Source organism: Klebsiella sp. C283, assembly GCF_048822555.1.
Lineage (GTDB): Bacteria > Pseudomonadota > Gammaproteobacteria > Enterobacterales > Enterobacteriaceae > Klebsiella > Klebsiella quasipneumoniae.
The window spans coordinates 1-47,970 of record NZ_JBMEZS010000016.1; the positions used below are offsets into that span (position 1 = coordinate 1).

At 48.2% G+C, this 47,970-nt stretch carries 57 protein-coding genes and 5 pseudogenes; 53 read left to right on the forward strand and 9 right to left on the reverse strand.

All coding sequences use genetic code 11. The features are described 5' to 3' along the window. Nucleotides 1–58: 58 nt before the first annotated feature. Nucleotides 59–721, reverse strand: coding sequence for a recombinase family protein (locus ACOI7Z_RS24275; RefSeq protein WP_001549893.1), 663 nt, complete (start codon nucleotides 719–721; stop codon nucleotides 59–61). 380 nt (nucleotides 722–1,101) lie between these two features. Here ACOI7Z_RS24275 and ACOI7Z_RS24280 point away from each other — a divergent pair, with 380 nt between their 5' ends. The 4 genes from ACOI7Z_RS24280 to ACOI7Z_RS24295 all read left to right on the forward strand — a co-directional run bounded on the left by ACOI7Z_RS24280 (nucleotide 1,102) and on the right by ACOI7Z_RS24295 (nucleotide 2,985). Then, the gene (locus tag ACOI7Z_RS24280) at nucleotides 1,102–1,764 is read left to right on the forward strand and encodes a division plane positioning ATPase MipZ (RefSeq protein ID WP_000516402.1); all 663 of its coding nucleotides are present in this window, start codon (nucleotides 1,102–1,104) and stop codon (nucleotides 1,762–1,764) included. Nucleotides 1,765–1,863: 99 nt separating this feature from the next. Then, entirely contained in the window at nucleotides 1,864–2,148 is a 285-nt protein-coding gene (locus tag ACOI7Z_RS24285) for a hypothetical protein (protein WP_001185481.1), read from the forward strand. Nucleotides 2,149–2,353: 205 nt separating this feature from the next. After that, nucleotides 2,354–2,665, forward strand: coding sequence for a hypothetical protein (locus ACOI7Z_RS24290; protein ID WP_000469598.1), 312 nt, complete (start codon nucleotides 2,354–2,356; stop codon nucleotides 2,663–2,665). 35 nt (nucleotides 2,666–2,700) lie between these two features. Further along, entirely contained in the window at nucleotides 2,701–2,985 is a 285-nt protein-coding gene (locus ACOI7Z_RS24295) for a hypothetical protein (protein ID WP_001043731.1), read from the forward strand. A 20-nt stretch (nucleotides 2,986–3,005) separates the two neighbouring features. On the opposite strand, the gene ddp1 (ACOI7Z_RS24300) is transcribed toward ACOI7Z_RS24295, so the two are convergent. The 3 genes from ddp1 (ACOI7Z_RS24300) to ACOI7Z_RS24310 all read right to left on the reverse strand — a co-directional run bounded on the left by ddp1 (ACOI7Z_RS24300) (nucleotide 3,006) and on the right by ACOI7Z_RS24310 (nucleotide 5,012). Continuing rightward, nucleotides 3,006–3,359 (reverse strand): DNA distortion polypeptide 3, encoded by a 354-nt coding sequence (ddp1, locus tag ACOI7Z_RS24300; RefSeq protein ID WP_000877224.1) that lies wholly within the window; start codon nucleotides 3,357–3,359, stop codon nucleotides 3,006–3,008. Nucleotides 3,360–3,546: 187 nt separating this feature from the next. After that, the gene (locus tag ACOI7Z_RS24305; RefSeq protein WP_001074369.1) at nucleotides 3,547–3,990 is read right to left on the reverse strand and encodes a hypothetical protein; all 444 of its coding nucleotides are present in this window, start codon (nucleotides 3,988–3,990) and stop codon (nucleotides 3,547–3,549) included. A gap of 8 nt (nucleotides 3,991–3,998) precedes the next feature. Beyond that, complete coding sequence (locus ACOI7Z_RS24310; RefSeq protein ID WP_001348704.1) at nucleotides 3,999–5,012, reverse strand: replication initiation protein; 1,014 nt, start codon at nucleotides 5,010–5,012, stop codon at nucleotides 3,999–4,001. A 610-nt stretch (nucleotides 5,013–5,622) separates the two neighbouring features. On the opposite strand from ACOI7Z_RS24310, the pseudogene ACOI7Z_RS24315 reads away from it, so the two are divergent. From ACOI7Z_RS24315 to ACOI7Z_RS24470, 32 genes and pseudogenes are all read left to right on the forward strand, one after another. Then, nucleotides 5,623–5,775, forward strand: a pseudogene (locus ACOI7Z_RS24315) (DNA-binding protein); the annotation flags it as partial. Nucleotides 5,776–6,364: 589 nt separating this feature from the next. After that, a complete protein-coding gene (locus ACOI7Z_RS24320; protein WP_001025390.1) occupies nucleotides 6,365–6,880 on the forward strand; it encodes a DnaJ domain-containing protein in 516 nt (171 codons plus the stop codon). Between the two features lie 58 nt (nucleotides 6,881–6,938). Further along, nucleotides 6,939–7,175 carry a hypothetical protein gene (locus tag ACOI7Z_RS24325; RefSeq protein WP_000792381.1) on the forward strand — a complete coding sequence of 79 codons (237 nt, stop codon included), beginning with the start codon at nucleotides 6,939–6,941 and terminating at the stop codon, nucleotides 7,173–7,175. 59 nt (nucleotides 7,176–7,234) lie between these two features. Continuing rightward, the gene (locus ACOI7Z_RS24330) at nucleotides 7,235–7,786 is read left to right on the forward strand and encodes a hypothetical protein (RefSeq protein ID WP_000662998.1); all 552 of its coding nucleotides are present in this window, start codon (nucleotides 7,235–7,237) and stop codon (nucleotides 7,784–7,786) included. An 8-nt stretch (nucleotides 7,787–7,794) separates the two neighbouring features. After that, nucleotides 7,795–8,064: a hypothetical protein gene (locus ACOI7Z_RS24335; RefSeq protein ID WP_001006717.1), complete on the forward strand. Its 270-nt coding sequence runs from the start codon at nucleotides 7,795–7,797 to the stop codon at nucleotides 8,062–8,064. Next, nucleotides 8,054–8,296, forward strand: coding sequence for a hypothetical protein (locus ACOI7Z_RS24340; protein ID WP_000008707.1), 243 nt, complete (start codon nucleotides 8,054–8,056; stop codon nucleotides 8,294–8,296). The genes ACOI7Z_RS24335 and ACOI7Z_RS24340 overlap by 11 nt, the downstream gene beginning before the upstream one ends. Nucleotides 8,297–8,389: 93 nt before the next feature. Beyond that, entirely contained in the window at nucleotides 8,390–8,728 is a 339-nt protein-coding gene (locus ACOI7Z_RS24345) for a hypothetical protein (RefSeq protein WP_001099725.1), read from the forward strand. Nucleotides 8,729–8,802: 74 nt separating this feature from the next. Then, a complete protein-coding gene (locus ACOI7Z_RS24350) occupies nucleotides 8,803–8,967 on the forward strand; it encodes a hypothetical protein (RefSeq protein WP_000004083.1) in 165 nt (54 codons plus the stop codon). After that, entirely contained in the window at nucleotides 8,964–9,221 is a 258-nt protein-coding gene (locus ACOI7Z_RS24355) for a hypothetical protein (RefSeq protein ID WP_004199355.1), read from the forward strand. The genes ACOI7Z_RS24350 and ACOI7Z_RS24355 overlap by 4 nt, the downstream gene beginning before the upstream one ends. A 340-nt stretch (nucleotides 9,222–9,561) precedes the next feature. Beyond that, nucleotides 9,562–10,107 (forward strand): DNA distortion polypeptide 1, encoded by a 546-nt coding sequence (gene ddp1, locus ACOI7Z_RS24360; RefSeq protein WP_001348698.1) that lies wholly within the window; start codon nucleotides 9,562–9,564, stop codon nucleotides 10,105–10,107. A gap of 2 nt (nucleotides 10,108–10,109) precedes the next feature. Then, entirely contained in the window at nucleotides 10,110–11,270 is a 1,161-nt protein-coding gene (mobP1, locus tag ACOI7Z_RS24365) for a MobP1 family relaxase (protein ID WP_004199101.1), read from the forward strand. A gap of 352 nt (nucleotides 11,271–11,622) precedes the next feature. Next, entirely contained in the window at nucleotides 11,623–12,132 is a 510-nt protein-coding gene (locus ACOI7Z_RS24370) for a transcription termination/antitermination NusG family protein (protein WP_000455437.1), read from the forward strand. Continuing rightward, nucleotides 12,083–12,319: a hypothetical protein gene (locus ACOI7Z_RS24375; RefSeq protein ID WP_001348696.1), complete on the forward strand. Its 237-nt coding sequence runs from the start codon at nucleotides 12,083–12,085 to the stop codon at nucleotides 12,317–12,319. The genes ACOI7Z_RS24370 and ACOI7Z_RS24375 overlap by 50 nt, the downstream gene beginning before the upstream one ends. A gap of 45 nt (nucleotides 12,320–12,364) precedes the next feature. After that, nucleotides 12,365–13,009, forward strand: coding sequence for a lytic transglycosylase domain-containing protein (locus ACOI7Z_RS24380; protein ID WP_000953538.1), 645 nt, complete (start codon nucleotides 12,365–12,367; stop codon nucleotides 13,007–13,009). Further along, entirely contained in the window at nucleotides 12,993–13,283 is a 291-nt protein-coding gene (locus tag ACOI7Z_RS24385; RefSeq protein WP_000916156.1) for a TrbC/VirB2 family protein, read from the forward strand. The genes ACOI7Z_RS24380 and ACOI7Z_RS24385 overlap by 17 nt, the downstream gene beginning before the upstream one ends. A 24-nt stretch (nucleotides 13,284–13,307) precedes the next feature. Continuing rightward, nucleotides 13,308–16,061: a VirB3 family type IV secretion system protein gene (locus tag ACOI7Z_RS24390; protein ID WP_015060057.1), complete on the forward strand. Its 2,754-nt coding sequence runs from the start codon at nucleotides 13,308–13,310 to the stop codon at nucleotides 16,059–16,061. A gap of 9 nt (nucleotides 16,062–16,070) precedes the next feature. Further along, nucleotides 16,071–16,841: a type IV secretion system protein gene (locus tag ACOI7Z_RS24395; protein WP_000716326.1), complete on the forward strand. Its 771-nt coding sequence runs from the start codon at nucleotides 16,071–16,073 to the stop codon at nucleotides 16,839–16,841. 9 nt (nucleotides 16,842–16,850) lie between these two features. Next, the gene (locus tag ACOI7Z_RS24400) at nucleotides 16,851–17,108 is read left to right on the forward strand and encodes an EexN family lipoprotein (RefSeq protein ID WP_000759841.1); all 258 of its coding nucleotides are present in this window, start codon (nucleotides 16,851–16,853) and stop codon (nucleotides 17,106–17,108) included. A gap of 11 nt (nucleotides 17,109–17,119) precedes the next feature. After that, nucleotides 17,120–18,175 carry a type IV secretion system protein gene (locus ACOI7Z_RS24405; protein ID WP_000235886.1) on the forward strand — a complete coding sequence of 352 codons (1,056 nt, stop codon included), beginning with the start codon at nucleotides 17,120–17,122 and terminating at the stop codon, nucleotides 18,173–18,175. Nucleotides 18,176–18,369: 194 nt separating this feature from the next. Next, nucleotides 18,370–19,098 carry a virB8 family protein gene (locus ACOI7Z_RS24410; protein ID WP_004199085.1) on the forward strand — a complete coding sequence of 243 codons (729 nt, stop codon included), beginning with the start codon at nucleotides 18,370–18,372 and terminating at the stop codon, nucleotides 19,096–19,098. Nucleotides 19,099–19,103: 5 nt separating this feature from the next. Continuing rightward, nucleotides 19,104–20,033, forward strand: coding sequence for a TrbG/VirB9 family P-type conjugative transfer protein (locus tag ACOI7Z_RS24415; protein WP_000783386.1), 930 nt, complete (start codon nucleotides 19,104–19,106; stop codon nucleotides 20,031–20,033). Further along, entirely contained in the window at nucleotides 20,030–21,244 is a 1,215-nt protein-coding gene (gene virB10, locus ACOI7Z_RS24420) for a VirB10/TraB/TrbI family type IV secretion system protein (protein ID WP_001295060.1), read from the forward strand. The genes ACOI7Z_RS24415 and virB10 overlap by 4 nt, the downstream gene beginning before the upstream one ends. Before the next feature lies 1 nt (nucleotide 21,245). Beyond that, nucleotides 21,246–21,443, forward strand: coding sequence for a DNA-binding protein (locus ACOI7Z_RS24425; protein ID WP_000629109.1), 198 nt, complete (start codon nucleotides 21,246–21,248; stop codon nucleotides 21,441–21,443). Then, nucleotides 21,440–22,474: a P-type DNA transfer ATPase VirB11 gene (virB11, locus tag ACOI7Z_RS24430; protein WP_000650512.1), complete on the forward strand. Its 1,035-nt coding sequence runs from the start codon at nucleotides 21,440–21,442 to the stop codon at nucleotides 22,472–22,474. Before ACOI7Z_RS24425 ends, virB11 begins: the two co-directional genes overlap by 4 nt. Nucleotides 22,475–22,476: 2 nt before the next feature. Next, entirely contained in the window at nucleotides 22,477–24,312 is a 1,836-nt protein-coding gene (locus ACOI7Z_RS24435) for a type IV secretory system conjugative DNA transfer family protein (protein WP_000053822.1), read from the forward strand. Beyond that, entirely contained in the window at nucleotides 24,309–24,701 is a 393-nt protein-coding gene (locus ACOI7Z_RS24440) for a cag pathogenicity island Cag12 family protein (RefSeq protein ID WP_000738524.1), read from the forward strand. Before ACOI7Z_RS24435 ends, ACOI7Z_RS24440 begins: the two co-directional genes overlap by 4 nt. A gap of 87 nt (nucleotides 24,702–24,788) precedes the next feature. After that, nucleotides 24,789–25,103, forward strand: coding sequence for a TrbM/KikA/MpfK family conjugal transfer protein (locus ACOI7Z_RS24445; RefSeq protein ID WP_000754496.1), 315 nt, complete (start codon nucleotides 24,789–24,791; stop codon nucleotides 25,101–25,103). Between the two features lie 85 nt (nucleotides 25,104–25,188). Then, the gene (locus ACOI7Z_RS24450; RefSeq protein WP_004208538.1) at nucleotides 25,189–25,515 is read left to right on the forward strand and encodes a hypothetical protein; all 327 of its coding nucleotides are present in this window, start codon (nucleotides 25,189–25,191) and stop codon (nucleotides 25,513–25,515) included. Continuing rightward, a complete protein-coding gene (locus ACOI7Z_RS24455; protein WP_001215543.1) occupies nucleotides 25,512–26,006 on the forward strand; it encodes a thermonuclease family protein in 495 nt (164 codons plus the stop codon). Before ACOI7Z_RS24450 ends, ACOI7Z_RS24455 begins: the two co-directional genes overlap by 4 nt. Before the next feature lie 82 nt (nucleotides 26,007–26,088). After that, a complete protein-coding gene (locus tag ACOI7Z_RS24460) occupies nucleotides 26,089–27,351 on the forward strand; it encodes an AAA family ATPase (RefSeq protein ID WP_000517490.1) in 1,263 nt (420 codons plus the stop codon). Between the two features lie 3 nt (nucleotides 27,352–27,354). Beyond that, the gene (topB, locus tag ACOI7Z_RS24465; protein ID WP_004199098.1) at nucleotides 27,355–29,682 is read left to right on the forward strand and encodes a type IA DNA topoisomerase; all 2,328 of its coding nucleotides are present in this window, start codon (nucleotides 27,355–27,357) and stop codon (nucleotides 29,680–29,682) included. An 11-nt stretch (nucleotides 29,683–29,693) separates the two neighbouring features. Continuing rightward, nucleotides 29,694–30,149: an H-NS family nucleoid-associated regulatory protein gene (locus ACOI7Z_RS24470; protein WP_001293458.1), complete on the forward strand. Its 456-nt coding sequence runs from the start codon at nucleotides 29,694–29,696 to the stop codon at nucleotides 30,147–30,149. Nucleotides 30,150–30,186: 37 nt separating this feature from the next. Here ACOI7Z_RS24470 and ACOI7Z_RS24475 read toward each other — a convergent pair whose 3' ends face one another. Beyond that, entirely contained in the window at nucleotides 30,187–30,837 is a 651-nt protein-coding gene (locus ACOI7Z_RS24475) for a YkgJ family cysteine cluster protein (protein ID WP_000351937.1), read from the reverse strand. Between ACOI7Z_RS24475 and ACOI7Z_RS24480 the strand changes: the two genes are divergently transcribed. From ACOI7Z_RS24480 to dqlB, 7 genes are all read left to right on the forward strand, one after another. Further along, nucleotides 30,827–31,093, forward strand: coding sequence for a hypothetical protein (locus ACOI7Z_RS24480; RefSeq protein WP_032072053.1), 267 nt, complete (start codon nucleotides 30,827–30,829; stop codon nucleotides 31,091–31,093). The genes ACOI7Z_RS24475 and ACOI7Z_RS24480 overlap by 11 nt on opposite strands. A gap of 16 nt (nucleotides 31,094–31,109) precedes the next feature. Then, nucleotides 31,110–31,289: a hypothetical protein gene (locus ACOI7Z_RS24485; RefSeq protein WP_000136657.1), complete on the forward strand. Its 180-nt coding sequence runs from the start codon at nucleotides 31,110–31,112 to the stop codon at nucleotides 31,287–31,289. Next, a complete protein-coding gene (locus ACOI7Z_RS24490; RefSeq protein WP_000196235.1) occupies nucleotides 31,286–32,107 on the forward strand; it encodes a SprT-like domain-containing protein in 822 nt (273 codons plus the stop codon). Before ACOI7Z_RS24485 ends, ACOI7Z_RS24490 begins: the two co-directional genes overlap by 4 nt. A 109-nt stretch (nucleotides 32,108–32,216) precedes the next feature. Then, nucleotides 32,217–32,471, forward strand: coding sequence for a hypothetical protein (locus ACOI7Z_RS24495; RefSeq protein WP_000510385.1), 255 nt, complete (start codon nucleotides 32,217–32,219; stop codon nucleotides 32,469–32,471). A gap of 17 nt (nucleotides 32,472–32,488) precedes the next feature. Continuing rightward, entirely contained in the window at nucleotides 32,489–32,764 is a 276-nt protein-coding gene (locus tag ACOI7Z_RS24500; protein ID WP_000557557.1) for a hypothetical protein, read from the forward strand. Continuing rightward, nucleotides 32,761–33,039 (forward strand): hypothetical protein, encoded by a 279-nt coding sequence (locus ACOI7Z_RS24505; RefSeq protein WP_001093608.1) that lies wholly within the window; start codon nucleotides 32,761–32,763, stop codon nucleotides 33,037–33,039. Before ACOI7Z_RS24500 ends, ACOI7Z_RS24505 begins: the two co-directional genes overlap by 4 nt. Before the next feature lie 804 nt (nucleotides 33,040–33,843). Then, nucleotides 33,844–33,939, forward strand: a complete 96-nt coding sequence (gene dqlB, locus ACOI7Z_RS24510) for a DinQ-like type I toxin DqlB (protein WP_000609145.1) — start codon at nucleotides 33,844–33,846, stop codon at nucleotides 33,937–33,939. Nucleotides 33,940–34,190: 251 nt separating this feature from the next. On the opposite strand, the pseudogene ACOI7Z_RS24515 reads toward dqlB, so the two are convergent. After that, nucleotides 34,191–34,703, reverse strand: a pseudogene (locus tag ACOI7Z_RS24515) (Tn3 family transposase); the annotation flags it as partial. Nucleotides 34,704–34,846: 143 nt separating this feature from the next. Between ACOI7Z_RS24515 and ACOI7Z_RS24520 the strand changes: the two are divergent. The 7 genes and pseudogenes from ACOI7Z_RS24520 to ACOI7Z_RS24550 all read left to right on the forward strand — a co-directional run bounded on the left by ACOI7Z_RS24520 (nucleotide 34,847) and on the right by ACOI7Z_RS24550 (nucleotide 42,233). Next, a pseudogene (locus tag ACOI7Z_RS24520) lies at nucleotides 34,847–37,864 on the forward strand (Tn3-like element IS3000 family transposase). A 219-nt stretch (nucleotides 37,865–38,083) separates the two neighbouring features. Next, nucleotides 38,084–38,947: pseudogene (locus ACOI7Z_RS24525) on the forward strand (IS30-like element ISAba125 family transposase); the annotation flags it as partial. 67 nt (nucleotides 38,948–39,014) lie between these two features. Continuing rightward, nucleotides 39,015–39,995, forward strand: coding sequence for an IS5-like element IS5 family transposase (locus ACOI7Z_RS24530; protein ID WP_000019402.1), 981 nt, complete (start codon nucleotides 39,015–39,017; stop codon nucleotides 39,993–39,995). Nucleotides 39,996–40,125: 130 nt separating this feature from the next. Beyond that, nucleotides 40,126–40,308 (forward strand): annotated as a pseudogene (locus tag ACOI7Z_RS24535) (IS30 family transposase); the annotation flags it as partial. Nucleotides 40,309–40,408: 100 nt separating this feature from the next. After that, entirely contained in the window at nucleotides 40,409–41,221 is an 813-nt protein-coding gene (locus ACOI7Z_RS24540) for a subclass B1 metallo-beta-lactamase NDM-1 (RefSeq protein ID WP_004201164.1), read from the forward strand. Nucleotides 41,222–41,224: 3 nt separating this feature from the next. Further along, nucleotides 41,225–41,590, forward strand: coding sequence for a bleomycin binding protein Ble-MBL (gene ble, locus ACOI7Z_RS24545; RefSeq protein WP_004201167.1), 366 nt, complete (start codon nucleotides 41,225–41,227; stop codon nucleotides 41,588–41,590). Between the two features lie 4 nt (nucleotides 41,591–41,594). Further along, the gene (locus ACOI7Z_RS24550) at nucleotides 41,595–42,233 is read left to right on the forward strand and encodes a phosphoribosylanthranilate isomerase (protein ID WP_004201168.1); all 639 of its coding nucleotides are present in this window, start codon (nucleotides 41,595–41,597) and stop codon (nucleotides 42,231–42,233) included. Nucleotides 42,234–42,243: 10 nt separating this feature from the next. Here ACOI7Z_RS24550 and ACOI7Z_RS24555 read toward each other — a convergent pair whose 3' ends face one another. After that, the gene (locus ACOI7Z_RS24555; RefSeq protein WP_004201169.1) at nucleotides 42,244–43,275 is read right to left on the reverse strand and encodes a protein-disulfide reductase DsbD domain-containing protein; all 1,032 of its coding nucleotides are present in this window, start codon (nucleotides 43,273–43,275) and stop codon (nucleotides 42,244–42,246) included. Between the two features lie 4 nt (nucleotides 43,276–43,279). After that, a complete protein-coding gene (gene cutA / locus ACOI7Z_RS24560) occupies nucleotides 43,280–43,609 on the reverse strand; it encodes a divalent-cation tolerance protein CutA (RefSeq protein WP_004201171.1) in 330 nt (109 codons plus the stop codon). A gap of 193 nt (nucleotides 43,610–43,802) precedes the next feature. Here cutA and groES point away from each other — a divergent pair, with 193 nt between their 5' ends. From groES to ACOI7Z_RS24575, 3 genes are all read left to right on the forward strand, one after another. Next, a complete protein-coding gene (groES, locus tag ACOI7Z_RS24565) occupies nucleotides 43,803–44,093 on the forward strand; it encodes a co-chaperone GroES (RefSeq protein WP_004201172.1) in 291 nt (96 codons plus the stop codon). Nucleotides 44,094–44,148: 55 nt separating this feature from the next. After that, nucleotides 44,149–45,789 (forward strand): chaperonin GroEL, encoded by a 1,641-nt coding sequence (gene groL / locus ACOI7Z_RS24570; protein ID WP_004201176.1) that lies wholly within the window; start codon nucleotides 44,149–44,151, stop codon nucleotides 45,787–45,789. 236 nt (nucleotides 45,790–46,025) lie between these two features. Beyond that, nucleotides 46,026–47,507 carry an IS91 family transposase gene (locus tag ACOI7Z_RS24575; RefSeq protein WP_032723056.1) on the forward strand — a complete coding sequence of 494 codons (1,482 nt, stop codon included), beginning with the start codon at nucleotides 46,026–46,028 and terminating at the stop codon, nucleotides 47,505–47,507. A 210-nt stretch (nucleotides 47,508–47,717) separates the two neighbouring features. Here ACOI7Z_RS24575 and ACOI7Z_RS24580 read toward each other — a convergent pair. Next, nucleotides 47,718–47,970 (reverse strand): hypothetical protein (locus ACOI7Z_RS24580; protein ID WP_094909534.1); only part of this gene is annotated, 253 nt, incomplete at its 5' end.

The window sequence follows — 47,970 nt, forward strand, 5'->3', positions numbered from 1 at the left end:
GCATATACAGTATAAAGAATCAGTTTTATTCTTCAACACACTGTTTATTATGTTGTAACTACTCCCTACCTTCAGGTTCATGGTTCATTTTGTTAACGGTCTGTTGCTTCACAGCTTTGCTGATAGTCGCCCGGCTACAACCCAGCACTTTTTGAATCTGGCTCCAGGAGCTGCCGCTCGCAATCAGCCTGTTTATGGCGTCATAGCGAGACTGATTAACCTGGCGGCCTTTATACTTCCCTTCCCTTTTCGCCCTGGCGATCCCCTGCTGCTGCCGTTCCCGGCGCTGTTCATAGTCTCGCCTGGCGACGGCGGCCAGCATATCCAGCAACATATCGTTTATGGCCGAAAACATTCGGCTGTCAAAATCATTGTGACCCGATGCGAGCCAGGTTGTCGGAACGTTGACGGCCACAACCCGGATATCTTTCTGCCGGATCATTTTCTTCAGTGTGTTCCAGTCCTCCCCTACCAGGCGTGAAAGCCTGTCCACATCCTCTACCAGCAAGATATCGTTTTGCTGACAATCTTTCAGGAGCCGGAACAACTCAGGGCGTTCAAGCTTAGAACCTGATTCATTTTCAATGTAGTAGTTACAGATGCTCAGGCCGCGCTCGATGGCGAAGGTATTTATCGTGTCCAGGGCGCGTGTTGCATCCTGTTCAGTCGTGGATGCGCGTAAGTAAGCTCTGACAAAGCCTTTCGGTACTGTTTGAGTCATTATAGGGAACCAGTTCATTTTGAGTTAACCAGACACACCCATACAGTACCCATTTCAGTTGGTTCAGGGAAGGCACACTCAAAAAGAACCAGCAAACAGACCCCAGCCCTATAGTGACAACGTCACACTAAAAATTTACAACATAAAGATGATGTAAAGACACACCAAGATTTACACCATAAAGCGCACATAAAGACACAGCAACATTTACCATGTAAAGACACCATAAAGATAAATATATCTTTATTTGTGCTTTACATGGTAAAGCCATTGCATTATAAAGACACTGTAAAGACAAAAGTATCTTTACGAAAAACACACCATGTAAAGACATTCATATCTTTACATGAGCTTTACAACATAAAGAGAGGGATTCTGAAATGGGTAAAATCTTGCTTGTCGTATCAGATAAAGGTGGGGTAGGCAAAAGCACCTACGTGGCTAACACAGGCTCAATGCTGGTCAACAAAGGTAAGTCGGTAATTATCCTGAAGACAGATAAAAACCACGATCTGTTGAGCTGGAACGAAAAGCGGACAGATAACGGCTTACTCACTATCCCGGTTCACGCAGCTTACGGAAACGTCAGCAACGAAATTAAGCGCCTTAGTAAGCTGTGTGAAGTTCTCATTGTCGATTGCCCCGGCCACGACAGCCAGGAGTTCCGTAGCGCCCTGACAGTATCAGATATCGTGGTGACACTGGTTAAGCCGTCCTCTGATTTCGAAAGCGAAACACTGACCAGTGTTACAGAGAAAATCCGCACCGCTCAGAAAGCTAACGCAGCTCTGGAACCGTGGGTGCTGTTCACCAGAATCAACTCAGCGAAACCCCGCCACAGAAAAGCGGCCATTGATCTGGATAAATTACTGCGTTCGGACAACATCTGGATTCAACCTCTGAAAACCCGGATATCCGAGCTGGATGTGTATGAAAGCGCCTGTAATGAAGGGGCAGGGGTACATGACGTTAGCCGGGCATCGAGCCTTTCAACAGCGAAAGCACAGATTGAACTTGTGGCACAGGAAATTGGCATTTTATAGAAATATCAACAATATTCATCGAAATCTTTACATTGTAAATACACCATAAAGATACTATGATATTTACAATTAATGCATACCGTACAAGGGGAAATTTTCATGGCTTTAAAACTAAACCGCCCGAACATCGATGAATCTCAGCAACCAGCAACAAACGCAGAAACCGCGCGTTTTATCTCCGGCGCTACCAGAGCGCCTGTAGCGGGTAAACCAAAGTTGATGAACTTCAGACTGCCAGCGTACTTTGAGGAGATCCTGGAAGCGGAGGCGCAGAGAACAGGCCAGAGCAAGACAACCGTTCTAAAGGCAGCGCTGGCCGCATTCGATAACCTGGACGAGAACCTGAAAAACCACTGGCTGCTTGAATCTGCAAAATTAGGGTAGCGTTATGGCTAAGAAAAAGAGATATGTTGTGATGGTTAGAGATAAACCAAATACAGCGGCAATCAGCGATTATTAGCCTGGTTAGTATGGTTCGCTAACAGGCATAATAAGGCCGTTGCCTATGACTGCGGAGAATGGATTGTCGAACCATCACATTGGTTAAGAATTGGAAATCCAAAATAGAAAGAAACCTAAGGAAAGAAAAATGTTCATATTCAGATATATTAAAACTCTTATTAATATCTACTTGTTATACATCCAACCGATATTGGGGATGTTCCTTATAGGTATAGGCTTATGGGGGTTCTATGCACCTGATGAGGGAACTTGTACTAATCTCAATATTGAGTTATGCGCTGTATCAGCTATTGATGTTCTGAAGCCTGCTATTTTTGTATTTTTAGGCATTATTACCGTTGCCGGATGGTACTTTACCGAACTTCAGCCGAAGCTAAGGGGGGAGGGCAAGTATATGAAGGTAAAAACAGGTGTAAAACCGGAAGATTTCGTTAAGTAAAAACCGAGCCTAAAGACGTTAACCGTGGGGGATTTATGAATAAATCATGGCTTGAACAACAGGTGCAAAATGAAAAATTAAAAAAAGTACAGGAAGAGAAAAAAGATGGCACTATCCAAAAAGGATTGTACAGGGTTCGTATAAAAGACAAATACAGGTGGGATTTGTGGGAAAATGATTTCAGAGTTGTTATTGCTTATTCGAAAGATGATGCAGAGCTAAAATTTACAGAAATGACAGGTTTTAATGAGCATTACTATATAGAAAGCATTGAAAAAATAGTGCTTTCAGATATAGAAAAAATCTTACTGGAAAACTGAAAAGATAGTTATCCAGAGGTTTAGTTAAATAATGGCGTCAGTTTTTCAACCAGTAGCAGATCGCTTAAACCGTCTAAAGAAACAACTTCTATACCAGAATCAACAAGTGAATCAACTCCACATACTTCACCGAAGCCGATAACCATAATCGGCTTTCGGTCTATCAAATCAAAAATCACCAAAGGCAATATTACACTGTTAATCGCTTCAAACTCCTGAAAAAACATTTCAGAGCCGTATTCGCTGGCAGGAAAAAGAATCTCACTTAATCTCAAACCATAAAAAATATGGTAGTGTTCTTTAAGGTTATCCTTTAAAATATTAACAGCCTTAGAATATTTTTCGTTAATAAACTCTTTAACCTGATATTTCATAACTCTCTCCAACAAGAACCGACTGTAGGTCACCGGGCAAACGTTGCGGAATGGCGTCAGAGACGTCATTTTGCGGCGTTTGCCCTATCCTGCATCGCAGTGAAAAGAACTCGCCTCGTGCGCTATGATTAACCGATGATAAAAGGCTGAAAGAAGCACTGCAAGCCGACTGGATAACATTGTTGCTTCACGGCTGATCATCATTGGTTGCCTCAGTGCTAGTGTGCTTTGCATCAGGAACCAGAAGACGATACCACGGCATTTTTTTGTTAAGCAGCTCCATCAGGGGAGTGGCAAACAAACTCAATCCCCACAGCGTTACGATTACTGGAATCGTGAAATTTTGCGGCGTCCAGAACTGGCGCTCAAGGTGGAACCATGTAACAACACAGAGCATTCCACCAATCCAGAAAATAGCTTTACTGAAAGCCCCCAGGACTGCCAGAGAAATAACAGAGACTAAATGCAGTGCGCCAGCCGTAGCAAGACGTAGATAAAACCAGAACCATTTAGCGTGCCGGATAACCGGGTTACCGTTCGTTTCTCGCAATCGTTTTTTACGTTCCCGGATGATTTCTTTTTTCAGCTTACTTCGTTCGGCTCCCTGCGGAAACTCATATATTTTAGCCATGTTTTGCCTCACTTATTCTTTTTTGGTGGAACGACTTTGTCAAACTCCTCTAAAAATGCCATATCATCTTCCGAAAAGGATGAGGATTTTTCATTTATACTAAACTCAAATCTAAGCATGTGAGCCATTCTCCCTTTTTTCCCAACAACAGAGAAAGATAACTGATTTATTTCCGTTTTCTCAATTATCTCATTAATGCTTTTATTGATAACATCACGAACAAAAAATGAGTATTTAGGATACTTATATTTCTTCTCCCCTTCCTCAATAGTATAAAGTCCCATTTCCTCTTTTAAATCATCCACGGATATATCAAAAGATTTTTTTGAACTATTCTGACTGTAATATTTCCTAATGACTTGATAAAGGTTTGTTGAGTTTACACTGTTCAACAACACAACTGATTTCAATACCTGAGTGGTATATCTATTTTCAGAACCAATCAACTTAGAAAAATATCGCTTAGCTGTATTTGTGAATTTTATCCGTACAGTTGCAAGATGATCGTAATAGGCACAGAATTCTGTTAAGTTTAAATCCAAGCGATCAGGTATTTTATTCTTAGATGATAGTATCCCAAGTTCATCAGCCAAATTTTTTAAATCATCTCTGTTTAAAACTAACGTAGTTGAAGAAAGAACTTTAGCTCCCTCTTTCAGAGCTGCATAAGAGGCATATTTATCTAAAGAAGTAGCTTTTGAAAAAAAGTCAGCATCAACCTCCAAAATATCATCATCTAACATTTCCTTTGTATCAATCTGGCAAAGAGCCAGAAAAAGCACTCTTTTTGCTGAAAGGGAAAGGGATGCAAGAGTTACCCCAACTTCATTTCTATGTCTAACTTTCGTTAATCCCGTTACTGTCTTCACGATAAGCCTCATATAACCTTTCCTATGTAGGCAAATCATAACCCCACAAAGGTTGTAATTCAAGACAACAATACAACCTTTAATTAAAAAACCTCTCACCTTTAGATATGAAGATCTGAGGATCTTCATATCTAAAGATAGCAACAACCGCATGTTTCACTTGATGTTCAGTCAAACTGTGGAAACCGTTAAAAATCTTCTCACCTTACGTGAAAAATCCTCTCATCTTTAGTGAAAAATCTAACTACCTTAACTTAAAAATCTTCTCACCTTACGTGAAAAATCCTCTCACCTTACGTGAAAAATCCTCTCACCTTTAGCAATTTTTTTCCATAATTTTCAGGTAATTGAAGCGAGCTAAGTTTTTAAGTTTTTAAGATCAAGAAGAAAATATAAGGCTTTTAATGCACAGCGTCTGTGGATAACTCAGCATAAATCCAGAGGATAGATCCGTCTGGCCTCCCTGAGCACTGCACCACCAAAAATTGAGCAAATATTAACCTTAGCGCGTAAGTGCTCTATTGAAACCCCGTGGAAATTCCGCTTCCTCGCTCACTCGCGGGCTTCGCCCTGTCGTTCGGCTGCGGCGAGCGGTGTAATCTCTCTAAAAGATCCAGACGGGATCCTTTTCCGATCCAATTCTTAAATGCTCTCAAAAGCCCTCAGAGGCGTTTTAACCGCTTTAACCCGGTCATGGTTCAACGGAGCGGGTAAAATGCGCTTAGAACGTCATACAGCTCGTTTTTAACCTGATCCCTAATCAGGGGGTATAACAGAGGCGGCCAAAAAATCCGGCCTTGCTCGTCAGAGTATCTACCGCGCATTATCCCCGAACGGAAACCCGACCATCACAACACTTGCACAGCTTGCAGCAGTAGCCGGGTTACAGTTCACTCTCAGTAAGCCCAACCACTAACCTTTCAGACAAGCCCCTCATACCGGGGGGATTATTTCTTATGCCAGCAAAATTTCACGACCGGCGAGGATGGCCAAGTGTTTTTTGCTGGCAATTTTCGTGCAGCAGCTGGCGCCCGGATTCATTTTTTGCTGTCAGGCATCAATCGGTTTCAGCAACCCGCCCCGTAATTCGCTGCTAACGCATCTCATAACGCGCAGATACAGCGCCCCGCGCCAGTGTTTCACACTGACCCGGCGTACCGTTCGCAAGCTCACGCGCTAACTGCGACAGGCTAAACATCGTCTGATAGTCAGAAATTGGCCTGGCAGGGGTGAGGGGGGTTATCGCTCTCATTCGGGCTTGTTGGTTCGCCAGTCCTGGCGAACGTCTCCGGCGCGATGTTACGACAGCGCATTATGTAACTACAGTTCGCGCCTCTTTCGGAAATCCCTTCATGCGCGGTAAAGCAATATACATCTTTATGTAATCTTTACAATGTAAAGCATTAAAAATGATTCCATAACCATCATTTGATGGTATAATGAATTTGTTGGTTGGGAATGGTTCCCTGCCAGATTCCAGAAGCCCACACGGGCGGGAGCGAAAAATGAATATTCAGGAAGCATTAAACGTTTTTGGTTTATCCGGTGATCTGACTGAAAAGGACATCAAGGCGGCATACAAAAAAGCGGCTTTAAAATATCATCCAGACCGCAATCCATTGGGTGCCGAGCTGATGAAAGCAGTAAATGCTGCGTTTGATTTTCTCATGGCTAACATTGATAAAATCAATCAGTTTCAAAGCACTGATGAAAACGCACGTTACAACTACGGTGAAGATCTGGAAAAAGTTCTGAATACGCTTTCCGGCCTTACAGGGATTGTCTATGAAGTTATTGGTAATTGGGTCTGGATTAGCGGAGAAACTAAAGAACACAAAGACATTTTAAAGGAAATGGGCTGTAAGTGGGCATCTAAGAAAAAACAATGGTTTTACCGTCCTGAAGAACACAAAAGCCGCTGGAACCGTAAAGAACACAGCATTGAAGAAATTCGTGAAATGTATGGTACAGCGGGTAAACGTAAGGCGTCAGGCTGGACACGTGTAGAAGCAAGCGCATAACCGGAATGGGGGCGAAAGCCCCCTAGAACATGGCAAAGATTGATTCGGAGACACGTTGATGAAAAACAAGACCATAACGGAAGCGGAGCTGATAAACATTTTTGAAAGTTACGGAGCCTACATTTGCCCGGATGAGATCGAAGTTACAGCCAAAGAATGCAATGAAAATGGTTCAGTCTTGCACCGTGGCTTAAACGCAGAAGGATGGGCGCATCTTTTTGCGAAGGAAGAAGCATATCAGCAGGAATGCGAAGCCCAGGAAGCTGCAAGTGATGATGGACACTTTGATGAATAGTCTTAAAACTGCCGTAATTCGATTTACGGCTTTTTTATTGAGTTCAAAAGGCTGAATCGATGAAAGAACAGAAAAATTTCTTTGAACGGTATAAACCGGTGTTTGAAATCGTTTGTCGAATCCTGGGGAACGGCTGGCGTGTAAATCTGCTCGATGATTGCCAGTACAGGATTAAGCTAACCTCACCTGATTTTAAAAATTACTCTATACATATTCGAATGGAGAAAGGAAGGTTAGTTATCATTGGAAGCGTAGATAGTCGCAGCTGGAGAAGTCCTTACCATACTTGCACAGTATCGCCAGAGCGTAACCCTGTAGAAATCGCCGCCGATATTGAAAAGAAAATCCTGTCGGATGCTTTAGATAATGTAGATATGGCGCGAGAGTATGAACAACAGTTACAGCAAAAACGCGAGAAAAAACTGATCCTGAAAGGAATGCTATCTCGTTTAGTGCATCTTGAAAGCTGGCATGGGACATTGACCGGGTTTAAAGTTGAGAATGGGTTAGATGGTAACGTATCAGAACGGGGCGACGGATATGAAATGGTAATTCGTGGCCTGAGTGTAGATCAGCTCATAAAGGTAGCGGGGTTTATTAAACAGCTATGAGGCAAAAAATGAATGAAGTCCTGAGCGACAGGAAAAACAAAGGTAATGTAACATACAGGATTGTTGTGTCTGAAGATGCAACACGTTTGTTTATTGAACTTGAAAAACTGATGAAGGTACGCTCTAAAGAAGCGGATAAAAAAACAACTAAAAAGATTGTTTTCCAAAAATCATTTTATTACGAAGAATTCTCGAACGTTAAAGATGAAATTGATGATCCAATTTTATTGAAATTCTATACAGATACTATTGTGAAGGTACAAAATCATGAGTTTTAAGCCAACACCTGAAGAGGTGAAACAAGCACGTATTAAAGCTGGCTTTACGCAGCAGGAAGCCGCTGAACGGTTTGGTTTTACGTTATCAGCCTGGCAAGCCAAAGAAACATCCGGTAAAACGTCTCGTGGTTTAGCCGCTGGTACGTATGAATTACTTTTGCTCCTGGCTGATGAACATCCAGATTACCAGCTCGTTAAGAGAGAAAAAAATCAGGATAAAGTGACTAAATAAATTGCATTACCATCATATGATGGTATAATTTATTTGTAGGTCGGGAATAGTTCCTTACCATGATCCAGTAGCCCAAACGGGCGGGAGACTAAAATGAACACGTATGTTATCACTTTCCAGGCTTTAAACACTAAGAAAGAAAAAATCACCTGCTCTGCTTTTGTCCATTCAGAAACTCTCTTCCTTGCCGTTCATTCTTTCGAAGATAAAAATCGCGGTCGTGGTTATGTTATCACGTCTGTTAGTGAATTGTTGTCCGAGGAACTGACGGCGAAAAATTCCCTCAAGAAAAATATTAACTTTTGGTTTAATGAGTGTGGTTTAAGTAAATCTGAGGTTATAAACGAAGTAATTAACTGGAAGAATTTCGCATATACCCTTAAAGAACTGGAGGAAGCCAAAAATGAAGCGATAAGAGAACTGCGGAGTTAATCAATTAGGGGTGGTATCAGGTTGTGGAGGCAACCTGATACCGTGACACTCAATTCCCTCGCGAGGAATATAAAATGTCGGAACGCATGTTATCAGCAATACAGACTGTTGAAAAGGGTGGGCGTCCGGTTTTTCCCTTGATGCCATTCTCTGCTTTTCCTGAGTACATGGCATTACTCAGAAAAGCCCTGGAAAAGAAAGAAACAAAAGCACTGATAGAAAAACAGGAGGTGCTATGAAAAAACAGGAGTTTTTAGATTTTATCAGTGCAGAACAGAGGCGGGGAGCTGTCCGGTTTTCGCTGGGATTTAACAGCAAAGGGGAAATTGTATTGCACTGGACTAACGAGGCCGGGTTAAGAGTCTGGAGTATACTAAGCGGTAACAGGGGAAAAAGTCCCAGCCGGGCAAACCGGGAAAGAATGAGTAACCTCCGCCGCTGGCTCCATGATGCCCGGCAGGGCATGGAAGGCGACACACCAGAGGCAGAATAAAATTCCCGTTCCTGAATCGCCGAAGCCCTCCCGTTTACGGGAGGTGCTTTTTTTGTATATTCCGTAAAACAGCGCTCGCGCCCCCTGCCAGGCCATTCGCGTAGCGAATTTATTTCCGCCCAAGTTAGCCGCGAATCCGTTGTCTCCGGTCGCAGACGCACCAGATCACAGCCACGATAGCCTTTCATTTTTTGCATTTCGATGGACGCTGAAGCACAATTTATGTGTGGAGGTAGTTCACTGCGATGCAGGATAGGGCAAACGCCGCAAAATGACGTCTCTGACGCCATTCCGCAACGTTTGCCCGGTGACCTACAGTCGGTTCTTGTTGGAGAGTTTTATGAAAAAAGTTCAATTCAGGATTGAAGAAAGCCAACATGATGATCTACTTGATTGTCTTAAAACACTTTATCCAGATGAACCGGGTTTAACCGTGGCAAAAGGAATGAAGCTGCTTGCCAATGCTTTACTGAAAAGCAAGGTTAAAAATGAAGATGTTAATGTGTCAAAAGACAATGATGATTTTATCAAAACCACAATGTATTTGACAGGGAAACAAAGAACTTTAATAGAGAAAGCGGCTCATCGTCATGGCTGGAATTTATCCAGAGAATGTCGTTATCGAATCCAGACGACACTTGAAAATGAACTTGATTTTTTCGATCAGGAACTTCTGGTGATGAATCGTTGCCGTAATGCAATAGATAAAATAGGGCGAAACTTTCATTATATTATCGTTAATGATAATGCCAGAGTACTTGATAAAGATGGGTTCTATCAGGACGCTGAGCGGTTGAGTTCAGAGATAATGAGTCTCAAAAGTGAGTTTGAAAACTACATTATGTTATGCAAAGGGCGAACTGTTTCTAACAAGGTTGAGGTGTAATCATGGGCGTTTATGTTGACAAGGAATTCAGGGTTAAGCGTAAGTCCTCTGAAGCTGGCCGCAAGTCTGCTTTCGCCCATAAAGTTAAAAATGGTGGTAAAAACTATCAACGCAACGTTCAGGAACGTATCAACCGCAAGGGTGCCAGTAAGGAGGTTGTTGTCAAAATCTCAGGAGGTGCGATTACCCGGCAGGGAGTTCGAAACAGTATTGACTATATGAGCCGGGAGTCAGAGCTGCCAGTGATGAGTGAAAGCGGTCAGGTATGGAAAGGTGATGAGATTCAGGAGGCTAAAGAGCACATGATAGATCGTGCTAATGACCCTCAAAATGTTTTCGATGATAAAGGTAAGGAAAATAAAAAAGTAACCCAAAATATTGTGTTTTCACCGCCTGTATCAGCAAAGGTAAAACCTGAAGATCTGCTTGAGTCTGTCAGGAAAACGATGAACAAGAAGTACCCAAATCATCGTTTTGTGCTTGGCTATCATAACGACAAAAAAGAACATCCACACGTGCATGTCGTTTTTCGTATTCGTGATAATGACGGTAAACGAGCTGATATCAGGAAAAAAGATTTACGGGAAATTCGTACAGGTTTTTGTGAAGAGCTGAAGATGAAGGGCTATGACGTTAAAGCCACTCATAAGCAGCAGCATGGACTTAACCAGTCTATTAAAGATGCGCACAAAACAGCGCCAAAACGACAGAAGGGCGTTTATGAGGTTGTTGATGTTGGCTACGACCATTATCAGAACGATAAAACCAAACCAAAGCAGCATTTCATAAAGCTTAAGACACTGAACAAGGGCGTGGAGAAAACATATTGGGGGGCTGATTTTGGTGAGTTAACCACTCGCGAGAACGTTAAGAAAGGTGATCTTGTTAAGCTGAAGAAGTTAGGACAAAAGGAGGTGAAAATCCCTGCACTTGATAAGAACGGTGTACAGCATGGCTGGAAGACTGCACACAGGAATGAGTGGCAGCTAGAGAACCTGGGGGTTAAGGGCATAGACAGAATCTCTTCATCCAGTAAAGAGCTGGTGCTGAACAGCGCGGAGATGATTAAGAAACAGCAACTCCAGATGAGAAATTTCTCGCAAATAAAACAGTCGATGATTCAAAGCGAACAGAAAGTGAAAATCGGAATTCGTTTAGGATAATTCATACTCTCCGGTAACTTATTGATTAAGATCGATTTATTTATCTTGTTAGCAGAGTTTTTGTAAAAAGTAACTAGCGGTAAAAAATTTAGTTAACTTGACTATAAAATAAGCGCATGGTGATCAATCGATCTGCTTTTTTGTTATCAAATAGCATATGTATCTAGATATAAATAAAATACAAGCACAAACAAAATGAAATGTGTCGTAAATGCGATCTAAAGATCTGCTTGTGTGGTTGAACGCAGCACATGTAGCTGATAAAGTTTTTATGAGATGTAAATTTGTCCTTTTGTTTTTTTTCTCTGATTCGGGGTCATCCGAGTCGAGAGAGCGCCTGAAAGGAAAAACTATGGAATGGTATGTTTTGCAATTCACCACTACGAGATTTGCAGCAGTTTTTGCTCATCTCGAACGCCTGAACTTCTCTTACTTCTGTCCTATGGAGACTGAAAGGTATCGTCGCCCGGATAAGATAATTTCATATCGAGAAAGACGTTTGCCGCTTTTTCCCGGTTATCTTTTTATCCAGGCAGATTTTGAAGAGGTTCATTCCACTACAATAACTGCTATCCCTTACGTACAACGCTTTATCTCATTTGGCGGTGAGCCTTTACCTGTACCAGAAGATGTGATGGCGGAGCTTTTGTACAGACAATCACATACAACAGCTCAGGCAAATCTTTTAAGGAAATCAATTCCACACGATTTTGCTGAAATTCTACTCATGGATAATCCGCAGCAAAGAAGTATGGCTTTCATCCACTACATCACAGAGAGAAGCTTAACCCACAAAATGAAACGGAAGAAAAATGACTGCTACCCGAAAAAAAACCGCAACGAGACGCAAGCCCCAACGTAATACACTCTACCTGCCCTCAGCTTCTCGTGAGGAACTGGATAAAATTGCTCTGGAGATTGGCTATCGCAGGGGGCGACGTATTTCAAGCTCTGGTGTTGTCCAGTACCTCATAAAAAAATATTCCAGCCAGGCTATTGAGGAGCTGATAAACGAAGACGATGAAGACGATGACGACTTCGATGACTAACCATTCAGTCTAAACTTTCCGCGCTGTTCTGGCCGGGAGAAAATCATGTTATCTACTACTGCTTTTGCGGCGCTTGCTTTGCAATGCGCGGCCAGCGTTCATCCCGATACTGCGCATGAAGTTGCAAGGGTTGAATCTGGTTTTAACCCATATGCTATTGCCGAGATAATACCGAAGGTTGAACGTAAGCCCGGTGACAAAGGCGTAGTGTCCTACTTTCCCAAAACTAAGGAGGCTGCACTCCAGATCGTAAATCAAATTGAATCACGAAATCATCGTTACTCAGTCGGTCTTATGCAAATAACGAGTACGAATTTTGCAAACTTCAATACAACCGCTGAGAAAATGTTTGACCCCTGCGAAAATCTCAAGGTTTCAGAGCAAATTTTGGTGGATTGTTATAAACGTGGTGGCGATATTTTACGTGGCCTGAGTTGCTATTATTCCGGCAATCCAGAAACAGGAACTAAACCTGAATCAGATTTTAATAACACCAGTTATATACAGCGCATAGGGTTTAATCCGCCTGATAACAAAAAAAACTGGGTGGTTCCTTCAGTTAAAGATGCAATCAGAAAGGAGAATGTAACACAGAGTATCAAACCTAAAGAAGTTACCGTATATCCCCAATATGCCATGCGTGGCACTGTTTTAGATGAAAAGGAAACAAACGATGTTAAAACTCAATAAACGTTATTTAACTCTTTCTGTATTTATGGCTGCATTGATGCTTTGTGTAGCAGAACCCGCCTTTGCTGATGATGTATCCACTAAAACAACTGGCTTCTTGCAGAAGATTATCGATTTTCTGACGGATATCCGTAAGCCAGCAATCACCATCATTGCGCTGGTAATTGGTTATATCGCTATCTTCTCACGCCAGCATGCAGCGTGGATTACGCCTTTAATTATCGGGATTATCATCTTTATTGTTGCGCCATATCTGCCTGACTGGTTAGCGTAATATGTAATAAAAGGGGGCGTAAAAATGAGTACCGTTTTTAAAGGGCTGACACGCCCCGCTTTGATTAGGGGGCTGGGCGTTCCGCTCTACCCCTTTCTTGGAATGTGCGTTATCTGCGTTTTGCTTGGTGTCTGGATTCATGAGGCTATGTATGCCCTCATCCTCCCTGGCTGGTATGCCATCAAGCGAGTTACGAAGATAGATGAACGCTTTTTTGACCTGCTTTATCTGCGAATGCAAATCAAAGGTAATCCTCTGGCAAACAAGCGCTTCAATGCCGTCCATTATGCGGGGAGTTCGTACGACGCAGTCGATATATCGAAAGTGGACAATTTTATGAAGCTTAAAGACCAGTCTTCTCTTGAAGAGTTAATCCCGTATTCATCACACATCACTGATAACCTCATTGTTACCAGAAACCATGATCTACTGGCGACCTGGCAGATTGACGGAGCTTATTTTGAATGTGTAGATGAAGCGGATCTAGCCTTGCTTACTGACCAGCTCAATACGCTGATACGTAGTTTTGATGGGAAACCCGTTACCTTTTATACGCATCGTATTCGGGTTAGAAAAGAAGTGCGACCTGTATTTGACAGCAAGATCCCATTCGTCAACAGAGTGATGAACGATTATTACGAATCGCTTTCGGCGGCTGAGTATTTTGAAAACAAATTATACTTAACCGTATGCTATAAACCGTTCAGCGCTGAAGATAAAGTGACGCATTTTCTTTCAAGGAAAAAGGGTAATAAAAATATCTTCGAAGAACCCATTAATGATATGAATGAAATATGTGGCAGATTGAGCACCTATCTCTCCCGGTTTCATTCCCGTCGTCTTGGGTTATATGAAGAAAATAATATAGTTTATTCAGAACAGCTTACGCTGTTCCAGAAACTGCTATCCGGGCGCTGGCAGAAAGTCAGAGTCACCAATAGTCCGTTTTATACATACCTGGGTGGTAAAGACCTGTTCTTTGGTAACGATGCTGGACAAATCACTGCCTCTGACCATGCCCGGTACTTTCGTTGCATCGAGATCAAGGACTACTTTCAGGAAACGGATGCCGGAATTTTTGATGCACTGATGTATCTCCCGGTTGAGTATGTACAGACTTCCTCTTTAACTCCGATAGACAAGCAGTCTGCAATCAAGGCGCTGGATGATCAGATCGACAAACTCGAAATGACCGATGATGCCGCTAAATCCTTGCTCGCTGATTTGAAAGTTGGTCTCGATATGGTCTCCAGCGGCTATATTTCTTTCGGGAAAAGTCACCAGACACTGATTGTTTACGCAGATTCGCCGGAGCGTCTGGTGAAGGACACCAATATTGTAACGACGACCCTGGAGGATTTAGGGCTGATCGTAACCTATTCAACCTTGAGTCTTGGCGCAGCGTATTTTGCTCAGTTACCTGGTAACTACACGTTACGGCCACGCCTGAGTTCTATCAGCAGTCTGAACTTTGCCGAAATGGAAAGCTTCCATAATTTCTTTACGGGCAAGGAGAAAGGAAATACCTGGGGTAACAACCTTATCACCCTGGGCGGCTCAGGAAATGATATTTATAACCTGAACTATCACATGACTACCGAGCATCAAAATTACTTCGGTAAAAACCCCACGCTGGGGCATACCGAAATTCTTGGTACGTCAAACGTGGGTAAAACGGTAGTGATGATGACTAAGGCTTTCGCCGCCCAGCAGTTCGGAACGCCGGAGTCTTTTCCACCTGAGAGGAAATTAAAGAAGTTAACTACAGTATTTTTCGACAAAGATCGGGCAGCGGAACCCGGTATACGTTCAATGGGAGGTGCTTACTTTCGGGTGAAAGAAGGAGAGCCGACTGGCTGGAACCCTGCGGCTTTGCCACCAACCAAACGAAATATTTCCTTTATGAAAGACCTGGTGAGGCTACTTTGTACGCTTAACAGTGAGCCGCTTGATGATTACCAGAACCGCCTGATTTCTGATGCCGTTGAGCGCCTGATGCAGAGGTCAAACCGCTCTTATCCGATCAGTAAGTTGCGACCACTCATTCTGGAGCCTGATGATACTGAAACCCGGCGGCATGGGCTTAAAGCACGCCTGAATGCCTGGGTGCAGGGAGGGGAATTTGGCTGGGTGTTTGATAACCCGGACGATACGTTTGATGTGGACAACCTGGACGTTTTCGGTATAGACGGAACGGAGTTTCTGGATAACAAAGTACTTTCCAGCGCCGCTTCATTCTATCTCATCTACCGTGTCACCATGCTGGCTGATGGCCGCCGACTCCTTATCTACATGGATGAGTTCTGGCAATGGATTAACAACGAAGCGTTCAGAGATTTTGTTTATAACAAACTCAAAACCGCGCGTAAGCTGGATATGGTGCTTGTCGTAGCGACACAATCGCCGGATGAACTAATTAAATCACCTATCGCGGCTGCCGTTCGTGAGCAGTGCGCAACACATATTTATCTGGCGAACCCCAAAGCGAAACGTAGTGAGTACGTAGACGAGTTGGAAGTGAGAGAACTTTATTTTGACAAAATTAAAGCCATTGACCCGTTATCTCGTCAGTTCCTGGTCGTCAAAAACCCACAGAGGAAGGGGGAAAGTGATGATTTTGCGGCTTTCGCAAGACTGGATTTGGGAAAAGCGGCGTATTACCTACCGGTTCTCAGCGCATCGAAACCCCAGCTTGAACTGTTCGATGAAATCTGGAAAGAGGGTATGAAGCCGGAAGAGTGGCTTGATACCTATCTGGAACGTGCAAACCTGATTTAAGGAATCCCTATGAAAAAGCATATCGTTGCGGCACTTATCGCCTCTGTTACGGTTATTTCTGGTGCTCAGGCTGGTGTTCCCGTTGCCATTGATGCAAACCCTGAATGGGCTGTCGAAGCGCAGCGCTGGACAGAACGCCTCAAACAGTGGCAGGACACCGTGAACCACTACCAGAAACAGATTAATGCCTATAAGCAGGAGCTGCTGACCAAAACGGGCATTCGTGATGTTCAGGGACTGGTGCAGTCTGCGCAATCTGTCAGTAAGGAGCTGGAGAATATTTACGACCAGGGGAACTCCTTCATTGATGATTACATTAAGAACCCGGAAGCCACCCTGTCTGAGCAAGCCAGATCACTACTGGCCGATTATAAGGTGACAAACACCTGTAAGGGGCTGGGATATACGGGCGACCTGGTGCGGGGCTGTGAAGCCTCGTTCCTGTCCCAACTGGCGGGGATCGAGTACGGCAATAAGCTGGAAAGTAAACTGCGTGAAGATAATCAGGAAATGGCCGACCTTATCGACCAGGTGAAGAACGCCCAGGACACGAAAGCCACGCAGGACGCGACAAACGCTGTATCTCTGGCAAGCCTGAAATTTAACAAGCTCAAATTTCAGTATGAAATGTATCGCGATAAGCAGCGCGATCTTGCAGAATACAAGGAGAAAATGTTACAGGCTGCTTTCCAGGAGAAACAATTAGGGGCTGTTAATAAAGAAACTCCAGTTGTTGATTATAAGGCAGCATTTGAGCAGCAGAGTTATGAAATGAACTGAGGGGGCATTTTGAAAAAATATGGATTAGTTGCGGCGTTGGGGCTTACATTCTTTCTTACCGGGTGTGAAGAGGTTAAATCTGTAGACTGGTGGCAGTCTCACGTAGACGATGCAACGAAAAAAGTAGCTGAATGCAAAAAGTCTGGGAGTGATAGCGAAAATTGTAAAAACGCTAAGGAAGGTTTGTTTAGGTATAAGCAATTACATCCTAAGCATGTTGACTATAAAGATGCATTCAAAAATGTATTGGGTAAAGATGGAAGTTAAAAGGAGCCACTATGGCAACTTCTAGGTATTTCCAGGCCGCTCATGACGTTATTGTTAAAACTCTTGACCAGTCTTTGACTGGTCAGTTAGATAACTTTTCTTCAATAGCGTCTCAGTTGGGTAAGTATGGTATTTCCATTTATATATTGTGGTATGCTTATACCACAATAGTTGGGAAGCAAAAAACCGCAGTGCAGGATTTTTTATGGAATCTATGTCGATTCTGGTTAATTCTTGTTTTTGTCAAAAATATGGGGGGGTGGTTAGATAGTGCAACTCAGGCCATTGATGGGCTGAAGGAAACATTTGCAGGAGGTGATCCTTGGAAATGGGTTGACGAGCTTTGGGAGAAAGTTCAGCAGGTAGCTGCATATCTTATGTCCAAAGATACTTCGAAGTATGTGAAAACAGATGGGGCAATCGCATCTTTATTAACATATGCTGGAGGGATAATTGCATTATTGCTAACTTCAATAGTTTATCTCGCCGCCGAAGTTACTATTAAGATACTTACTATTACCGCGCCGTTGTTTATTATTTGTCTTTCATTTGGTTTTTTAAGGCAGATGTTTAATAGCTGGCTTCAGTTAATATTTAGCTCATGCTTCATATTCTTGTTTTGTGGACTGGCAATTAAAGCGGGAATGACGTTCCTTAATGGCATTCTGACAATCTCGATAGCTAACGCAGATGAATTAAATCTGATATCAACAGGTGCTCAGGCCGGGGTTGCAGGTGCATTTATGGCCTGGATTATCTGGCAAGCCAAAACCTATGCTTCCCAGCTCGCAGGGGTAGGTGTTGAAGGCGCGATGCAAGGGGCAGCCGCAATGGGGATTGGTGCTGGCGTGTTCGGCGCTTCCCGTATGGGGCGTAATCTGCTTGGTATGGGTAAAAATGCAGGGATTGGCGCATGGAAAGGCGTTCGCCGTCAGGATGGAGGGTTCAACCAGTCTCCTGGTGTATCCGGTAAGTTGGGGAATCTGACCGGGCAGGGCGTTAATATTGGCGCTAAGAGGCTTCGCCAGGCTGCGATAGATGCGGCGAAAAAGAAATATGGAGGTTAACCGATTTATTATTTAAATCTGTCAACTCTGAGTATTCCGCAGTAAATATTCACTCCTCTATTTAGGTTCTCACATTATGAAACTACTTATCACGGCTATCGTGACGCTTTGCCTTGTCGGATGCCAGGCGTCACATAAACAACCTCCGGTATCCGGAAAAAGCGAACCTGTTAATTCAGCAGAGGTAATGCGCAATGGGGTTTAAACTCTCAGGATTAAAACTTCCCGGTTTTAACAAGAAAAAAGAAGTAACAGACTCTTCAACTACTTTTGAAGAGAAAAATGTATTGATGCAGGAGAAAATGAACCGCATTTATAAATTCGGTGGTATTGCAGGAATTGCCGTAGGTGTGTTGTCTCTGCTGGCACTGAATGGAGCGCTACCGTTAAAGAGTACGGTTGTCGAAGCTTATCTTATTAATGGTGTCACTGGCGTTGCTGAAAGACTGACTTCTGTTAAAAAAGAAAACCTCTCTGAAAATGAAGCGCTGGCGAAATACTTCATTACTCAGTATGTGAAGCGTCGTGAAGGGTATAACTATTTCAGTCTCCAGCATGATTATGATTATGTTCTGTTATACAGCGCTGAGAATGTGGCGACGGATTACAACGCTTTAATCAACGGCAACCAGTCACCAAAGGTTATTTATAATAAAGCGGAAAAAACCGCATCTGTTCAGGATAATCCGTCCGTGATTATCAGTCCGTCATCCCGGCGCGATGATAAGGATATGGGAGCATATATCCGGTTTAAATTAACCATTCGAAATGTCGCGACAGGCCAGGATGATTATGAATACTGGAACGTCCGGTTGACCTACCGTATTGAACCACAGGTCGAAATGGCATCGGGTGACCGAAACAATAACCCGCTTAAATTCGTTGTAACGAGCTATGTACGCGATAAAGAAGTGAAAGGGTGAAAACTATGAAAATGAATAAAGGAGCGCTAATTGTGGCGCTTCTGTTGGTGTCGCACGTCTGCCATGCAGCCGTTACGCCAGCAGCCAGCCGTTTTGATCCCCGTAATCAGATTGTCAGTTATAACCCGCAAAACACGACAGTCATAAACAGTGCGGTTGGCTATACAACCACACTGGTATTTGACGAGGATGAAACGGTCATCAGTGCCAGAACCGGCTTTCCCCAGGGCTGGGAAGTGAACAAAGAAGATAACCTGGTGTATCTCGAAGTGAAGCCCGTCAAACAGACCGTACAGAAGAACAGTACCGATGACAATGGCAACCAGTCTTCAGAGGTGGTCAGTGTAGCCCTTGATCCTGAAAACGACCTGGAACGCTGGCGAACAAACCTGTTTGTTCGCACAACAAAACGTAATTACAGCATGGAGCTGAACGCCCGAACGTTCCGGCAGCCGGATAAGATCGCGTTTGTTGTTAATTACCAGTACCCGCAGGAACGCCGGAAGGAGCAAGCCGAAATCGAGAAGAAACGGATTGAGGCTCTTAACAAGCGGCAGGAGGAGCAGGCAATCAACCGTTCTCTTGAAAATGCGAAGTCGCCCAAGAACTGGGATTACTGGAAGCGGGTAGCTGACGGCAGCCAGTCAATCAGCCCGGATTATGCGTATGACGATGGCCGCTATACCTGGTTTGGCTTCAGCCCCCTGAAGAAAATCCCCAGCGTCTTTGTTATGAGCGGCGAACAGGAAACGCTGACTAACCCGGTAGTCAAAAACAGCGGTAGTTTCACCGTTGTTGGTGTTCCTGTAGACCAGCGCTTTGTTTTGCGTATGGGAAATCAGGTTGTTGGGGTTGAAAACCGGGGCTTTGGCAAAGTCCGTCTTCCGGCAGGAGATACCGTTTCCCCGAACGTTGAGAAAGAGGTGATCCAGTGAGCGAACAGGAAAATAAAATCCCGACCGCTGTAGAAATTGAACAGGCACTACGGGAACGGCATCAGAAAGAAATTGAGCAAAACGATAAAACGGATAAGGGAGATGAAGATGACGGTAAATCAGTAAAACGCCTGGGTATCGAGAAGCTTAAAAAATCGCGTAAGGGGCTGGTGATTATTGTGGCCGCTTTCCTTCTGCTGGCCGCCGGGGTGTCTGTCTACTATATCCCGTCGATTATTCGTGCAATGTCCAGCGGTGATGATAAGCCTGCCAGTAATGCGGTATCTACTGGTTCAGTAAAACGCGCGACAGGACTCAGCGATGATGTTGATCCATTCAACACCAGGGAAGAACCGGCTAAGACGGAAGAACGGAAGGAAAGCAGCGGCAAAGCGGAAACGCCACCGGAAAAAGTACAACAAAACTTCAGTCGTGCGCTGGATGTGGCCTATGGGGGGAGCAGCTCTGCTTCCTCAAATTCCGGTGGTAGCTCATCAACGGCCAGCAATACCAGGAACGAGGGGGACGGCAGTGACAAACAGGCAGAGGTTCAGCCTGTTAATGCAGGGCAACCCGCGCAGCTTTCTAAAATTACGCGCGTTCCTTATGACCCTAACCTTTTCATTCCTGAAAATACCGCGATTAAGTGCTCGCTGGACAGACGATTTATTTCTGATCTGGCTGGCAAGCTGGTCTGTACGATTAATGAGGACGTATACAGTGCAAACAGGAATGTAAAGCTAATTGAAAAGGGAACAGCCGCATATCTGATGTATAAAACGGGCACGTTCAATCATGGTCAGGGAGCCGTGTTTATCGCTGCTACGAAGCTTAGAACACGTAAGGAACCTTTCATTGATATTCCGCTGATTGATACACAGGCGGCGGGAGCGCTGGGTGAGGCCGGGGCTTCAGGCTGGATTGACACACATTTTGCAGATCGCTTTATGGGCGCGATGATGGTTGGCATGATCCCCGATGTGGCACAGGCCGCAAGTGGAGCGGCTAAAAGTAATAAAGACAATCAGACCGACTATACAGCTAACAGTCGCCAGGCTTTTGCTGATATAGCACGCGAAGCGTTTGCAAACAGCGTAAATATCCCTCCAACGCTTTATAAAAACCAGGGGGAAATCATTACTCTGATCGTTGGTCAGGATTTGGATTTCTCCAGCATCTACAAATTAAAAATGGTGGGTACCCGGAGGTAATTTGATAACGCTGGATATCAAAGAGTTTTCAATGCTGTTAGGAATAAGGGAAAGCGAAATATACCATCATATTCGTAAGGGCATACCAATAAATGGCGTTCCTTTCCCCAAACCACTGAAACAAATCAAAACGCATCGATTTAATTACGAAGAAGTCATGCGTTTTATTGAAGATCTTAAAGGAAAAGGTGAATTATGAAGGATGCAGAGAACAGACATATTGTTTATGAAATAATAGATGAATACTTCCACCACTGGCTTAATGAAGTCGATGGTTTAACTGAAATCGCGGTAAATCGGCCTGATGAACTGTTTGTTAAAGTGAGTGGGAAATGGCAGCAGCATGAATTAAAAATGGATTTTAAAGATTGTATGTCATTTGCAGGGGCAATTTCTGATTATCATGATGGTGGGTCGGTTACGCCAGAATATCCCTTACGTTCTGTTACGCTCCCCGGAGGGGAGCGTGTACAAATAGTTATTCCCCCGGCAACGGAACGGGAAACGGTGTCTATTACAATCCGTAAGCCGTCCAGTGTGTTTATCGACCATGATACCTTTGTTAAACAAGGGTTTTACTCAAGGCTAAATCAAGGGGGGAAATTCAGGGATAAAGAAGATGAATTATCTTCAATGTTTAAAGATAATTGTTTTGAACAATTTGTCCCTGAATGCCTGGTTAAGGGTAAAACGATGGTATTTTGTGCCGGAACGGGGGCGGGTAAAACCACCTTTGCAAATGCCTGTCTTCAGTACATACCCCATCATTTACGATGTATTTCAATTGAAGATACAGATGAAGCAAAGTTCAGGTTCCACAAAAATCATGTGAAATTGTATTACCCGTCAGAAGGGGAAAGTAGCACTGTCAGTTCCGCTTCTCTTTTACGTTCTGGTTTTCGTATGAACCCGGACAGAATCCTCATGACTGAGGTTCGCGGCGCGGAAGCCTGGGATTTTCTCAAAGGCTCAAGTTCCGGCCATGCAGGGAACCTTACAACCGTCCATGAGAGCACCCCTGAAGATGCTGTGCTTGGACTGGTTCAACGGTGCTATATGAACCCTGAATGTCAGAATTTGCCTTATAACATTATATTGCGGAGGGTGTTAAGCAACGTCGATGTGATTATGAGTATTAAGTACATCGATGAGGAAGATAACCGATTTGCATCGGGTATTTACTATCGTGATATTCATTTTCAGGAATACTTTGAAAAGCTGAAGGAGTGATTATGTCTCTGAAACTACCCGATAAAGGCCAGTGGGCTTTTATCGGTCTGGTTATGTGTCTTGTGACGTATTATACTGGCTCAGTTGCTGTTTACTTCCTGAACGGAAAAACGCCGCTTTATATATGGAAGAATTTTGATTCCATGCTGCTGTGGCGGATAATAACAGAGAGTAATATACGGACAGATATCAGGTTAACCGCAATCCCCTCTCTTTTATCAGGTATGGTTTCGTCTCTCATTGTGCCTGTTTTTATTATCTGGCAACTGAATAAAACGGATGTTGCTCTTTATGGTGACGCGAAGTTTGCCAGTGATAATGATTTAAGAAAATCGAAACTTCTGAAATGGGAGAAAGAAAACGATACTGATATTCTTGTAGGTGCATATAAAGGTAAATACCTGTGGTATACCGCACCAGATTTTGTATCACTTGGCGCAGGAACCCGCGCAGGTAAAGGGGCTGCAATAGGTATTCCAAACCTGCTGGTCAGGAAACATTCCCTGATTGCATTAGATCCAAAACAGGAACTGTGGAAAATCACCAGTAAGGTACGTGAAAAACTGCTGGGTAATAAGGTCTATCTTCTTGACCCTTTCAACAGTAAAACGCATCAGTTTAACCCGCTTTTCTATATTGATTTAAAAGAAGAGAGCGGGGCTAAAGACCTGCTGAAGCTGATTGAGATCCTGTTCCCGTCTTACGGTCTGACCGGAGCGGAAGCACACTTTAATAACCTCGCGGGGCAGTACTGGACGGGGCTGGCAAAATTGCTTCATTTCTTTATTAACTACGACCCCTCCTGGCTTGGTGAGTTCGGGCTTAAACCTGTTTTCTCAATTGGTTCTGTAGTCGATTTGTACAGCAACATCGACCGGGAGCTGATACTCAGTAAGCGAGAAGACCTGGAGGGAACAAAAGGACTTGATGAAAACGCGCTGTATCATCTGCGCGATGCCCTGACCAAAATCAGGGAGTATCACGAAACCGAAGACGAACAACGTTCGAGTATTGATGGTTCGTTTCGTAAGAAAATGAGTCTGTTTTATCTTCCGACTGTTCGCAAATGTACAGACGGCAATGATTTCGACCTTCGCCAGTTGCGCCGGGAAGATATCACTGTTTATGTTGGCGTTAATGCTGAAGATATGTCCCTGGCCTATGACTTCCTCAACCTGTTCTTTAACTTCGTTGTGGAAGTCACGTTACGAGAAAACCCTGACTTTGACCCGACACTGAAACATGACTGTCTGATGTTCCTGGATGAGTTTCCGTCTATTGGTTACATGCCAATCATTAAAAAAGGTTCGGGTTATATTGCCGGGTTTAAACTCAAACTTCTGACGATTTACCAGAATATCAGTCAGCTTAATGAAATCTATGGTGTTGAAGGTGCCAAAACGCTGATGAGTGCGCATCCCTGCCGGATTATCTACGCTGTCAGTGAAGAAGATGACGCTAAAAAGATTTCGGAAAAGCTGGGCTATATCACCACCAAATCGACAGGTTCAAGCAAGACAAGCGGACGCTCAACGTCGAAAAGCAGTTCAGAAAGTGAGGCGCAGCGCGCCCTTGTGCTCCCGCAGGAGCTGGGAACGCTGGATTTTAAAGAAGAATTTATCATTCTTAAAGGTGAAAACCCGGTTAAAGCTGAGAAAGCCCTCTACTTCCTCGACCCGTATTTTATGGACAGGCTGATGATGGTAAGCCCCAAACTTACCGAGTTAACCGCCTCTCTGAATAAGACTAAAAAAGTATTGGGTGTTAAAGGGCTTAAATATCCTTCTAAAGAAAAAATGCTCTCCGTCGGTGAGCTGGAGTCAGAGGTTTTACTATGAAAAAAATGTTAATGGTCAGTGTCCTTTTTCTCTCTGCCTGTTCCTCTCCGCCTGAACCACCACAGGTTGACTGGGAACAGAATCCTGAAACGGTGAATACACAATTAATGGACTGGCAACCGACATACTCAGTTATTAAATCAGACAAGGTTAATTCATCGTGGGTTAAGGTTATCCATAATTTCAGGCCTGAAAACCGCCTTTACGATGATGCTGTTTTTTATTCTGTTGCACATTCTGATTCAGTGATTGTTGAAACCAGTAACGGAACAGACTTTTTCACAGCTAAAAACTGGTTGAGGGCGAACGGTGCAAACGGTGTCATACAGTATCGTTATAAAATGAACTGTTTTTCTTGCCGGACTACCAGTGTTTATTTATCACGATAACGCCGGATTAATAAAATTCTTGTAATTTTATTGAGCCGGGGTTGAACAACCGCAGGGCGTTAGTTGCCCGTTATCCATGAGGTGTATATGAAAAAGACCGTAACCACGGCAGTGCTGCTTTGTGCGTTCGCTGCCGGAACTGCTCATGCTGAGGAAAAGGCCGACCCGAACGATCCATGTGCAATGGTGTTATGCCTTGCCGGAAAACTTGACGGAAGTAGTCCGGCAGAATGTGACCCGATGTATAAAAGTTTTATGTCAATCAGGAAAAAGAATAAACATGGTTTTTTACCCGATCACACGGCAGATGCCAGAAAGAAAAAACTAAATGAATGTCCTGCGGCTGATGCAGGTACAGTAAGTAAAATTATTTCAAGCTTTGGCCGATTGAAAAACTTTTAATTCTGTTTGATTTAATTCTGATGTGAATACGCAAGTTTCAGGTTTGAGACTGGAACTTGCGAACATTTTTTACAGGGGTGGGAGGATGAAAATTATTAACGTACCTGATGCAAGAAGTGTGAGAATTGCCGGAATTGAAATTATCGATAGTGTCAAATCGGTCGCTTCTGTTTTTACTGAAATTTTGTTGTTTATGGTCTGGTTTCCGGCAATTGTCTATGGGCTTTATCGTTTTGTTATCGTTTTGTGGGATGCTTCCTTAAAGCCGCAATCGCTCATTGAGTTTATTAATTTCATGGTTGAGTTATACAGCTATGTACTTCCTTCGTTGGCTGTTATCGCAGTGGCTTTAGTCGTCGTTTTATCCATTTTTAAAAGACTCTCAGCAATATGGGAGGGAAGAAAGCAATGAGACATTTTTTTAATGTTCTTTCCTTTGCTGTTGCCCTGTTGCCAGCTACATTGTGTGCTGCTCAGATTCAGGGGAAAGTTATTCGCGTTCTCGATGGAGATACCATCGAAGTTAAAACACTACCCGCGAAAATTGTTGTGTATGAAGTTCCGATTCGAGTCCGATTGATAAATATCGATGCACCGGAAAAAAAACAACCCTTTGGTCGCTGGTCAACCAATCAACTTAAAGCCCTGCTGGCAGGGCAATCAGTTACCGTCTCTTATACGCAAACAGATCGCTACGGGCGAGTCCTGGGACGAGTGGTGACAGCGAACGGCACTGAGGCTAACCGCCAGCAAGTGCTAAAAGGGGCTGCATGGGTTTATGACAGGTACAACACCGATAACTCATTACCGGCTCTGCAACGGGAAGCTCAGACACAGAAGCGCGGCCTGTGGGCTGACAGTAATCCCGTTCCTCCGTGGGAGTGGCGTCATAAACAAAACTGACGCGCTTCGCTTGTCCAACCCCTCCTCTGCCTGAAGAAAATCTTCAGGCAACGTCACGGTTTTTAATATACATGGTGCGCATATGGGTAAATTAACTCTGGTAGAGCAGGCTTTACGGCTCCATAAAGAATATTACGGTGAAGATAATTTTGGTACTGTCGTAAAGGATTGTGATTACTATCCTAAAGTGGCAGAGATTTTTATAAACAGAAAGAATCGTAAAATTTATTCGAATCTTGATATCGAACCCGTTGCTTCAACCGTCGTTCATACGGGAAGTAGCCCTGTTATGGCTAAAGCCGGGAGGATTAAAAAGCTTATGTTTAAAGATGGTTCGGGAGCATACCGGATTCATCTTGGTCAAAATGAAGTGGTTCATATTATTCGCTTCATTCTTAACTCTAAAGTCAGAATGGAGTACGCAGTTGGCACAACCAAAAGTATGTCGATGCTTCATAATCTTTGCGAAGCTGGACGCGCTAAATTAAACCGCTCTTTACCCCGTAAAGGTATCTGGAAAATCGGGTGTTACGACGGCGTTTATTATCACGGTAAGGCAAGGAAGGAAGAAATAGAAAACGCTTTACGTTTTTCTGTTCATCCAAAGTTTAATGAGCTGGAGAATGACTTTAATCAGTTCTTTTCGGATATTGATTTCTACACCCGTTATGGTCAGTCAGGAATGCGAAAAGTGCTTTTTACTGGTCCTCCGGGCACAGGGAAAACGACTATCGCAAAAGCTTTGGGGGCAAAATATCAGGATAAATATGTATTTGTTTATGCTGATGATTACTTTAAAGATGTTTGCTATGCCGCAGCTCAAAAGAAAATACCCGTTATCATAATAGCTGAAGAGGTTGATGAACTTTATCGGGCTGATGCCGGAACGTTAAGTTTTCTTGATGGGGCTGATACACCGCGAAATCTTGCCGGGACATATGTTATTTTTTCAACGAACTATCCTAACCGGATTGATCCGCGCATCAGAAAACGCCCTGGCAGAATTGACAGAATCATATCTGTAGGTGCTTTTCGGACTAAAGCCGCTGCCGCTTGTGCCAAAATGTACTTACCAGACGATATAAATATTGACCTTAAAGAACTTGGCGCGGTGCTGGACAGAACGACTCCTGCTGAAATAAAGGAGATAATAAATATTGCTATTGGCATGATTCGCGGAACAAAAAACGAATTAACAGTAGATGTAATCAAGAATGCGCGTGCCTTTTTGAAAGGAACCCTTGACCTTAGTGTGCAGGAGGCAGAAGAAGACATAGAGGAAAGGGAAGAAATCTTTAAAAAGAATGGTGCGCAGCCTGACTATTCAAGTTACCTTGAGGATTGATTAATGAGACTTTTTATTGCAGAAAAACCGTCTTTAGCAAAGGCTATTTTTGAAGGACTGGGCGGAAATCCCAATACAGAAAAGAAAAACGGCTATTTTGAACACGGTTCTGATGTCGTTACCTGGTGTTATGGTCATATGCTGGAGCTTTACGACCCACAGGATTATGACGACAAATATTCCAACTGGCGTTATAGTGATTTACCCATTAAAGCGGTTTATCCGCCAAAATATAAAATCAAGCCTGAATCAGAAGCACAGACCCGCATTATTTTGTCTCTTATCGATAAAGCCGACAGCATCGTTCATTCAGGCGACCCCGATGATGAAGGATGTTTGCTGGTTGATGAGATTCTGGGTTATGCCGGAAACAAGAAACCCGTCCAGCGACTGCTTGTTGCCGACCTCAACCTTGCGCCAGTGCAAAAATCACTGTCGAATTTACAACCTAACGATAAATTTCGCGGTATGACGTTAAGCGCCCTGGCGCGTTCCCTGTGCGATCAGGGTTTTGGCTATAACATGACGCGGGGATGTACATTAAAAGGCCGTGAGAAGGGCTATGACGGCGTTCTGAACGTTGGCCGGGTACAAAGTGCCGTTCTTGGTCTGGTGAACATGCGCACGCTGGCGAACCAGAATCACACAGAAAGCTTTTATTACGATGTATTCGCCAGTCTGTCGATGAACGGGCATCAGATTAAGGCGAAATATCAGACAACAGACGACGATCAGATAGACGAGAAAAAACGCCTGATCTCCGAAGCTCAGGCCGCGCATATTGCCGGACGTGTTACGGGTAAGGATGCTATTGTTACTATCGCGACGACAAAGCCGGAAAATAGCAAGCCTCCGCTTCCGCTTAACCTTTCCACGCTTCAGCAGCTCTGCGCAAAGCGATTTGGTTATTCTGCAAAAGATACGCTCGATGTGATGCAGGGGCTGTATGAAACTCACAAGCTTCTGACCTATCCACGTTCTGACAATCGCTATCTTTCAGATGAGCATTATTACCAGGCCGGAGATATTGCCACTGCTATAGCGGCCACCGTACCCGAACTGGCGTCTGCGATCGTAGATATGGATAAAGGCCAGAAACACAAAGCCTTTAATGCCAGTAAGATTGAGGCGCACCACGCCATCATCCCGACGACAAAAAGCGGAGCCGGTATTCAGCTTAATGAAAAAGAGCGGAACGTTTATAACCTGGTGTCCGTCTACTTTATCGGGCTGTTCTACCCGGATGCGATCCGCAACAAGACGAAAATCCACTTTGATATTAAGGGGGATACCTTTACGGCCACACAGAGCGTTCTGGTACAAAAGGGCTGGGAAGCGCTGGGTAAGGATAGTGATGACGAGGACGAAACCGAAGATGCCGGAACGGACGGTTTTGACCTTTCATTGCTGAAATTTAATGACAGCGGCCTGTGTGAATCGGCAGACGTGGACAAGAAAAAGACTACACCACCTCGCTATTTCACAGAGTCAACGTTACTGGCCGCCATGACGAGTGCGGCAAAATTCATTGATGATCCGGCTCTCAGAAAGGCGCTGGAAGCGAAAGACGAGGGCAGCAGTGATCGTGGCAGTATCGGAACGGAAGCCACCCGCGCGGGTATTCTTGAGAAACTGGCGGCAAATACCGGGCTTATCTCCATCGAAAAAGAAAAGGGGTATTCGGAGCTGGTATGGAAAACCACAAAACAAGGCCAGGAGTTTTGCGCTGCACTGCCTCCTGAAATCACTAAACCGGATATCTCCGCTCTGTGGGCTGAAAAGCAGTCTCAGATCAAAGCCGGAGAGCTGACAGTTGAGGAGTTTATTAAGGAAAATGATGAGTACGTCCAGGGGTTAATCGACGAGCTGGACAGGAACGGAATTTCGATTTCTTCAAATGCCACGCCCTGCCCGGTTTGTAACAACGGTTTCCTGCGTAAGCGTAAGGGGCAAAATGGCTTTTTCTGGGGATGCTCCTGCTACCCTGAATGCAAGACAACATTCCCGGACAAAGACGGCAAACCGGATATGGAAGCAAAATCCAGATCAGAAGGTTCCATGTCCCGGCTCGAAGCCCCCTGCCCTTCATGCAGTAAAGAAATTATTATCCGGCCTAAAGGCTTTTTCTGTTCCGGGTGCGAGTTTAAAATCTGGTCTGAAGTGTCAGGAAAAAAACTGACACAAAATCAGGTTGAGACATTAATCAAAAAAGGTAAAACCGGAGAGATTAAAGGCTTTACCAGTAATAAAACCGGGAAAAAGTTTGACGCTGCAATTGTTTTGCAGGATAAAACTACGGGTAAACTTGGGTTTCAGTTCAGTAAAAAATAAGGATTAACTCGATGAGTGAAAATGAAACGTTTGACGCAACAAAAAAGCTACTCCTGAATATTCGCTCTGTTCGTGTTTTTGCGCGAGAAACCAGCTTTGAACAACTGCTGGAAATGCAGGAAAAGCTTAACGCCGTGATCGAAGAACGTCGTGAAGAAGCAGAGCGTGAGGCAGCAGAACGCGCAGAGCGCGAAAGAAAGCGCCAGGAACTGCTCCAGTTGATTGCCGGAGAAGGTTTTTCACCGGAAGAACTGCTTGGCCTGTCCGAAGATGCGCAAAAAACACGCAAAAAGACGTTGCCAAAAGCGCCGCCTAAATATCAGTTTGATGAAAACGGCGAAACGAAATACTGGTCTGGTCGTGGCCGGACACCAAAACCAATCGACGAAGCGTTAAAAGCTGGCCGTTCTCTTGATGAGTTTCTCATCAAAAAAGATGCTTCCAGCACTGCTGGTGACGAACAGTAATCTAACAAGCCTCTGACACTGCGTCAGAGGCTTTTTTTTAGCAAAAAGGGCGCGGGGGGTTATGGTGAAGAAATCTTTGGATATCTTCGCGGGGATAAGGGAAGTAGTCTCTGATATCTTTGGTTTCTAACTTACCAGTGCAGTGATACGTCTGAAAATAGATCCACTCTGCTATTGTTTTGTAGATGTGATTTCCCATGTTCGCGCTTTGAGAACCATACTGCATGACTTGTGCATCCAGGTCATTACACATCTCCGGCGGAGTGAGTACATGATATGTCCTGCATAACAGCGGGCGGTAATTGTAGATTGAGCATGTTCCCTTCTCAGACAAAAACGGACATTTTGACTCATGCCCGGTCGTAAGCGGGTTGTCTCTGGCAGTAAGTTTACTTGCTTGTGCAATATGTGTTGCCTCAAGCGCGGTTAAATGAACATCCATTTTACAGCACGAAGAGCACCCCTTTTGACAGGAGGTAAACGTGCTCACAAATTCTTTGTTAAAACGATCCAAAAAGGCGTACATCTGTTTTAACTTGAGGTAAATATTACCGGATTGAGTATTGAGTTTATTTATGAGTGCCTTTAACTCATCGAAATACTTATCAGGTACGGGTTTCAGATTGGTATAGCCGGGTAATGTTTCGCCTGGCTCCAGGTGGATCACTGAGTTAGGTTTGATATCCATTGCTTTTGCTTCCTATATTCTTCTCGCGCTGGTTGTTCATTTGACACTAAAACAAGCGTCATACAATGGCAAGGTGTCAAGCCCAGCAGTAAATCACGCTTGCCAGCAAACCAGTTTCCTGCAGCCGGTTTGGCCGTTGATTTTTGCCAGCAATATTACCCGCTCGATGCCCGCCCTGGGCGTGAAATTGCCAGCAAAAAAGATTGCCGCTATCAAAGGTGTGGTTTATATTATCTGTATCGTACGATACAGATAATGGAGAAGCTTAATAGATGACTGAAAAAATCACTGACGAGGAACTGGCAGATTTGTTGGAGGCGCTCAAAAGAGCACATGGTATGGGCGTTTGTTCAAAGGCGGTTAAGCTGGCACAGCGTTGCGCTGATGTGTTCCCTGCTATTGTTGCAGAGTTACAGGAATATCGGAACGCCGCTAAGCGAACTTCAGCATGACAAGAGCCACGGAACGCGCTTACAGCGAGCTACAACAGGCGTTTGATTTCTATAACCAGCGCCTTTTTGACGGCGAACTCCCTGACTGTCTGATTACGTTCCAGCGCGGCAAGAACACAATGGGCTATTTCAGTTACAGGCGCTTTGTTGCTGCTGACGGCAGCGGCAGGATGATTGATGAAATCGCCCTCAATCCTGAATACTTCCCGGTGTACCCGCTTATTGAAGTCATGCAAACGCTGGTTCATGAGCAGTGCCATATGTGGCAGTACCACTACGGCAACCCGTCGCGTAAGACGTACCACAATGCGCAGTGGGCGGCAAAAATGGAAAGTATCGGACTTATGCCCTCCTCCACCGGGAGACCTGGTGGTGCGAAAGTCGGCCAGAAGATTAATGACTATCCGATCCCTGGTGGCCGCTTCCAGCGCGTCACACTGGAACTGTTCCAGGGGCAATTTGCTTTGAGCTGGTTTGATCGCTTCCCTGTCCAGGTCGAACAACAAAAAGATATGACCGCCGTAATAGAGCAATGGCGCGAAACGCTTGCTCTGGCGCATCAAAATGCTGAGGCCGGGATTGATATAGAAGCGGTGCTTTCTATGGCTCTGCTGCCGTCAGTGTCACCGCAGAACGGGAGCCATTCAGATGATATGGCCGGGAGCAATGACAATGATTTGTCAGTTGCAGCATTTGAGGACAAGCCAAAACGAAATAAAGTTAAATATCAGTGTCGCGGGTGTGGCGCTGCCGTGTGGGGCAAAGCCGGACTGAATATTGAATGCGGCGATTGCGAGCTGGCTTTCATCGAAAATTAATTGCCAGCAAATTTTCCCGGTCACATCTGTTGGCCAGTGTTTTTTGCCAGCAAAGTTTCTTCCCGGGTTCGCGCCGGCAGCGCAAAAATGACAGCAAAAGAGGGGTATCATGGGGCATTACACAATCAGAACGAATGACGACGAAGATCAGGCCATTAAAAAGGCGCAGGAAGCGACCGGACAGGCATCAGCCAGCAAAACCTTTATGACGGCTATCCTTGAGCTTCAGCGTAACAGAGACGAGATGGCGCAGCTACGGCGTGAACTGGCGCAGGAAAAAGCGCGGAGTCAGGAGCTGGTATCATCGGTAAAACAATTCCGTTCCAGCCTGAACAATCTGTTTGATCTGGCTGACAACCCTTAAATAACAAGGAGCGAAACGTGCATACCACAAATGCGATTATCCTGTGCCTGGTGTCATATCCCTGCATCGTTGCATGGGTTATCTATAAAAACAGATTTGTCGATTACTTGTTTTTAACTCTGCTTGCTTGTTTGGGGAGCATTTTTTCAGTCGTATTGTATAAACAGCCCGACTACTCATTGACCATATATCAGGCCGTTGCTGTCGGCTATGCTGCCGTGATCATGCCAACGGTGTTAGTTTTGAGTGTCGTTAATATCTTCATGGGAAAAGCAGAGAGAACGTGCAAATGAATACACTGGCTGCACTGGAAAATACGTTTCGTGATATGAGAAAGCATGGCTGCCAAACAGTCATGGTCACGCAGTCTTTAGCTGATTTTGGCCGCTACAGCTATAAACCGCGCCCTGCATTTCAGGACTGGATCGAACGGCTGAAGACTGGCGAACGTCTGCCGCGAGGCCGTTACTTTGTTGGCAAGAAGCCTGGTGGCCGCCTGGTGCTCATTGATGAATTGGGGGGAACATGGACAGAAAAAGTAACAGTGATTCATACCAACGCTGGATGATAGAGAAGGCTGACAAAAGGGAAAGGACGCAAATCAGTATGTCGTTCGTAAAGATGAAGGACGTACTTTTTAACGTGCTGGCTATCGGTACTGTTTTAGCAGCCCTGGTGGTGATCTTTTATGAAGTGCAAAGCAGCTTATAAATTGATGGCCGTTGACAATGAATGTCATACTACCTGACCGGGCAATGCCGGAAGATTTCTTTCACGGGTGATGGTTTGTGATCCCGGCATTGTTCCGGCGCTCTCTCGTAAATTCTCGCGCCCAATCCCCCTCGCAAAACCTCAGAATTCACGTAACGCACCGCGATTTCGGCAACCATCAACCCTAACGTCCTTATGTTGTTGGGTTTGCCGCAGAACAATTTATTCATTTAAAATAGATTTAAACGAAGCGGGAAACCGCAGACGTAAAAAAACCGACTGGTGAGGTCGGCTTTTTTACGGTTCCGGTGCGAGCTGGTAACTCAGCCCGGAAGGGAAACTCTCTACAACTGACAATAGTATGATAATCCGTGAAGCCTGATTATGCAATATGACGGGCAGTGACTGTGCGTTAACGGTTTGCCTGAACGTTAGATAAACGTATAATCAGAGGGTTAGCTCTGTGGTGAGTCTCTCCCTGCATTCCGCTAAATGCGGCATGAACAGGTTCAAAGTCCTGACAGGTAATACAGGTGGTGCTGGTTATCTGTGCTCTGGCAGGAGTGAGACTCTCTACAACTGACAAGACGAAGAGAAGCCGTGGTGACAGGCAGTGTAAGAGCAAGCCACGGTGTCTTTACTCCATTTATGGAGAAAACGGATGATTAACCTGTTAATCATCGTTCTGAGGGCGGTAGCGGCGCTTGCAAACGCGCTGATTGCCATTCTGGAACTGATCCGCCAGTTCATCGACTAATGAACACGGAAACGTAATTAAGGCCGGAGGAACACCACCTCCGGCCTTTAATAAAAATATAGTTTAGTTACAACATTCACTAGTCTGTACTAACCACCACACACCTGACCTTCTGCGCACAAGTTACCTTTAATCACTCCTAAACAGGCATTTCATGAAACTCCCCTGTTCTTGCATCGGTAACAGGGGTCTGACGCTCAGTGGAACGAAAACTCACGTTAAGCAACGTTTTCTGCCTCTGACGCCTCTTTTAATGGTCTCAGATGTCCTTTGGTCACCAGTTCTGCCAGCGTGAAGGAATAATGGCCGAGCATATTGATATGTCCGTGGCAAAGCGGGGAGAGGCGTGCGATATCTTCATCATTCAGTGTTTCACCCTGCGCCCGGAGATGATCCAGGGCTGCCTGCATATAAATAGTGTTCCATAACACGACGGCGTTAGTGACCAGCCCCAGTGTGCCCAGTTGATCTTCCTGACCGTCGGTATATCGTTTTCTTATCTCACCTTTTTGACCGTGACAGATGGCTCTGGCAACGGCATGGCGACTTTCTCCCCGATTAAGCTGGGTCAGAATGCGCCGGCGGTAATCTTCATCATCAATATAATTAAGCAGATACAGCGTTTTGTTGATGCGCCCCACTTCAATGATTGCCTGAGTCAGTCCGGAAGGACGTTCACTTTTCAGCAATGAACGGACCAGCACTGAAACCTGTACTTTGCCCAGCTTCAGGGAGCCAGCGGTCCGGATCATTTCGTCCCACTGAGGGGTTCTAGGGATTTTCCGTCCAAAAACGACAAAGTGCTCTGGAGGCCCCGCCGTCTGTGGCCTCCAGAGGGGTATTACTTTTTTCGAGATCCCTATTTGGGCTCTGTTTGAGTAAGATTTAGTCTTTTTGGGCTAAATCCATGGCATTCGAAGAACGTGTCCAAATCTTGTCCGAGGCAGAACAAGATGAGTTATATGGACCCCCCGCTTTCACCTCCGCCGACCAACGCTTCTTTTTCTCGCTGAACGATAAGGAACTGGCGATCGCTAAAAGCCTCCGTCATCGGGGCCAGCGTTACATGCTGGTGGTACTGCTGGGCTATTTCAAAGCCAAGCCGGTGGTGCTGAATCCCGGCTTTCATCAGATCAAGCAGGACCTCAAATACGTTTATCAAACCGTTCTACCAGGCCCAGGCTGTAGACCCTTTAATCTCACGCCAAAAGAGAACGAACGGATTTACCAACGTGTTTTCCAGCTCTGCAACTACCAGCGCTGAAATGTCAAAGACCATGGAGCGGCGTTGAGAGATTACTTATCCCAGCAAGCCAGAGCCTGGACAGCGCCTAGGCACCTCTTCGATGCGGCCAATGAATATTGTTCGGGGCAGAAGATCGCAATCCCTGCCTACAGCACGCTGCAAAAGATCATCAGTCAGGTGGTGGGAGACGAACAGGAACACATGGCCGCGCACCTTGAGCGTGCAATGTCACGCGGTCTTAAGCAAGCACTGGCGGAGCTCGTGAACGGCACAGGTCCACTGCCGTTCCGACAGTTGCGACAATCGGCTCGTAACTTCACCGGAACCGAGTTGGAGAAAGAACTGATTGTCTATCGCCATATCCAGCATTGGATGCCGGAAGTGGATCTGCTGTTGAGCACGCTATCACTGTCGCAGAAAAATCTGCAACACCTGGCAGAGAAAGTCGACTACTACGGTGCCAAACTGAAACGTCAAACCGTAGGCAGCCAATGGCTGTATTTATTGTGCTATCTTCAAACGCGATGGCAGCAAGCGCTGGAACGTATTGCCGATGGCTTTGTGCATCATGTCAGACAGACCAAACAGAAGGCAAAGGATTATGCGCAGGAAGCGGTGTTTAAGGATTGGCAAAAAGCAGCTAAAAATGTCAGCAAGGCAGCTGAAGTACTGCACCTGTTCATTGATGACAGCATTGATCTGCAACTACCGTTTGCAACAGTAAGACAGCAAGCACTGAGCCTGCTGACCAAAAGGGATCTGGAATCTGTATGTCTCTTCCTGAACGAGCAGCGACGATCGGTCGATGAAGCCATGTGGCAGTACTGCGACGAGAAAGAAAGTCTGCGGAAAGGTTTGCTGCGAGAGTTGTTCCTATGTCTGCGCTTCGAAGGCTGCGACGGCACCCAGCACTTAGCGGCCGCCTTGGCGAAAACACAAAACGAACTCAACGGCCAGGACGCTCAGTTGCAAACTGCCGACACCAGACTCCTTTCCAAAAAATCACGTGAATTCCTGCTGGATGGTGAAGGGAATATCCTGATCGATCGTTATGAGTGGTTCCTCTATCAACAGATTCCTGATCGCCTGAATGGCCAGCTGACGCTGCCTGATATCACTAAATACCGGGCACTCGACGCCGACCTGATCGACGGGGAACATTGGCGAAAAAACAAATATACGCTGCTTCAACAGAGCCATTTTACAAAATTAGCGGAGGAGCCTGAAAAGCTGATCAAACAGATGGCCATGGAATTGGATACCCGTTTGTACGAAGTCGGCGAATATCTTGAACAGGAAGACAACCGGAATATCATCTTGCGTAATCCGCAGGGTAAACGCTTCTGGCGCCTGCCTTCGGCCAGCAAACATCATCTGGTCAACAATCCCTTCTTCCAGCAAATTCCCACAACGGGGATTGCGGATGTACTGCGCATGGTTGATCGTGACACCGGTTTCATTGACTGCTTCGCTCATGTGCTGGGTTCCCAATCCAGAAGCCGTTCCCATGAATATGACCTGTTGGCAATTCTGGTCGGCAATGCAACCAATCAAGGCATTTACGGCATGGCACAGATCTCTGATCGTACCTATGATCAGCTCAGCACTATCCAGGCGAACTATCTTCGCCTGGAAACATTGAATGCTGCTAACGACAACATCAATAACGCGACAGCCAAGCTACCCATCTTCCGGTACTACAACATCCAGGAAGATGTGATCCACGCCAGTGCCGATGGTCAAAAGTTCGAAGCCCGGCGCGAGACCTTCAAAACCCGTTATTCGTCGAAGTACTTTGGCACTCAAAAAGGTGTTTCTGCCATGACCTTGATCGCCAATCACGCTGCGATCAACGCCAGAGTGATCGGCGCCAACGAACATGAATCGCACTACATCTTTGATTTGTTGATGAGCAATACGTCAGACATCATTCCGGATGTGCTCTCAACCGATACCCATGGGGTGAACCATGTGAACTTCGCGTTACTGGATCTGTTCGGATACCAGTTTGCCCCACGCTATGCCCAGGTTGGCAAAGTGATCAATGACATGTTTGATGTCAAGGAAGACAAAGAACACCGAATTCAGCTGTGCTTAAAAAAGCCAATCAATACCCATCGTATTGCGCAGCACTGGGATACCATCCAACGGATTGCAGTATCACTTAAGCAGCGGAAAACAACGCAAGCCACCTTGGTGAGAAAGCTCTCGGAGTACAAGCGCAATCACCCGCTGCTGGAAGCCCTGACGGAATACAATCGCCTGGTGAAAGCGAATTATCTACTGTGCTACATCGATGATGCCAGTTTAAGAAACTATGTTCAGCGCGCGCTGAACCGGGGAGAGGCCTATCACCAACTGCGTCGGGCCGTGAGCAGCGTCAATGGGGATCAGTTCCGGGGCAGTTCAGACGAAGAAATCCAGCTATGGAATGAGTGCGCTCGCCTGGTCACCAATGCCATCGTTTACTTCAACTCCAGGATACTCAGCCAGCTGTTGACCAGCTTCGAATACCAAGGAGATACCAAGAGAATAGATATCGTCAAACAGGCATCCCCTGTGGCCTGGCACAACATTAACCTCAAGGGGACTTACCACTTCGAATTGAGCGAAAAATTGCCAGATCTGGAGGAGCTTATGCGCTCAATCGAGGGATATTTACCCGTCAGCGAAAAGTAATACCCCTCTGGAGGCCACGGACGGCGCGGCCTCCAGAGCACTTTGTCGTTTTTGGACGGAAAATCCCTAGAACCCCATTATCTAAAAATACTTAATTGTCTTTTAACGTCGCTAAATTTTAAATAAATAAGTGAAGAGTGTTAGTGGAGCCACTGATTTAAAGTTGGCAGAGTAAAACTTGAAGTGCGACATAAACCACCTAATTAATTTAAAGGGTTTATGGAGTATATAAAATTGTCATACCATCATCTTAACTTTGAAGATCGTACTGCATTAATGCTTGAGTCAAGAAAAGAAGGCTTTTCAGCCAGAAAATTTGCTGAACTCATTAAAAGACATCCTAGTACGATCTATCGTGAGCTTAAAAGAAATAGCATCAATGACGTTTATCAAGCTCGATATGCTTCTGATAACACCTTCGCTAGACGTAGACGTGGTCACAGAAAACTCAAAATCGATTCAATCCTCTGGAAATTTATTGTTGAAGCGATCCGTTGTTTATGGTCTCCTCAGCAAATAGCAAAGCGTTTAAAGACATTTCCTGATTTGGATCAAACAATGAATGTAAGCCATACAACGATTTATTCAACGATACGAGCATTACCAAAGGGTGAGTTGAAAAAAGACTTATTATCCTGTCTACGTCATGAAAATAAAAAGCGAAAAGCTAACGGTGAACCTAAAAAAGATTCTATATTACAGGATATTAAAACTATTCATGAGCGCCCAGCCGAAGTTCAAGAAAGAAAAATACCGGGTCATTGGGAAGCTGATTTAATTAAAGGTAAAGACAATAAAAGTTCGATAGCAACACTTATTGAACGAAATACACGGCTCTGTATCTTGGCAACATTACCTGATGCAAAGGCAGAATCAGTGCGCAAGGCTTTAACTGAAGCTCTGAAATATTTACCTGCAGAACTGCGTAAAACGTTGACCTATGACCGTGGACGTGAGATGTCAGAACATAAAATACTCGAAGAAGATTTAGGCATAGATGTATATTTCTGTGACCCACATTCACCCTGGCAAAAAGGCACATGCGAAAATATGAATGGTTTAATTAGGCAATATTTACCTAAGGAAGGTGCGAACAAGTCCCTGATATGAGATCATGTTTGTCATCTGGAGCCATGGAACAGGGTTCATCATGAGTCATCAACTTACCTTCGCCGACAGTGAATTCAGCAGTAAGCGCCGTCAGACCAGAAAAGAGATTTTCTTGTCCCGCATGGAGCAGATTCTGCCATGGCAAAACATGGTGGAAGTCATCGAGCCGTTTTACCCCAAGGCTGGTAATGGCCGGCGACCTTATCCGCTGGAAACCATGCTACGCATTCACTGCATGCAGCATTGGTACAACCTGAGCGATGGCGCGATGGAAGATGCTCTGTACGAAATCGCCTCCATGCGTCTGTTTGCCCGGTTATCCCTGGATAGCGCCTTGCCTGACCGCACCACCATCATGAATTTCCGCCACCTGCTGGAGCAGCATCAACTGGCCCGCCAATTGTTCAAGACCATCAATCGCTGGCTGGCCGAAGCAGGCGTCATGATGACTCAAGGCACCTTGGTCGATGCCACCATCATTGAGGCACCCAGCTCGACCAAGAACAAAGAGCAGCAACGCGATCCGGAGATGCATCAGACCAAGAAAGGCAATCAATGGCACTTTGGCATGAAGGCCCACATTGGTGTCGATGCCAAGAGTGGCCTGACCCACAGCCTAGTCACCACCGCGGCCAACGAGCATGACCTCAATCAGCTGGGTAATCTGCTGCATGGAGAGGAGCAATTTGTCTCAGCCGATGCCGGCTACCAAGGGGCGCCACAGCGCGAGGAGCTGGCCGAGGTGGATGTGGACTGGCTGATCGCCGAGCGCCCCGGCAAGGTAAGAACCTTGAAACAGCATCCACGCAAGAACAAAACGGCCATCAACATCGAATACATGAAAGCCAGCATCCGGGCCAAGGTGGAGCACCCATTTCGCATCATCAAGCGACAGTTCGGCTTCGTGAAAGCCAGATACAAGGGGTTGCTGAAAAACGATAACCAACTGGCGATGTTATTCACGCTGGCCAACCTGTTTCGGGCGGACCAAATGATACGTCAGTGGGAGAGATCTCACTAAAAACTGGGGATAACGCCTTAAATGGCGAAGAAACGGTCTAAATAGGCTGATTCAAGGCATTTACGAGAGAAAAAATCGGCTCAAACATGAAGAAATGAAATGACTGAGTCAGCCGAGAAGAATTTCCCCGCTTATTCGCACCTTCCCTAAAGGGATTGATTTAAATCAGGCAGATCAGCATTATTTAAATCAAGTTGCCATGTCACTGAATACTCGTCCTAGAAAGGCGTTAGATTGGCTTACACCATTAGAGAAATTTGCTCAGCTTGTTGATTATCATATGGCTTTTGAAACTGTCGCACCTCATGTTTGAATTCGCCCCATATTTTTGCTACAGTGAACCAAATTAAGATCATCTATTTACTAGGCCTCGCATTTGCGGGGTTTTTAATGCTGAATAAAAGGAAAACTTGATGGAATTGCCCAATATTATGCACCCGGTCGCGAAGCTGAGCACCGCATTAGCCGCTGCATTGATGCTGAGCGGGTGCATGCCCGGTGAAATCCGCCCGACGATTGGCCAGCAAATGGAAACTGGCGACCAACGGTTTGGCGATCTGGTTTTCCGCCAGCTCGCACCGAATGTCTGGCAGCACACTTCCTATCTCGACATGCCGGGTTTCGGGGCAGTCGCTTCCAACGGTTTGATCGTCAGGGATGGCGGCCGCGTGCTGGTGGTCGATACCGCCTGGACCGATGACCAGACCGCCCAGATCCTCAACTGGATCAAGCAGGAGATCAACCTGCCGGTCGCGCTGGCGGTGGTGACTCACGCGCATCAGGACAAGATGGGCGGTATGGACGCGCTGCATGCGGCGGGGATTGCGACTTATGCCAATGCGTTGTCGAACCAGCTTGCCCCGCAAGAGGGGATGGTTGCGGCGCAACACAGCCTGACTTTCGCCGCCAATGGCTGGGTCGAACCAGCAACCGCGCCCAACTTTGGCCCGCTCAAGGTATTTTACCCCGGCCCCGGCCACACCAGTGACAATATCACCGTTGGGATCGACGGCACCGACATCGCTTTTGGTGGCTGCCTGATCAAGGACAGCAAGGCCAAGTCGCTCGGCAATCTCGGTGATGCCGACACTGAGCACTACGCCGCGTCAGCGCGCGCGTTTGGTGCGGCGTTCCCCAAGGCCAGCATGATCGTGATGAGCCATTCCGCCCCCGATAGCCGCGCCGCAATCACTCATACGGCCCGCATGGCCGACAAGCTGCGCTGAGCCATGGCTGACCACGTCACCCCCAATCTGCCATCGCGCGATTTCGATGTGACAGAGGCGTTTTATGCGAAGCTGGGCTTTGCGACGAGTTGGAAGGATCGCGGCTGGATGATCCTGCAGCGCGGCGGTTTGCAGCTCGAATTCTTCCCCTATCCTGACCTCGACCCAGCTACGAGCTCGTTCGGCTGTTGCCTGCGGTTGGATGATCTCGATGCCATGGTGGCATTGGTGAACGCGGCGGGAGCCGAGGAAAAAAGCACCGGCTGGCCGCGCTTCAAAGCTCCGCAACTGGAGGCGAGCGGCCTGAGGATCGGCTACCTGATCGATCCCGACTGCACGCTGGTGCGGCTGATCCAGAACCCCGACTGACCGCATGCCCGCGAAAATCAAGATTTGCGGGATCAGCACACCCGAGGCGCTCGATGCGACCATCGCGGCGCGGGCGGACTATGCCGGGTTGGTGTTCTATCCAGCGTCGCCCCGTGCGGTTACGTCGAATGTCGCGGGCGCTTTGACATCGCGCGCAGCTGGCCAGATCGCCATGGTCGGTTTGTTCGTCGATGCGGATGATGCTGTCATCGCCGACGCACTGGTGGCAGCCAAGCTGAACGCGCTGCAGCTGCACGGTTCGGAATCGCCCGAACGCGTGGCCCAGTTGCGCGCGCGGTTTGGCAAGCCGGTGTGGAAGGCGCTGCCCGTCGCCAGCGCCAGCGATGTCGCACGCGCCGCAGCCTATGCCGGGGCGGCGGACTTGATCTTGTTCGACGCCAAGACCCCCAAAGGCGCGCTGCCCGGCGGCATGGGGTTGGCGTTCGACTGGTCGCTGCTGGCCGGATATCGCGGTGCCTTGCCGTGGGGGCTGGCAGGCGGGCTAAATCCGACGAATGTTGCCGAGGCGATTGCGCGCACCGGAGCGCCGCTGGTCGATACCTCCAGCGGCGTCGAAAGCGCGCCGGGCGTCAAGGATACCGACAAGATTACCAATTTCGCCTTTGCGGTGCGCTTGGCCTAAATCGCGTCGATCAATAGGCGTCGTTCAGCGCAAAGATCGGCTTGCGGGTGCGCCACTGCCCTCGGGTGAAGTCGGGAAAATCTAACGTGCGATTGCCCTCAGCAATCGATTGTTCCGACAGAGGCGTGATCGCGCTCCAGGCCAGCGCGTCGTAAATGTCGATTGGCATCGGGGCCTTGGCCTTCAGCGCCTCGACAAAAGCGTGGATCACGAACCAGTCCATCCCGCCATGCCCGGCCCCTGCCGCCAGATCGGCGTAGCGTTTCCATAGCGGGTGATCGTATTTCGCAAACCAGCCCTCGGCAGGCTCCCAGCGGTGCGGCTGTGGGCTCTTGCCCTCCAGATAGATCGACTTGTTGACGTCCATCCACAGCCCCTCGGTGCCTTGCACCCGAAAGCCGAGAGAATAGGGGCGCGGCAGCGAGGTGTCGTGGCACAGCATGATCGTTTCACCATTAGTGCAGCCGATCATGGTGTTGACCACATCACCCAGTGCGAATTTCACCTCGGCGTTGGGATGATCGGCAGAGCCGTTCTTGACGACATAATCATGCAGCCCGCGCGCCTTACAGCCGAAGCCGCCAGCGCCCGCTTCGCCCGGCAACGCGACCTTCAGGGTGCGGGTCTGCGGCGGGTAGCACACGCCGGCATCGGCGCAGCCCTGGTACTTCACGGTCAGGGTGGTCGCGCTCGCGCCGGCCGCGGGCGTGCCGGTGAGGGTGCCGAGCAATTCCTTGCGGTAGGTTTCGACGTCGCCGAAGAATTCGTCGCGGTAGGCCTTGCCCTTCGGCAGCGCCATGGTCGCGCCGGTGAAGGCGGCATCGGCCTTGACCGAGGTGCGGTGCCGGTACAGGTAATAGCCGTCGGCGATCCGCCAGCGCACCTCGATGCGGTCCGGCGCGGTGGCCTGCGCGGACAGGACGAAGACCTCGTCGACCGGCGGCAGTTCGAAGTCCTGGGCGACGGCCGAGGTCGCGGGCAGCGCAAGCAGCAGGGCGAGCCCGGCCAGCCAGCGGCGCAGGCGGATCGTGGATGCGGTCATTGGCTCAGTTTACCGGTCGGCTCTCGGCGGCCAGCCATTGCAGGTATTCGGGCAGGCCGGACGCGGCTTCGACCGCGAGCAGCTCCGGGAGTTCGTAGGGATGCAGTTGGCGCAGGCGTTCCTGCAGGGCGGGGTAGGCCTCGGCACTGGTCTTGACCAGCAGCAGGACCTCGGCCGCGGCCTCGACCTTGCGTTGCCAGCGATAGACCGAACGCAGGCCGGGCAGGAGGTTGACGCAGGCGGCCAGGCGCTCGGCCACCAGCGCGGTGGCGATGCGCTCGGCGCTGTCGGCGTCGGGACAGGTGCAGAAGCAGATCAGGGCGCTCACCGGCATAGGGTAGCGGCTGCCCCGATCCGGCGGGCCTGGCGGACATCCGCGTGCGGCCCTTGAAAGTCGGCGGGCCCGCCCCATCTCGGTGGCATGCCGGGTTCGCCCGGTTCTGTTGTCCGCGGTTTGGCACTCGCTTCGCGCGACTGCTAAAATCGCCGGGTTTTTCCACGTCAATCAACCATTTACCGAGGTTGCCATGTCCAATATCAAGCCGCTGCACGACCGCGTGGTCATCAAGCGCATGGAAGAAGAGAAGCTGTCCGCCGGCGGGATCGTGATCCCGGATTCGGCCACCGAGAAGCCGATCAAGGGCGAAGTCGTCGCCGTCGGCACCGGCAAGGTGCTGGACAACGGCCAGGTCCGCGCGCCGCAGGTCAAGGTCGGCGACAAGGTGCTGTTCGGCAAGTACAGCGGCACCGAAGTGAAGCTGGACGGCGTCGAGCTGCTGGTGGTGAAGGAAGACGACCTGTTCGCGATCCTCGGCTGATCGCGCGTCGCTCCCACACATTTCTCATCCGAATAATTTTTCGAGGTAATTCGCAATGGCTGCCAAGGACATTCGTTTCGGCGAAGACGCGCGCTCCAAGATGGTGCGCGGCGTCAACGTGCTCGCCAACGCCGTGAAGGCGACCCTCGGCCCGAAGGGCCGCAACGTCGTGCTGCAGAAGAGCTACGGCGCGCCGACCATCACCAAGGACGGCGTCTCCGTCGCCAAGGAAATCGAACTGGCTGACGCGTTCGAGAACATGGGCGCGCAGATGGTGAAGGAAGTCGCTTCCAAGACCTCCGACAACGCCGGCGACGGCACCACCACCGCCACCGTGCTGGCGCAGGCGTTCATCCGCGAGGGCATGAAGGCGGTCGCCGCCGGCATGAACCCGATGGACCTGAAGCGCGGCATCGACCAGGCGGTGAAGGCCGCGGTCGGCGAACTGAAGTCGCTGTCCAAGCCGTCGTCGACCAGCAAGGAAATCGCCCAGGTCGGCGCGATCTCCGCGAACTCGGATGCCAACATCGGCGACCTGATCGCGCAGGCGATGGACAAGGTCGGCAAGGAAGGCGTGATCACGGTCGAGGAAGGCAGCGGCCTGGACAACGAACTCGACGTGGTCGAGGGCATGCAGTTCGACCGCGGCTACCTGAGCCCGTACTTCGTCAACAACCAGCAGTCGATGTCGGCCGACCTGGATGATCCCTTCATCCTGCTGTACGACAAGAAGATCTCCAACGTGCGCGACCTGCTGCCCGTCCTCGAGGGCGTGGCCAAGGCCGGCAAGCCGCTGCTGATCGTGGCGGAGGAAGTCGAAGGCGAAGCGCTGGCGACCCTGGTGGTCAACACCATCCGCGGCATCGTCAAGGTCTGCGCGGTGAAGGCCCCGGGCTTCGGCGACCGTCGCAAGGCGATGCTGGAAGACATGGCGATCCTGACCGGCGGCGTGGTGATTTCCGAGGAAGTCGGCCTGTCGCTGGAGAAGGCCACCATCAAGGACCTCGGCCGCGCCAAGAAGATCCAGGTGTCGAAGGAAAACACCACCATCATCGATGGCGCCGGCGAAGGCGCGGGCATCGAGGCGCGCATCAAGCAGATCAAGGCGCAGATCGAGGAGACCTCCTCCGACTACGACCGCGAGAAGCTGCAGGAGCGCGTGGCCAAGCTGGCCGGCGGCGTTGCGGTGATCAAGGTCGGTGCCGCCACCGAAGTCGAGATGAAGGAAAAGAAGGCGCGCGTCGAAGACGCCCTGCACGCGACCCGTGCGGCCGTCGAGGAAGGCATCGTCCCGGGCGGCGGCGTCGCCCTGATCCGTGCCAAGGCGGCGATCGCCGGCATCAAGGGCGTGAACGAAGACCAGAACCACGGCATCCAGATCGCCCTGCGCGCGATGGAAGCCCCGCTGCGCGAGATCGTGACCAATGCCGGCGATGAGCCGTCGGTCATCCTCAACCGCGTGGTCGAAGGTTCGGGTGCGTTCGGCTACAACGCCGCCAACGGCGAGTTCGGCGACATGATCGAGTTCGGCATCCTGGACCCGACCAAGGTCACCCGCACCGCGCTGCAGAACGCCGCGTCGATCGCGGGCCTGATGATCACCACCGAAGCGATGGTGGCCGAGGCCCCGAAGAAGGACGAGCCGGCGATGCCGGCCGGCGGCGGCATGGGCGGCATGGGCGGCATGGATTTCTAAGCCCCGCGATCCATCAAGCAAGACCACAAAGCCCGGCCTCGTGCCGGGCTTTGTGCGTTCTGGCGTCCGAGGCGGGAGACTTCCTACCCGCCCCGCGGCAATGTCTGACGCGAAGATCAGAAAACGCCGATATGAACGCGTGCTCGCGGGCGCAACCCTGAGCAGCCGTCCCTGCAACGGAGCGCTGCGTGCCGCGCCTGACCGCACCCCGGCGGCAGGCCGAGGTGTGCGCGCCACTGCCGGCCGCCCACGCCGCTGCGCGTTACGCGCGCCACCTGCCCGAGCGCACGCTGCTGTACGCGCTAGTGCAGGCGCACTACCCGGACTTCATCGCGCGTCTTGAGGCCGAAGACCGCCCGCTGCCCGAGTATGTGCGCGAGGAGTTCGAGACCTACCTGCGCTGCGGCGTGCTCGAGCACGGCTTCCTGCGCGTGGTCTGCGAGCACTGTCGTGCCGAGAGGCTGGTGGCGTATTCCTGCAAGAAGCGCGGGCTGTGCCCGAGCTGCGGCGCACGGCGCATGGCCGAGTCGGCGCGGCATCTGGTGGACGAGGTGTTCGGCCCGCGGCCGGTGCGGCAATGGGTGCTGAGTTTCCCGTACCCGTTGCGCTTCCTGTTCGCCAGCAAGCCTGAGGCGATCGGCCCGGTGCTGGGCATCGTGCATCGTGTGATCGCCGGTTGGCTTGCCGATCAGGCCGGCGTGCCGCGGGATACGGCGCAATGCGGCGTGGTGACCCTGATCCAGCGCTTCGGCAGCGCGCTGAATCTCAACATCCACTTCCACATGCTGTGGCTCGACGGCGTGTACGAGGACACCACCGAGCGTCCGCAGCGCAAGCCGCGCCTGCACCGCACCCGTGCGCCCACATCGGCGCAACTGACGGAACTGGCCAACACCATCGCGCATCGCGTGTGCCGGCACCTGTCGCGCCGCGGCTGGCTCGAAGGCGAAGACGAATCCGTGTTCCTGTCCGACAGCGCGGGTAGCGACGACGGCATGGATGGGCTGCGGATGAGTTCGATGACCTACCGCATCGCCACCGGTCGCGACGCTGGCCGCAAGGTCGTCACGCTGCAAACGCTGCCTGGCGACGCCGGTCCGCTGGAGGGCGACGCCGGCAAGGTCGGCGGCTTCTCGCTGCATGCCGGCGTGGCCGCGGAAGCACACGAAAGCCACAAGCTCGAAAAGCTGTGCCGCTACATCACGCGCCCGGCGATCAGCGAGCAGCGGCTATCGATCTCGCCACAGGGCAGGGTGCGTTACCAGCTCAAGACGCCGTGGCGCAATGGCACCACGCATGTCGAATGGGATGCGGTGGACTTCATCGCCAAGCTGGCGGCACTGGTCCCGCCGCCACGCGCGCATCTCACCCGCTTCCACGGCGTATTCGCCCCGAATGCAAACCTGCGCGCGCAGCTGACGCCCTCGGGGCGCGGCAGGCGGCCTGCGGGCGATGCGGCGCCAGTGGACGTCAGCGCCCACGACGAGCCGCGCAGCCCCGAGCAGAAGCGCCGTGCGATGAGCTGGGCGCAACGGCTCAAGCGGGTCTTTTCCATCGACATCACCACCTGCGCCCACTGCGGCGGCGCGGTGCGGATCGTCGCCAGCATCGAAGACCCCAAGGCCATTCGCGCCATCCTCGCCCACTTCGAGAAACACGGCGCGCTGGAGCAAGCGCACTACCGGCCCGCAGCGCGCGCCCCGCCGCCCGCCGCGTGATGAGGCGCCGGCCACACAGCCGGCAGCCAAGCCAGAGTCCGATCCGATGCGGCCACGACCCCGCAGGGCTGCGCTCGGCCCTGTGCCGGGATTCGGTGAGAAATGGCTACGCACTGAGCCGCTGCGTGGCCCCGCGATGTCGAAAACCCACGCATGAACCCCCGATCTGTGCCCGATCTGTGCCCAAAGCGGCGCTTGCGCGGCCGCTTCCTACCCGCCAGACTCGCCAAAAAGGGCGGTTGAACTTCCTATACCCATATCCCACTTTAGGTTTGGCAGCACCTTTTCAATCAGGTGGTTGTTTACACCAATCCAGCTATTGGCCAATTGAATATTGGTTTCGTCTACTTTTTTTGATTTTTTAAACAGCTTGGTAAAACCGAGTGCCAAAACAGGGGGACCATGTAAAAACGTGCTTCCTGTAATGACTGAACCAACTGTGAGTCCTTTACTGACTTTTTGC

Coding starts and splice junctions, on each gene's coding strand:
- ACOI7Z_RS24405 (WP_000235886.1), top strand. CDS start 17,120: ATGGCAACTTCTAGGTATTTCCAGGCCGCTCATGACGTTATTGTTAAA.
- ACOI7Z_RS24320 (WP_001025390.1), top strand. CDS start 6,365: ATGAATATTCAGGAAGCATTAAACGTTTTTGGTTTATCCGGTGATCTG.
- ACOI7Z_RS24345 (WP_001099725.1), top strand. CDS start 8,390: ATGAACACGTATGTTATCACTTTCCAGGCTTTAAACACTAAGAAAGAA.
- ble (WP_004201167.1), top strand. CDS start 41,225: ATGGCTGACCACGTCACCCCCAATCTGCCATCGCGCGATTTCGATGTG.
- ACOI7Z_RS24275 (WP_001549893.1), bottom strand. CDS start 721: ATGACTCAAACAGTACCGAAAGGCTTTGTCAGAGCTTACTTACGCGCA.
- ACOI7Z_RS24410 (WP_004199085.1), top strand. CDS start 18,370: ATGGGGTTTAAACTCTCAGGATTAAAACTTCCCGGTTTTAACAAGAAA.
- ACOI7Z_RS24370 (WP_000455437.1), top strand. CDS start 11,623: ATGGAATGGTATGTTTTGCAATTCACCACTACGAGATTTGCAGCAGTT.
- ACOI7Z_RS24350 (WP_000004083.1), top strand. CDS start 8,803: ATGTCGGAACGCATGTTATCAGCAATACAGACTGTTGAAAAGGGTGGG.
- ACOI7Z_RS24280 (WP_000516402.1), top strand. CDS start 1,102: ATGGGTAAAATCTTGCTTGTCGTATCAGATAAAGGTGGGGTAGGCAAA.
- ACOI7Z_RS24490 (WP_000196235.1), top strand. CDS start 31,286: ATGACAAGAGCCACGGAACGCGCTTACAGCGAGCTACAACAGGCGTTT.
- mobP1 (WP_004199101.1), top strand. CDS start 10,110: ATGGGCGTTTATGTTGACAAGGAATTCAGGGTTAAGCGTAAGTCCTCT.
- ACOI7Z_RS24375 (WP_001348696.1), top strand. CDS start 12,083: ATGACTGCTACCCGAAAAAAAACCGCAACGAGACGCAAGCCCCAACGT.
- ACOI7Z_RS24455 (WP_001215543.1), top strand. CDS start 25,512: ATGAGACATTTTTTTAATGTTCTTTCCTTTGCTGTTGCCCTGTTGCCA.
- ACOI7Z_RS24495 (WP_000510385.1), top strand. CDS start 32,217: ATGGGGCATTACACAATCAGAACGAATGACGACGAAGATCAGGCCATT.
- ACOI7Z_RS24475 (WP_000351937.1), bottom strand. CDS start 30,837: ATGGATATCAAACCTAACTCAGTGATCCACCTGGAGCCAGGCGAAACA.
- ACOI7Z_RS24415 (WP_000783386.1), top strand. CDS start 19,104: ATGAAAATGAATAAAGGAGCGCTAATTGTGGCGCTTCTGTTGGTGTCG.
- ACOI7Z_RS24310 (WP_001348704.1), bottom strand. CDS start 5,012: ATGCGGTTGTTGCTATCTTTAGATATGAAGATCCTCAGATCTTCATAT.
- ACOI7Z_RS24290 (WP_000469598.1), top strand. CDS start 2,354: ATGTTCATATTCAGATATATTAAAACTCTTATTAATATCTACTTGTTA.
- ACOI7Z_RS24485 (WP_000136657.1), top strand. CDS start 31,110: ATGACTGAAAAAATCACTGACGAGGAACTGGCAGATTTGTTGGAGGCG.
- ACOI7Z_RS24295 (WP_001043731.1), top strand. CDS start 2,701: ATGAATAAATCATGGCTTGAACAACAGGTGCAAAATGAAAAATTAAAA.
- ACOI7Z_RS24330 (WP_000662998.1), top strand. CDS start 7,235: ATGAAAGAACAGAAAAATTTCTTTGAACGGTATAAACCGGTGTTTGAA.
- virB11 (WP_000650512.1), top strand. CDS start 21,440: ATGAAGGATGCAGAGAACAGACATATTGTTTATGAAATAATAGATGAA.
- ACOI7Z_RS24505 (WP_001093608.1), top strand. CDS start 32,761: ATGAATACACTGGCTGCACTGGAAAATACGTTTCGTGATATGAGAAAG.
- groES (WP_004201172.1), top strand. CDS start 43,803: ATGTCCAATATCAAGCCGCTGCACGACCGCGTGGTCATCAAGCGCATG.
- ddp1 (WP_000877224.1), bottom strand. CDS start 3,359: ATGAAATATCAGGTTAAAGAGTTTATTAACGAAAAATATTCTAAGGCT.
- ACOI7Z_RS24305 (WP_001074369.1), bottom strand. CDS start 3,990: ATGGCTAAAATATATGAGTTTCCGCAGGGAGCCGAACGAAGTAAGCTG.
- ACOI7Z_RS24355 (WP_004199355.1), top strand. CDS start 8,964: ATGAAAAAACAGGAGTTTTTAGATTTTATCAGTGCAGAACAGAGGCGG.
- ACOI7Z_RS24555 (WP_004201169.1), bottom strand. CDS start 43,275: ATGACCGCATCCACGATCCGCCTGCGCCGCTGGCTGGCCGGGCTCGCC.
- topB (WP_004199098.1), top strand. CDS start 27,355: ATGAGACTTTTTATTGCAGAAAAACCGTCTTTAGCAAAGGCTATTTTT.
- ddp1 (WP_001348698.1), top strand. CDS start 9,562: ATGAAAAAAGTTCAATTCAGGATTGAAGAAAGCCAACATGATGATCTA.
- ACOI7Z_RS24285 (WP_001185481.1), top strand. CDS start 1,864: ATGGCTTTAAAACTAAACCGCCCGAACATCGATGAATCTCAGCAACCA.
- cutA (WP_004201171.1), bottom strand. CDS start 43,609: ATGCCGGTGAGCGCCCTGATCTGCTTCTGCACCTGTCCCGACGCCGAC.
- ACOI7Z_RS24380 (WP_000953538.1), top strand. CDS start 12,365: ATGTTATCTACTACTGCTTTTGCGGCGCTTGCTTTGCAATGCGCGGCC.
- ACOI7Z_RS24440 (WP_000738524.1), top strand. CDS start 24,309: ATGAAAAAAATGTTAATGGTCAGTGTCCTTTTTCTCTCTGCCTGTTCC.
- ACOI7Z_RS24325 (WP_000792381.1), top strand. CDS start 6,939: ATGAAAAACAAGACCATAACGGAAGCGGAGCTGATAAACATTTTTGAA.
- ACOI7Z_RS24550 (WP_004201168.1), top strand. CDS start 41,595: ATGCCCGCGAAAATCAAGATTTGCGGGATCAGCACACCCGAGGCGCTC.
- ACOI7Z_RS24460 (WP_000517490.1), top strand. CDS start 26,089: ATGGGTAAATTAACTCTGGTAGAGCAGGCTTTACGGCTCCATAAAGAA.
- groL (WP_004201176.1), top strand. CDS start 44,149: ATGGCTGCCAAGGACATTCGTTTCGGCGAAGACGCGCGCTCCAAGATG.
- ACOI7Z_RS24530 (WP_000019402.1), top strand. CDS start 39,015: ATGAGTCATCAACTTACCTTCGCCGACAGTGAATTCAGCAGTAAGCGC.
- ACOI7Z_RS24470 (WP_001293458.1), top strand. CDS start 29,694: ATGAGTGAAAATGAAACGTTTGACGCAACAAAAAAGCTACTCCTGAAT.
- ACOI7Z_RS24395 (WP_000716326.1), top strand. CDS start 16,071: ATGAAAAAGCATATCGTTGCGGCACTTATCGCCTCTGTTACGGTTATT.
- ACOI7Z_RS24385 (WP_000916156.1), top strand. CDS start 12,993: ATGTTAAAACTCAATAAACGTTATTTAACTCTTTCTGTATTTATGGCT.
- ACOI7Z_RS24435 (WP_000053822.1), top strand. CDS start 22,477: ATGTCTCTGAAACTACCCGATAAAGGCCAGTGGGCTTTTATCGGTCTG.
- ACOI7Z_RS24445 (WP_000754496.1), top strand. CDS start 24,789: ATGAAAAAGACCGTAACCACGGCAGTGCTGCTTTGTGCGTTCGCTGCC.
- ACOI7Z_RS24450 (WP_004208538.1), top strand. CDS start 25,189: ATGAAAATTATTAACGTACCTGATGCAAGAAGTGTGAGAATTGCCGGA.
- ACOI7Z_RS24340 (WP_000008707.1), top strand. CDS start 8,054: ATGAGTTTTAAGCCAACACCTGAAGAGGTGAAACAAGCACGTATTAAA.
- ACOI7Z_RS24540 (WP_004201164.1), top strand. CDS start 40,409: ATGGAATTGCCCAATATTATGCACCCGGTCGCGAAGCTGAGCACCGCA.
- ACOI7Z_RS24335 (WP_001006717.1), top strand. CDS start 7,795: ATGAATGAAGTCCTGAGCGACAGGAAAAACAAAGGTAATGTAACATAC.
- ACOI7Z_RS24390 (WP_015060057.1), top strand. CDS start 13,308: ATGAGTACCGTTTTTAAAGGGCTGACACGCCCCGCTTTGATTAGGGGG.
- dqlB (WP_000609145.1), top strand. CDS start 33,844: ATGATTAACCTGTTAATCATCGTTCTGAGGGCGGTAGCGGCGCTTGCA.